The 56916-nt window shown below is 56.2% G+C and carries 59 protein-coding genes, 1 rRNA gene, 1 pseudogene and 1 riboswitch (1 of these 62 only partly in view); of the genes and pseudogenes, 19 read left to right on the top strand and 42 right to left on the bottom strand.

The genetic code is table 11. From position 1 onward, the window contains the following. The 12 genes in view from fliG to fliR are tightly spaced (at most 46 nt apart) and all read left to right on the top strand, a layout consistent with a single transcriptional unit that may run on beyond the window. Positions 1-990 carry the 3' portion of a flagellar motor switch protein FliG gene (gene fliG / locus H0484_RS03605; protein ID WP_226953084.1) on the top strand. 21 nt of this gene lie to the left of the window's left edge, so the window shows 990 of its 1011 coding nt (coding positions 22-1011); its start codon lies off the left edge, out of view; its stop codon occupies positions 988-990. Then, positions 983-1741 (top strand): flagellar assembly protein FliH, encoded by a 759-nt coding sequence (fliH, locus tag H0484_RS03600; protein WP_226953083.1) that lies wholly within the window; start codon positions 983-985, stop codon positions 1739-1741. Before fliG ends, fliH begins: the two co-directional genes overlap by 8 nt. Continuing rightward, a complete protein-coding gene (fliI, locus tag H0484_RS03595) occupies positions 1738-3207 on the top strand; it encodes a flagellar protein export ATPase FliI (protein WP_226953081.1) in 1470 nt (489 codons plus the stop codon). The genes fliH and fliI overlap by 4 nt, the downstream gene beginning before the upstream one ends. Then, positions 3200-3658 carry a flagellar export protein FliJ gene (fliJ, locus tag H0484_RS03590; protein WP_226953079.1) on the top strand — a complete coding sequence of 153 codons (459 nt, stop codon included), beginning with the start codon at positions 3200-3202 and terminating at the stop codon, positions 3656-3658. The genes fliI and fliJ overlap by 8 nt, the downstream gene beginning before the upstream one ends. Beyond that, a complete protein-coding gene (locus tag H0484_RS03585) occupies positions 3655-4875 on the top strand; it encodes a flagellar hook-length control protein FliK (RefSeq protein WP_226953078.1) in 1221 nt (406 codons plus the stop codon). The genes fliJ and H0484_RS03585 overlap by 4 nt, the downstream gene beginning before the upstream one ends. 36 nt (positions 4876-4911) lie before the next feature. Then, positions 4912-5376, top strand: a complete 465-nt coding sequence (locus H0484_RS03580; RefSeq protein ID WP_226953077.1) for a flagellar basal body-associated FliL family protein — start codon at positions 4912-4914, stop codon at positions 5374-5376. A gap of 7 nt (positions 5377-5383) precedes the next feature. Further along, positions 5384-6391 (top strand): flagellar motor switch protein FliM, encoded by a 1008-nt coding sequence (gene fliM / locus H0484_RS03575; protein WP_226953076.1) that lies wholly within the window; start codon positions 5384-5386, stop codon positions 6389-6391. Further along, positions 6384-6893, top strand: coding sequence for a flagellar motor switch protein FliN (gene fliN, locus H0484_RS03570; RefSeq protein WP_226953072.1), 510 nt, complete (start codon positions 6384-6386; stop codon positions 6891-6893). Before fliM ends, fliN begins: the two co-directional genes overlap by 8 nt. Positions 6894-6896: 3 nt before the next feature. Beyond that, positions 6897-7229 carry a flagellar biosynthetic protein FliO gene (gene fliO, locus H0484_RS03565; protein ID WP_226953071.1) on the top strand — a complete coding sequence of 111 codons (333 nt, stop codon included), beginning with the start codon at positions 6897-6899 and terminating at the stop codon, positions 7227-7229. A gap of 46 nt (positions 7230-7275) precedes the next feature. After that, positions 7276-8031, top strand: coding sequence for a flagellar type III secretion system pore protein FliP (gene fliP, locus H0484_RS03560; protein WP_226953703.1), 756 nt, complete (start codon positions 7276-7278; stop codon positions 8029-8031). A gap of 10 nt (positions 8032-8041) precedes the next feature. Continuing rightward, positions 8042-8311, top strand: a complete 270-nt coding sequence (fliQ, locus tag H0484_RS03555) for a flagellar biosynthesis protein FliQ (RefSeq protein WP_226953070.1) — start codon at positions 8042-8044, stop codon at positions 8309-8311. A gap of 19 nt (positions 8312-8330) precedes the next feature. Beyond that, positions 8331-9119, top strand: coding sequence for a flagellar biosynthetic protein FliR (fliR, locus tag H0484_RS03550; protein ID WP_226953069.1), 789 nt, complete (start codon positions 8331-8333; stop codon positions 9117-9119). A gap of 17 nt (positions 9120-9136) precedes the next feature. Here fliR and H0484_RS03545 read toward each other — a convergent pair whose 3' ends face one another. From H0484_RS03545 to flgB, 12 genes are all read right to left on the bottom strand, one after another. Next, positions 9137-10489 (bottom strand): methyl-accepting chemotaxis protein, encoded by a 1353-nt coding sequence (locus H0484_RS03545; protein ID WP_315859904.1) that lies wholly within the window; start codon positions 10487-10489, stop codon positions 9137-9139. Positions 10490-10509: 20 nt separating this feature from the next. Continuing rightward, positions 10510-11751 (bottom strand): flagellar hook-associated protein FlgL, encoded by a 1242-nt coding sequence (flgL, locus tag H0484_RS03540; RefSeq protein ID WP_226953068.1) that lies wholly within the window; start codon positions 11749-11751, stop codon positions 10510-10512. A gap of 51 nt (positions 11752-11802) precedes the next feature. Beyond that, the gene (flgK, locus tag H0484_RS03535) at positions 11803-13437 is read right to left on the bottom strand and encodes a flagellar hook-associated protein FlgK (protein ID WP_226953067.1); all 1635 of its coding nucleotides are present in this window, start codon (positions 13435-13437) and stop codon (positions 11803-11805) included. Between the two features lie 53 nt (positions 13438-13490). After that, a complete protein-coding gene (gene flgJ, locus H0484_RS03530) occupies positions 13491-14507 on the bottom strand; it encodes a flagellar assembly peptidoglycan hydrolase FlgJ (RefSeq protein WP_226953066.1) in 1017 nt (338 codons plus the stop codon). 33 nt (positions 14508-14540) lie between these two features. After that, positions 14541-15677 (bottom strand): flagellar basal body P-ring protein FlgI, encoded by a 1137-nt coding sequence (locus H0484_RS03525; protein ID WP_226953065.1) that lies wholly within the window; start codon positions 15675-15677, stop codon positions 14541-14543. 26 nt (positions 15678-15703) lie between these two features. Then, the gene (locus H0484_RS03520) at positions 15704-16390 is read right to left on the bottom strand and encodes a flagellar basal body L-ring protein FlgH (RefSeq protein WP_226953064.1); all 687 of its coding nucleotides are present in this window, start codon (positions 16388-16390) and stop codon (positions 15704-15706) included. 2 nt (positions 16391-16392) lie between these two features. Further along, positions 16393-17178, bottom strand: coding sequence for a flagellar basal-body rod protein FlgG (gene flgG, locus H0484_RS03515; RefSeq protein WP_226953063.1), 786 nt, complete (start codon positions 17176-17178; stop codon positions 16393-16395). 46 nt (positions 17179-17224) lie between these two features. Further along, positions 17225-17974, bottom strand: coding sequence for a flagellar basal-body rod protein FlgF (flgF, locus tag H0484_RS03510; RefSeq protein WP_226953062.1), 750 nt, complete (start codon positions 17972-17974; stop codon positions 17225-17227). Positions 17975-17997: 23 nt separating this feature from the next. Continuing rightward, a complete protein-coding gene (gene flgE, locus H0484_RS03505) occupies positions 17998-19230 on the bottom strand; it encodes a flagellar hook protein FlgE (protein WP_226953061.1) in 1233 nt (410 codons plus the stop codon). A 71-nt stretch (positions 19231-19301) separates the two neighbouring features. Next, positions 19302-19991, bottom strand: coding sequence for a flagellar hook capping FlgD N-terminal domain-containing protein (locus H0484_RS03500; protein WP_226953060.1), 690 nt, complete (start codon positions 19989-19991; stop codon positions 19302-19304). Between the two features lie 11 nt (positions 19992-20002). Beyond that, on the bottom strand, positions 20003-20410 hold the full coding sequence (gene flgC, locus H0484_RS03495; RefSeq protein ID WP_226953059.1) for a flagellar basal body rod protein FlgC: 408 nt from the start codon (positions 20408-20410) through the stop codon (positions 20003-20005). An 11-nt stretch (positions 20411-20421) separates the two neighbouring features. Next, positions 20422-20826, bottom strand: a complete 405-nt coding sequence (gene flgB, locus H0484_RS03490; protein WP_226953702.1) for a flagellar basal body rod protein FlgB — start codon at positions 20824-20826, stop codon at positions 20422-20424. 179 nt (positions 20827-21005) lie between these two features. Between flgB and flgA the strand changes: the two genes are divergently transcribed. From flgA to H0484_RS03475, 3 genes are all read left to right on the top strand, one after another. Beyond that, positions 21006-21731: a flagellar basal body P-ring formation chaperone FlgA gene (flgA, locus tag H0484_RS03485; RefSeq protein WP_226953058.1), complete on the top strand. Its 726-nt coding sequence runs from the start codon at positions 21006-21008 to the stop codon at positions 21729-21731. 90 nt (positions 21732-21821) lie between these two features. Continuing rightward, a complete protein-coding gene (gene flgM / locus H0484_RS03480; protein ID WP_226953057.1) occupies positions 21822-22100 on the top strand; it encodes a flagellar biosynthesis anti-sigma factor FlgM in 279 nt (92 codons plus the stop codon). Between the two features lie 11 nt (positions 22101-22111). Further along, entirely contained in the window at positions 22112-22594 is a 483-nt protein-coding gene (locus H0484_RS03475; RefSeq protein ID WP_226953056.1) for a flagella synthesis protein FlgN, read from the top strand. Between the two features lie 34 nt (positions 22595-22628). Here H0484_RS03475 and flhF read toward each other — a convergent pair whose 3' ends face one another. The 14 genes from flhF to flhD all read right to left on the bottom strand — a co-directional run bounded on the left by flhF (position 22629) and on the right by flhD (position 38644). After that, positions 22629-24914 carry a flagellar biosynthesis protein FlhF gene (flhF, locus tag H0484_RS03470; protein WP_226953055.1) on the bottom strand — a complete coding sequence of 762 codons (2286 nt, stop codon included), beginning with the start codon at positions 24912-24914 and terminating at the stop codon, positions 22629-22631. Next, on the bottom strand, positions 24911-27013 hold the full coding sequence (gene flhA / locus H0484_RS03465; RefSeq protein ID WP_226953054.1) for a flagellar biosynthesis protein FlhA: 2103 nt from the start codon (positions 27011-27013) through the stop codon (positions 24911-24913). Before flhA ends, flhF begins: the two co-directional genes overlap by 4 nt. Beyond that, positions 27010-28155 carry a flagellar biosynthesis protein FlhB gene (gene flhB / locus H0484_RS03460; protein ID WP_226953053.1) on the bottom strand — a complete coding sequence of 382 codons (1146 nt, stop codon included), beginning with the start codon at positions 28153-28155 and terminating at the stop codon, positions 27010-27012. Before flhB ends, flhA begins: the two co-directional genes overlap by 4 nt. A gap of 145 nt (positions 28156-28300) precedes the next feature. Continuing rightward, positions 28301-28939: a protein phosphatase CheZ gene (gene cheZ / locus H0484_RS03455; protein ID WP_226953052.1), complete on the bottom strand. Its 639-nt coding sequence runs from the start codon at positions 28937-28939 to the stop codon at positions 28301-28303. Between the two features lie 12 nt (positions 28940-28951). Continuing rightward, on the bottom strand, positions 28952-29341 hold the full coding sequence (cheY, locus tag H0484_RS03450; protein ID WP_226953051.1) for a chemotaxis response regulator CheY: 390 nt from the start codon (positions 29339-29341) through the stop codon (positions 28952-28954). 83 nt (positions 29342-29424) lie between these two features. Beyond that, positions 29425-30483 carry a protein-glutamate methylesterase/protein-glutamine glutaminase gene (locus H0484_RS03445; RefSeq protein ID WP_226953050.1) on the bottom strand — a complete coding sequence of 353 codons (1059 nt, stop codon included), beginning with the start codon at positions 30481-30483 and terminating at the stop codon, positions 29425-29427. Continuing rightward, positions 30480-31325, bottom strand: coding sequence for a CheR family methyltransferase (locus H0484_RS03440; protein ID WP_226953049.1), 846 nt, complete (start codon positions 31323-31325; stop codon positions 30480-30482). Before H0484_RS03440 ends, H0484_RS03445 begins: the two co-directional genes overlap by 4 nt. Continuing rightward, the gene (locus H0484_RS03435) at positions 31322-33055 is read right to left on the bottom strand and encodes a methyl-accepting chemotaxis protein (protein WP_226953048.1); all 1734 of its coding nucleotides are present in this window, start codon (positions 33053-33055) and stop codon (positions 31322-31324) included. Before H0484_RS03435 ends, H0484_RS03440 begins: the two co-directional genes overlap by 4 nt. A 51-nt stretch (positions 33056-33106) precedes the next feature. Next, positions 33107-33613: a chemotaxis protein CheW gene (locus H0484_RS03430; RefSeq protein WP_226953047.1), complete on the bottom strand. Its 507-nt coding sequence runs from the start codon at positions 33611-33613 to the stop codon at positions 33107-33109. Between the two features lie 21 nt (positions 33614-33634). Next, on the bottom strand, positions 33635-35653 hold the full coding sequence (gene cheA / locus H0484_RS03425) for a chemotaxis protein CheA (RefSeq protein WP_226953046.1): 2019 nt from the start codon (positions 35651-35653) through the stop codon (positions 33635-33637). Between the two features lie 93 nt (positions 35654-35746). Further along, positions 35747-36718: a flagellar motor protein MotB gene (gene motB / locus H0484_RS03420; RefSeq protein WP_226953045.1), complete on the bottom strand. Its 972-nt coding sequence runs from the start codon at positions 36716-36718 to the stop codon at positions 35747-35749. A gap of 6 nt (positions 36719-36724) precedes the next feature. After that, positions 36725-37600: a flagellar motor stator protein MotA gene (gene motA, locus H0484_RS03415; RefSeq protein WP_226953044.1), complete on the bottom strand. Its 876-nt coding sequence runs from the start codon at positions 37598-37600 to the stop codon at positions 36725-36727. A 118-nt stretch (positions 37601-37718) separates the two neighbouring features. Then, entirely contained in the window at positions 37719-38291 is a 573-nt protein-coding gene (flhC, locus tag H0484_RS03410; protein WP_226953043.1) for a flagellar transcriptional regulator FlhC, read from the bottom strand. Between the two features lie 8 nt (positions 38292-38299). Then, the gene (gene flhD, locus H0484_RS03405) at positions 38300-38644 is read right to left on the bottom strand and encodes a flagellar transcriptional regulator FlhD (RefSeq protein ID WP_226953042.1); all 345 of its coding nucleotides are present in this window, start codon (positions 38642-38644) and stop codon (positions 38300-38302) included. A gap of 300 nt (positions 38645-38944) precedes the next feature. Between flhD and H0484_RS03400 the strand changes: the two genes are divergently transcribed. Then, the gene (locus H0484_RS03400) at positions 38945-39433 is read left to right on the top strand and encodes a TM2 domain-containing protein (protein ID WP_226953041.1); all 489 of its coding nucleotides are present in this window, start codon (positions 38945-38947) and stop codon (positions 39431-39433) included. Between the two features lie 62 nt (positions 39434-39495). Beyond that, a complete protein-coding gene (locus H0484_RS03395) occupies positions 39496-39693 on the top strand; it encodes a ribbon-helix-helix domain-containing protein (RefSeq protein WP_226953040.1) in 198 nt (65 codons plus the stop codon). Positions 39694-39726: 33 nt separating this feature from the next. Here H0484_RS03395 and H0484_RS03390 read toward each other — a convergent pair whose 3' ends face one another. Beyond that, a complete protein-coding gene (locus tag H0484_RS03390) occupies positions 39727-41364 on the bottom strand; it encodes a SulP family inorganic anion transporter (RefSeq protein ID WP_226953039.1) in 1638 nt (545 codons plus the stop codon). A 163-nt stretch (positions 41365-41527) separates the two neighbouring features. On the opposite strand from H0484_RS03390, the gene panD reads away from it, so the two are divergent. Beyond that, a complete protein-coding gene (gene panD / locus H0484_RS03385; protein WP_226953038.1) occupies positions 41528-41941 on the top strand; it encodes an aspartate 1-decarboxylase in 414 nt (137 codons plus the stop codon). Positions 41942-42013: 72 nt separating this feature from the next. After that, a riboswitch (TPP riboswitch) is annotated at positions 42014-42108 on the top strand. Positions 42109-42163: 55 nt separating this feature from the next. Continuing rightward, positions 42164-43468, top strand: coding sequence for a purine-cytosine permease family protein (locus tag H0484_RS03380; RefSeq protein WP_226953037.1), 1305 nt, complete (start codon positions 42164-42166; stop codon positions 43466-43468). A 15-nt stretch (positions 43469-43483) separates the two neighbouring features. On the opposite strand, the gene acs is transcribed toward H0484_RS03380, so the two are convergent. From acs to rrf, 15 genes and pseudogenes are all read right to left on the bottom strand, one after another. Continuing rightward, positions 43484-45436 (bottom strand): acetate--CoA ligase, encoded by a 1953-nt coding sequence (acs, locus tag H0484_RS03375; protein WP_226953036.1) that lies wholly within the window; start codon positions 45434-45436, stop codon positions 43484-43486. 91 nt (positions 45437-45527) lie between these two features. Then, positions 45528-46157, bottom strand: a complete 630-nt coding sequence (locus tag H0484_RS03370) for an ANTAR domain-containing response regulator (protein ID WP_226953035.1) — start codon at positions 46155-46157, stop codon at positions 45528-45530. Next, positions 46154-47311: a transporter substrate-binding domain-containing protein gene (locus tag H0484_RS03365; protein ID WP_226953034.1), complete on the bottom strand. Its 1158-nt coding sequence runs from the start codon at positions 47309-47311 to the stop codon at positions 46154-46156. The genes H0484_RS03370 and H0484_RS03365 overlap by 4 nt, the downstream gene beginning before the upstream one ends. Before the next feature lie 44 nt (positions 47312-47355). After that, a complete protein-coding gene (locus H0484_RS03360; protein WP_226953733.1) occupies positions 47356-47562 on the bottom strand; it encodes a hypothetical protein in 207 nt (68 codons plus the stop codon). Between the two features lie 18 nt (positions 47563-47580). Then, a pseudogene (locus tag H0484_RS15235) lies at positions 47581-47703 on the bottom strand (FmdB family zinc ribbon protein); the annotation flags it as partial. Between the two features lie 65 nt (positions 47704-47768). Continuing rightward, positions 47769-48992, bottom strand: a complete 1224-nt coding sequence (fmdA, locus tag H0484_RS03350; RefSeq protein WP_226953033.1) for a formamidase — start codon at positions 48990-48992, stop codon at positions 47769-47771. 82 nt (positions 48993-49074) lie between these two features. Continuing rightward, positions 49075-49758 carry an urea ABC transporter ATP-binding subunit UrtE gene (gene urtE, locus H0484_RS03345; RefSeq protein WP_226953032.1) on the bottom strand — a complete coding sequence of 228 codons (684 nt, stop codon included), beginning with the start codon at positions 49756-49758 and terminating at the stop codon, positions 49075-49077. 2 nt (positions 49759-49760) lie between these two features. After that, positions 49761-50498 carry an urea ABC transporter ATP-binding protein UrtD gene (gene urtD, locus H0484_RS03340; RefSeq protein WP_226953701.1) on the bottom strand — a complete coding sequence of 246 codons (738 nt, stop codon included), beginning with the start codon at positions 50496-50498 and terminating at the stop codon, positions 49761-49763. 68 nt (positions 50499-50566) lie between these two features. After that, positions 50567-51616, bottom strand: a complete 1050-nt coding sequence (gene urtC / locus H0484_RS03335) for an urea ABC transporter permease subunit UrtC (protein WP_226953031.1) — start codon at positions 51614-51616, stop codon at positions 50567-50569. A gap of 3 nt (positions 51617-51619) precedes the next feature. Then, a complete protein-coding gene (urtB, locus tag H0484_RS03330; RefSeq protein WP_226953030.1) occupies positions 51620-52516 on the bottom strand; it encodes an urea ABC transporter permease subunit UrtB in 897 nt (298 codons plus the stop codon). A gap of 134 nt (positions 52517-52650) precedes the next feature. Further along, on the bottom strand, positions 52651-53847 hold the full coding sequence (locus tag H0484_RS03325) for a transporter substrate-binding protein (RefSeq protein WP_226953029.1): 1197 nt from the start codon (positions 53845-53847) through the stop codon (positions 52651-52653). A 413-nt stretch (positions 53848-54260) separates the two neighbouring features. Further along, a complete protein-coding gene (locus H0484_RS03320) occupies positions 54261-54701 on the bottom strand; it encodes an ExbD/TolR family protein (RefSeq protein WP_226953028.1) in 441 nt (146 codons plus the stop codon). Between the two features lie 2 nt (positions 54702-54703). Further along, on the bottom strand, positions 54704-55726 hold the full coding sequence (locus tag H0484_RS03315) for a MotA/TolQ/ExbB proton channel family protein (RefSeq protein WP_226953027.1): 1023 nt from the start codon (positions 55724-55726) through the stop codon (positions 54704-54706). A gap of 11 nt (positions 55727-55737) precedes the next feature. After that, a complete protein-coding gene (locus tag H0484_RS03310; RefSeq protein ID WP_226953026.1) occupies positions 55738-56493 on the bottom strand; it encodes an energy transducer TonB in 756 nt (251 codons plus the stop codon). A 343-nt stretch (positions 56494-56836) separates the two neighbouring features. Continuing rightward, positions 56837-56916, bottom strand: a 5S ribosomal RNA gene (gene rrf / locus H0484_RS15300); the annotation flags it as partial.

Below are 56916 nucleotides of genomic sequence, written 5' to 3'. Positions count from 1 at the left end.
GACGACCACCTGGAACGCTGCGCCATTTTGATGATGTCGTTGGGCGAGGATGCCGCCGCCGAGGTCTTCAAGTTTCTGTCAGCCCGCGAGGTGCAGCGAGTAGGTATAGCCATGGCTAATCTCAAGCAGATTACCCGTAGCGATGTCGACGAAGTCCTCGAGAGTTTTCGCGAAGAAGCGGATCAGTTCATGGCTGTCTCGCTGGGCTCGGACGAATATATCCGTAGTGTCTTGACCAAGGCTTTAGGTACCGACCGTGCTGCCGGCCTGATAGAAGACATTCTTGAGGCCAGCGACGGAGCCAACGGCATAGATTCGCTGAACTGGCTAGAGGGCAACAGCGTAGCTGAACTGATTTGTGGAGAGCATCCGCAAATTATTGCAACCATCCTGGTTCACCTGGAACGCGATCGCGCCTCAGCCGTACTTTCGCACCTGAATGAAAGACTGCGTAACGACGTCATCCTGCGCATCGCCACATTTGGCGGTGTGCAACCCGCTGCTCTACACGAACTTACCGACGTACTCAGCGATGTATTGTCGGGCCAGGGCGCCAAACGCAGCAAGATGGGCGGCGTACGCACGGCTGCGGAAATCATCAATTTCATGAGCTCTACCGACGAAGATGCGCTCATTGCCGACTTGCGCGAACTGGATGCCGACCTGACGCAACGCATCATGGAGGAAATGTTCGTCTTCGATAACTTGGCCGATCTGGAAGACGAAGCCATACAGATCATCCTCAAGGAAGCCGACCCCACCCTGCTGCCGCTTGCCCTCAAGAGCGCCCCCGAAGATCTACGTGACAGGTTCTTCAAGAACATGTCCAATCGCGCCGCCGATATGCTGCGCGAAGATCTGGAGGCCCAAGGCCCGGTCCGCATGTCCCGCGTTGAAGAGGCGCAGAAGGCCATCTTGCTGACGGCCCGGAAACTCGCCGAGACCGGCCAGATCAATCTGGGTCGAATGGGAGACGACGAATATGTCTAACGACGGTTCGTCACTTTCTGGCCGCAGCGGCGCCACTCGCGCCGCTTGGCGGCGCTGGGAAATGCACGAAGTGGGAGACTCAAGCCCACGCCCGTCGTCTCTGGATACGTCACCCCCACCGCCGCCAGTCACTCCCGAGCCGGTAGAGCCAGACGGCGGCGACCTGGACTTATTACTCGAACAGCTGCAGGATCAAGCTCGCGAGCAAGGTCACACCCAAGGCTATGAAGCCGGCTTTGCCCAGGGGCAAGAAGCGGGACATGAACAAGGCCATGCCGCAGGTTTCCAAGCAGGCATGGAACAAGCCCTGGAAGAGCAAAACCGTCGAGCAGCACAGCTTGATGGCTTGTTGCAAAGCGCCGAATCAGCGCTAGAGCAACTCAATACGCAAGTTGCGCAAGGCCTGGTCGATCTTGCTCTGCACATAGCTCGGCATGTCGTTCAGATAACGCTCAACGCTCAACCCGAGTCGCTCGTACATACCGTGCGCGAACTGCTGCAACCGCAGGAAGGTCAACTCAGCTGGATTCGTATACGCATCCATCCATCCGACCACGAGCTGCTTGAACAGTATTTCCGTTCGCTACCCGCACCTCCCCCCTGGCAGTTACTTCACGACGATACCCTTACGCCCGGTGGTTGCGTGTTGGAAACCTCTTTGGGCGAAATAGATGCCACCTTGCAAACGCGCTGGGCACGTGTTGCCGGTAGCCTCGCAACACACGCCCCTGCTTGGCAGGAGAGCAAATGAACTCCCAGAGGGATCCACGCCTGCCTGATGTTCAACGCTGGAACACCATACTGGAAGCCGCCGCTCGCCAGGTCAGACGCATTGAGCCCTGCCAAACTTCGGGCAAGTTGGTGCGCGCCACGGGTCTGGTCCTCGAAGCCACCGGTCTCCGGCTTCCCGTCGGTGCGGCTTGCCGCATCGAGTGCAACGCGGCGGCAGGCCTCTGGGTAGACGCCGAAGTCGTGGGTTTTCACGGCAGCCAATTGTTTCTGATGCCGCAGGGCGACATCTCGGGTTTGCCTCCGGGTGCGCGCGTGATTCCTCAAGAAGCTCCTGGCATCTTGCCGGTACTCGCCGAACCCGACAGTTTGGAAACCTTGGCCCCCGCCGTCTCTTTGGCACGCCATTTGCCCGTGGGCGACGCCCTGCTGGGCCGGGTTCTTGACGGCGCAGGCCGCCCACTGGATGAGCTAGGCAATCTGCGTAACGTGCCACAAGCCTCGCTAAGCGCGCGCCACTTTAACCCACTGCAACGCTCACCCATAGACACTGCCCTGGATGTCGGGGTGCGTGCCATCAACGGCTTGCTTACCGTGGGTCGCGGACAACGCATGGGCTTGTTCGCAGGGTCTGGCGTGGGCAAAAGTGTGTTGCTAGGCATGATGGCACGCTATACCGCTGCCGACGTCGTCGTCGTGGGCCTTATCGGCGAGCGAGGCCGGGAAGTTAAAGAGTTCATAGAGCATAACTTGGGCCCTGAGGGCATAGCCCGCTCGGTCGTGGTAGCGGCACCTGCCGATGTCTCGCCTTTGCTGCGCTTACAAGGCGCTGTTTATGCCACCCGATTGGCCGAACACTTTCGCGACCAGGGCAGGCATGTACTTTTGATCATGGATTCGCTGACGCGTTTTGCCATGGCCCAACGCGAAATTGCCCTTGCAATCGGCGAGCCGCCGGCCACCAAAGGCTATCCGCCATCGGTATTCGCGCGCTTACCCGCACTTGTCGAGCGCGCCGGCACCGGCACCGATAAGCCTGGCCTACCAGCCGGGTCTATCACGGCTTTCTACACGGTGCTCACAGAAGGTGACGACCAGCAAGACCCTATCGCAGACTCTGCTCGCGCCATTCTGGACGGCCACATCGTGCTGTCGCGCAGTCTGGCGGAAACGGGCCACTACCCCGCCATCGATATTGAGGCGTCTATCTCACGCGTCATGCCCAGCCTGATAGATCAAAGTCATTTGGCGATGACGCATCGTTTTAAGCAATTGCTGTCTGCTTATCAACGCAACCGCGATTTGATTGCCGTAGGTGCATATAGCCGAGGCAATGACCCGGAGGTCGACCAAGCCATAGACGCCTACCCACGTTTACGCAGTTTTCTAAGGCAAGGCATGCGCGAGCGCGTGGGCTACGAACAAACGGCCCTGGAGCTTGGCTCTTTGATGCAACCCTACTTCCACCGAGAGGCTTTCCATGGCTGACACCGCAAATCTGGACATCCTGCTTGATCTGGCTCGCCAGCAATTGGACGATGCCGCGCTGGGTTTGCGCAATGCAGCCGACAAACTGAGACTGGCCCAAGAGCAAAGACAGCAACTGGACTCCTATCGCCACGATTATCAGCAACGCGCGCAGCAATCGCTGGGCGCAGGCGTGTCAGCGTCGAACTATCGCAATTTTGTGCAGTTCCTCGAGACATTGGATAACGCCATTTCACTGCAAAATAAGACAGTCAACCAACTAGAGGACGCCATGGCCCATGCGCGTTCCACCTGGCAACAGAAAAAACGCCAACTTGATGCCTATGACGCGCTGAAAACTCGGCGTGCCCATGCCCGACTGCAAGAAGAAAAACGCAAGGAACAACGCCAGACCGACGAGCGCGCATCGCGTCGCACTGTCCTGCAAACATCATCTACTGCTTTCTCATGACCATGATGCCAGTCTCGACCTCGCAGTTATCCGCACAGCCAGCCGGCACCGAGCAGGGCGGGCTGGCCGAGCGCCGCCATCCAGAAGGCGAGCAAACTTTTCCGCAACTGCTGGCCTCTCAACGGCCAACCGAGCAGCCCCGGGCAGCAGGTGCTCGAACCCCAAAGCCCCAAGAAGACCCCCTGTCTTCTTCAGAGTCTTCACAGGCCGAAGAGGCCGCGCGCCAATTGCTCGCAGACTTCTTCCCCAACTCTGCCCCGCAGGTCGTCGCTCAACAGGCATCGCCCCTTCACCCTGAGGAATCGGTTGAAGGCGCCAGTCCCGCCTTACACCCTCCGGCGGCATCACGCGTGTTACTTTCTGCCTACTCAGCTGATGCTCTTAATTCGTCCAGTGCGGTCTTACCAGAAGATGCTCTGGTGCAAAACGGCATCTTGACGCCCACAAAGTCAGAAAACACCTGGAGCCAGCAATCCCCAGCCGGCGCGAGCCCATCGCTTCGCAAGCAGCCCGCCGCCGGTTCGACGATAGTGCCCACACGCGGCATGAACGGCGCAGAAGCCGTCCAGCGCTTCACGTTAACCGATGCGCAGCAAACCGAACCCGCACAGATCAGCCCACTCGCAGCATCGCCTCGATCTGCCAGCGAGCCCGGTTCTTCTCAGCTTGCTGCCCCTGTCGTTTCCGAAGCTTCAGTAGGCTTATCAACGGTCAGCTCCGTTTCACAAACCACTGGGCTGCCAGCTACGACAATAAGCCCTGGCGCCTCAACGCTGATGCTCTCCATCGCCCCCTCACTTGAGCACCCCGCTTGGGGTAGGGCCATGGCTCAACAAGTCGGTCATGCTTTGCAATCCGGTGCCAACGGCACTCAACAGGCCGAATTACGTTTAGACCCACCCGACCTAGGCCCGCTGCGCGTGACTTTGCAGATTCAAGACAATGTTGCCCATGCCTGGTTTGTCTCGTCCCATGCATCCGTTCGCCAAGCGGTAGAGTCCGCCCTGCCCCATCTGGCCCAGCAATTGGCCGATGCAGGGCTGTCACTGGGCAATACACATGTGGGTAGCGATCAGGCCGGTCAGCAGCCGCCTCCCGCGCAAGCCAGCCGTTCCACGCCGGCTATCTTGGTAAACACCGCCGATACGCAGTCTTCTGCACCAGCTGTAGTGGCCAAGGCTGCTGAAAGCCATCTGATTATCAACACCTATGCCTGACCGGGCCAGACCTCTCATCGCTGATACCTACGTGCCATGCGCTTCCTGAATACCATTCTGCTCATCCTTATCCTGGTCGCCGTTTGCGCCGGCGGTGCTCTGCTCTATTTTGGCAAGCTGGGTATGCAATCCGGCCCCCAAGTCGGCACCGGCATTGAAAAGGAAGCCGAGGCCGCGCCCCCCGCCACCCCTATTTTTCTGGCCTTGGACCCATTCACCGTTACGCTGCAAGACAACCACATGCCGCAGATTCTCTATCTAGAGATCACCCTGCGCGTTGCGGATCAGACTGCACGCAATTACCTCATCGAATACATGCCCGAGGTGCGCAACCGCATTCTCACCGAGCTAAGCCGGCACTCCTCCTCGCGCGTACAGCAGACCGATGGCCGCATTGCCTTGGCGGAAAGCCTGCGCAAGGCCATCAACGCCCCCTATCCCCCCCGCCAGAACGGCCCCGATGTCATGGGTGTGCTGTTCACTGCATTCGTGGTTCAGTAAATAGATAATGGCGTACTCCAGCTTCCTTTCCCAGGATGAAGTCGATGCCTTGTTGGCGGGCGTCACGGGTGAAAGCCAGTCGGCAACGCCCGTCGCAGCCCCGACAGGCGTTCGCCCTTACGACCTAAGCTCGCCCGACCGTGTCGTGCGGCATCGCATGCAAACGCTCGAGCTTATCAACGAGCGTTTTGCCCGGCAGATGCGCAGCACCTTATTGAGTTTCATGCGTCGCAACGCCGACATCACGGTCGCGACCATCAAGGTGCAAAAATACTCCGAGTTCGAACGCAACCTGCCCGTCCCCAGCAACCTGAATATGGTGGCCATGAAGCCATTGCGGGGCGTGTCGCTGTTCACCTTTGACCCAAACCTGGTTTTTCTGATCATAGACAACCTATTCGGGGGGCACGGTCGTTACGCCACCCGTATCGAGGGTCGAGACTTCACCACGACCGAGCAGCGCATTATTCAGCGCCTGCTTAACTTGACACTGGAAGCCTACGGTTCGGCTTGGCAGAATATCTATCCGATCGAGTTCGAATATATTCGCTCGGAAATGCACACCAAGTTCGCCAACATTACCAGCGGCAACGAGATTGTCGTGGTGACCTCCTTCAATATCGAACTGGGCGCATCGGGCGGCAATCTCAGTATTTGCCTGCCTTACTCGATGATAGAACCCATACGCGATCTACTGACGCGGCCTTTACAAGATACTGGCTTGAACGAAGTAGATTTGCGCTGGACCCACCAGCTTTCGCGCGAGGTCCGTAGCGCCGACGTCGAGCTTCAAGCCGAGTTTGCGCGTATCCCCAGTACCGTGAAGCAACTTATGAAACTGCGCAAAGGCGATGTTTTGCCATTGGACATCCCCAGTTCCATACAAACCTTCGTCGGCAGTATTCCCATCATGACCTGCTCCTACGGCACTTTCAACGGTCGTTATGCCCTGAAAGTGCAGCACATGGTGCAAAACAGCGAACCGATCTCCCCCGAGGCAAACAAGCATGAGTGACATCACCGACCCCGACAAGAAGACGGACGCCGACCCCGCCGACGACTGGGCTGCGGCCCTGTCAGAACAAAATGCCAACCCGCCCCCTTCCCAGGCAGATGGCCTGAAAGGTGTGGATGACGACTGGGCTCGCGCCATGGCCGAACAAGCGGCTTCCAACGCAGCTCCCAGCCCCAGCCCCGCGCCGGCACCAGGTGTTTTCCAGCCTTTGGTTGACATCGGCCAGAGTGCCACCAGTGACATCGACCTGATTCTTGATATTCCCGTGCAGCTCTCGGTTGAGCTTGGCCGGACGCGTATGACGATCAAGAACATCCTGCAATTGGGACAAGGCTCGGTCATCGAACTAGATGGTTTGGCAGGCGAACCCATGGATATTTACGTCAATGGCTATCTGATTGCCCAAGGCGAAGTCGTGGTTGTGGACGACCGCTACGGAATACGCCTGACCGATATCATCACGCCGGCAGACCGACTTAACCGACTTAATAGCCGCCGCTAAGCTATGGAAGCTGCCGAACTGCTACGCGTTGCCCTGAGCCTGCTTGTCATCATAGGCCTGTTGTTGGCCTCGGCTTGGATACTCCGTCGCACGCAGGGTAGGCGACGTCCCCAAGGCCAACGCATCACCCTATTGGATGCACAGCCCCTGGGTCCGCCCCGCACCCACATCGCCGTCGTGCGCGTAGACCAAACCACCCTGGTGCTGGGCATCACCCCTCAGCAAGTGAATCTGCTGCATAGCAGCCCCGCAGCGCCTACCGACATTCAAAATGCGCCCCAAACCCAGGGTTTTTCTGCCGCACTGGCCCAAACCCTGGCTCGCGTTCGTTCCTAACCCCATCATGTCTTTTTCTTGCGGATCCAAAATGCTAAGGCAAGGCATGCGCCGCTCTTGGCCCGTGTTAGCCAAGAGCGGCGGCGTCGCCTTGCTATTGGCGCCGGCGGCCATCATGGCGCAGTCCTTGCTTCCCGGCATCACCGCCACCCCAGGGGCAGACGGCTCACAAACCTATTCGCTCAGCCTGCAAACCCTGCTACTGCTGACGCTGCTGTCATTCCTGCCTGCCATGCTGCTGATGATGACGGGATTTACCCGCATCATCATTGTGTTGGGCTTGCTACGCAATGCCATGGGCACCGGCGCCTCGCCGCCCAACTCTGTGCTGATAGGGTTAGCGTTGTTTCTGACCTTCTTCGCCATGTCGCCCGTTTTCGACCAAATACACGCGCAAGCTTATGTACCCCTTAGCGAAGGCCAGATCAGTTTTGAGCAAGCGCTGCAAAAAGCCTCTGAACCGCTGCATGCTTTCATGCTGCATCACACCCGAGAAACCGACTTGGCCATGTTCGCCGAGCTATCGCAATCGGGCACCTGGAGTCAGCCCGAGGACGTTCCTTTACGCGTGTTGATTCCCGCTTTTGTGACCAGTGAGCTCAAAACTGCCTTCCAGATCGGCTTCACCCTGTTCATTCCGTTTCTCATCATAGACTTGGTCGTAGCCAGTGTATTGATGGCTTTGGGGATGATGATGGTGCCGCCAGTGACTATTTCGCTGCCTTTTAAGCTGATGCTGTTCGTACTGGCTGATGGCTGGCACTTGTTGATAGGTTCGCTGGCGCGCAGCTTTTACGTTTAGGAACGCCATCATGACGCCCGACACCGTAATGTCGCTTACCTACCATGCGCTGAAGATTGCCCTCTACATCGCCGGCCCACTGCTGCTGGCTACCTTGGTAGTGGGCTTGCTGATCAGCATCTTCCAAGCCGCCACACAAATTAATGAAATGACGCTGTCTTTCATTCCCAAGTTATTGGCCGTAGCCCTTACTGTCGTGCTGATAGGCCCATGGTTGCTGACCACACTGATCGATTACTTTCGTCAGGTACTCACCGGCCTGCCTGGCTTGGCGCATTGAGACAAGCTAGCGTTCAACCGTGATCAGCTTCAGCCTCGACGCCCTTTATATCTGGATCAACTCTGCCTTCTGGCCGTTTGTCCGCCTGCTTGCCTTGATCACAACGGCCCCGGTCCTGGGAGAATCCACTATCCCCACCCGTGCGAAAGTGGGCCTGGCCGCCCTCACAGCCCTGGCTATCGCACCGGTGCTCCCCCCAGCCCCCGCTATTTCACCGGCTTCTTATTTAGGCTTATGGACAACGGCTCAACAGGTGCTGATAGGGCTGGGCTTAGGCTTATGCATGCGTATCGCCTTTGCCGCCGTGCAAACAGCAGGCGAGCTGATAGGTTTACAAATGGGTCTGTCCTTTGCCTCGTTTTTTGACCCCGCCACAGGTGCCAACACCACTGTCCTCTCGCGCCTGATGAACATGATGGCCATATTGGTATTTCTGACTTTGGACGGCCACTTGATGCTGCTGCAAGCGCTGTTTCATACCTTTACCGTTTTACCTGCTGCGCCCGGCAGTCTGGATGCCGGCGCCTGGCAAGTGCTATTTCACTGGAGCGCTCAGGTGCTGACCGGGGGCTTGCTGCTGGCTTTGCCCCTGGTCATGACCCTGCTATGCATCAGTTTGGCCTTAGGCATTCTTAACCGTACGGCTCAGCAGCTTTCGGTGTTTGCCGTCGGATTCCCGATAAGCCTGTTATCGGGTTTGATTCTATTGGCAGTGATTTTGCCGCAAACCGCGCCGTTTCTGAGCAGGCTTTTTAATACGGCCCTGCTAGTCATGCGGCAGTTGGCGAATGCACTGGCCCCGATGTAGCGCAGGGGCCATGGCGTCTAGAACTCTTCCCAGTCATCTTCCGATGAGGTCGAACGCCCGTTAGTGTCGGGCCGTTTAACCTGTTGCGAAGCGGCAGGCAAGGCGGCGGGCCTGCCTGCCCCTCGTGCTGCGCCCGCCTCAAGGCGGCTACCCTCACCCTGACGAGGTAATGCCGATGTTGCAGCGCCTTGGCCACCCAACGACACTTGCTGCTGAGGTTCAGCAAGCACATTGGGCTTGATGATTTTAGCGGGCACATCAATCACTGCACTGGGCGGCAACACATAGCGGTTCATGTGGCTCTTGATTTGCTCGACATCGCTGCGCAACATGTCGCCTATCCCGGCGGCCTGCTCAACCAACTGAGCATTCTGTCGCGTGACATTGTCTATCTGCGAGACGACGATATTGATTTGATCTATACCGCTGGATTGCTCGACCGTGGCAGCCGAGATCTCGCCCATGATATCGGTGACACGGGCGACGGACGAAACGATTTCGTCCATCGTTGCCCCTGCCCGTTCGACTTGCTCGGAACCTTCTGACACCTTGCGCACGGAATCTTCGATGAGGTCTTTGATTTCACGCGCTGCCTGGGCACTGCGCTGGGCCAAAGCGCGTACCTCGGAAGCCACGACGGCGAAGCCTTTCCCTTGCTCTCCTGCTCGCGCGGCCTCTACAGCGGCATTCAGAGCCAGGATGTTGGTTTGGAAGGCAATGCTGTCGATGACGCCGACAATGTCCGCAATTTTTCTGGAACTGGCGGAAATACCCTGCATGGTGGAAACCACTTCGCCAACCGCCTGCCCGCCACGTTGAGCGACTTCGGAAGCGGTGACAGCCAATTGGTTGGCCTGACGCGCGTTATCGGCATTTTGCTTGACCGTGCTGGCCAGTTCTTCCATGCTGGCTGCCGCCTGCTGCAATGAAGCAGCCTGTTGGTCGGTACGACCGCTAAGGTCGCTGTTGCCTAGAACGATTTGCTGGGCATTCGAACCTATGCCGCTTAGGCTGCGACGCACAATATGTATGCTGCGCGCCATACCGTCTTGATGCTTTTTCAAGGAATTAAGCAAAGACCCGACTTCGTTACGCGAGCTTACGATTTCGGCAGGAAAGCTGAGGTCGCACTTACTGATAAGGTCGAGACGACCCCGTGCCAGAACCACCGGTTGCAGAACACCGGTGTACACAACCCTTAAACCGCACAACAGAAGCAAGACCGAGAGGACAGCCATGGCCATCAGCGCATAGCGCGCCCACTCGGCCTGCGACCAACCGCCGAACCCTAACACGGCCGCCGCCAACGCACTGACGCTTAGCAGCAACAAAATGCCGGGCAAACTGACCCGCAATGACCATCGACTCATAATGACGCTTCTCCTGGTAATTATTGGCTACTCATGATGAACAGACTGCTGCTCTGGATTTGCTTGAAAGCCATGGCGGCAGCTTCCAGAGCCGCACTACGCAACTGCAGTTGGGAAACAACCGTGTAGTAGTCCACGTCTTCGAGTTGACTGAGACGATTGCTGAACCCCAGATCGCGCTGCTTGCCCGCCCCATCCAGAGCATCGATTTCGTTCAGACGCGTGCCCACCGAAGCACGCACAGACAGCACCTGGTCATAATTGAGGTTGATCTTTTGCATGGCACTGGACAAGGCATTGTCCAGATTTGCCTGCGCCGAGGCATTGCCACTGACAGGCGTACCCAGCGCCGCGATCAGATGGTCTAGCGTCTGGAACATATTCATGTCGGTGTCGCTAGCCGGCGTAACCGTAAACGCATCACCGGCTGCCGGTTGGCCCGAGAAGCTCACTTGCACGGCTACGCCATCGCCATTCCCCAGGCTGATCTTGCCCGCCGCTGCATCGTAGGGAACCGCCGGCAATGGCGACTCGCCGGCACGCTGCACGACGTACTCGATTTCCCCCGAGCTGTTCTCTTGAAAGCTGATCGTAAAGCCACGAGCTTCGCGAACCCAGGCGTGCTGAGTGTCTTGAACCACCGGAGCAGCAATGTGGCCAGAACCGGTATTGCCTGCAGCAGCAGCCGAAACATAGGCTTGACTGCCATCTGGTGCCTTGGCAAACACGACAGAACCAATATCGTTGCCAGCAATCTGGCGGGTGGCATCGGCCTGCACTTTTCTTAGCCCGTTATCACCCAAGTAGGCGCCAGTATTTTCATCGAAAGCGGGGCGACTGCTCGAATGACCGGAAAACAGATACTGCCCATTGCCATCGGTGCGATTGGCAATGCCCATCATGGTGTCACGCGTGCTGGCCAGCACTTCGGCCAACGAAGCGCGGTCTGCATCGGACATCGTACCGTTACCGGCTTCGACCAAACGCGTTTTCAAGTCTTGCAACAATAAGGTAGCCGAGCCCAGGGCCCCGTCTTCGGCAGACAGATTGCTGCTCAGCACAGCCCTGTTGTCGGCATGGCTTTGATTGATGGCCTGAGCCTGAGTGATATTGATGGCTTGCGCCGCCGCCAAAGGATCGTCGGCCGGCGTGACCATGCGCCGACCGCTGCCTAGCTGCTGGTACAGATGCATCAAATCACCCTGTTGGGTATTGATGGTTTGCAGTCCGTTCTGGAAAAACAAAGAGGTACTGATACGCATGAGTTACTCCGGGTGGACACGGCTAGCATGTAGCAAGCCGCTGAGTCCGCATCAGGCCTTAAGGCCGAGCAAAGTGTCGAACAGGGTGGAACTGACGTCTATCAGCCGCGAAGCCGCACGAAAATGCTCTTGATACTGCATGAGATTGACGTACTCTTCGTTAAGGTTCACGCCCGACACTGCCTGCTGAGCAGAAAGGTTTTGTTGGATCAGTGACAGCTGGGCCTTGGCAGCCGTGCCATTGCTTTGCGCATGCACCGCCACCGAGTTCACGATACGTGAGTACGCTTCGTTGAAATCCAGGGTGCCCTCACCCAAGGTCTTGGCGCTGCGCAGCTTAGCCAATAACAAGGCGTTGTCGCCGTCGGCGTCGCCCCCTTTGGCCCCCGCCGCAATGTTGGCGGCATCTGTCAGTTGTACGCTTAATGAAGCGGCAGCATTGCGTGTGGGTTGTATCATCCAGCTATCCCCCTCTTGCACGCCACTCAGGGCCGAGAAGTCCAGGCCGTCCAACACGCCGGGAGGCGTTCCGGATTCGTGCACTGTTTTACCGGTCGTTAAATCGGTTACCACGTAATTGGTGCCGTCAAAACGCAACTGGTAATCGTGCCCGGTTAAGGCATCCGTATCGTTGAAGGTGACAGCCAAGTTGCCTTGGGTACCCTGCCCGCGTATGACTTTGGGTTGCGCAACGTCGAAGAAGCTTTTGCCGCTGGCCCCATTTTGATCGAACCCCCCTTCGTGCACCTGGTTGAATTCAAGTGCCAGCCCTACCGCCAAGCGCCCAAGCTCGTTCTGGGTCGCATCCAGAACCTCGTAGCGGTATTGCATCAGCCCACCCAGCGTGCCGCCCTTTATAGACGTTTCGGGCATTTCTACGGCCAGCGTACCGCCACCGGTTTTTTGCACGGAGTAGGCCACTGTCATGCGCGCCGGGTCATTGGCCGACGGCACGACCTGCAAGGGAAAGAGCTGGCTGCCACCCAGTAGCATTTGCCCGTTGCCTATGGTGAGGTTGAATGTGCCGTCTTGTTCGAGCACACGCACGTCTATCAGCTGATTTAAGTCTTTGACGGCAAGATCTCTTTGGTCAAGCAAATCGTTGGGCGCGTGATTCGGGTTGCCGGCACGCGCCTCGAGTATGCTTTGGTTGAGTTCTTGGATGCGTTGGGCCTGCGAGTTAATCTGCTTAACCAGCGTGCCCAGTTGCGTGTTGACGTCGCCGCGCTGGGCATCAATGAAAGCTTGGGCATCGTTGATCTGGGCCGCCAGAGCGTTGGCGCGCCCCAACATCTCGTTGCGTGCAGCCGGGTCGGAAGGCGAAGAGGCTACCGCATCGACGCTATCAAAAAATTTGGCCAAAGTGGGGCTGATGCCCACGGTGCGATCAGCAAATAGATTATTGAGCTGGGTAATTTCGGTGCCGTAGGCTGTCAGGGCTGCGCCTGTACTTTCGGCACGCACGAGCTGGCGATAAAGAAAACCATCGTAGGAACGATTAACCGTGTCGACCGCTACGCCACGCCCTATGAACCCCGATCCTATGCTTTGCGAGCCTGCCGTCGAAATCGACACCGATTGGCGGTTATAACCTTCCGTGGCGGCATTGCTGATGTTGTGACCTGTCGTCTGCAGGTTATGCGAGGCGGCATTTATGCCCGACAGGCCGATTTTTGCAAGGTTCATGCGTGCTCCACGAGAAAGACTCGGACTGCTTAACGGCCAAAAATGGCAATGGTTTAGGCCTGGGAATCAGGATGCGTCGATGCGGTGCCGGCATTCGCACGCAGACTTTCAGCACTGCTACGCACCTCGAAGTAGCGCATGATGGTTAAAAGCTTCTCGGCGTATTGCGGGTCTGTGGCGTAGCCGGCCTCTTGCACGCGAAAGGCCGCTTGTTCGGCGGTAGCCGCTTCGCGTACGGCCTGATAGCGATCACTGCTTCCCAGCAAGCGGGCATAGTCCCTGAAGGAGTCATGGTAAGAGTCATAAGCACGGAAAGACGCCACCTGCTTCTGCGCTTGTCCTGCCACGTACTCTGTCGTCATGACATCAGCGACTTTGCCTTTCCATGAAGCCGTCGCCTTGATCCCAAAAAGGTTGTGGCTGGTGCTGCCATCATCGTGCAGGATTTCGCGCTTACCCCAGCCAGATTCCAGAGCCGCCTGACTCAAGATCAGTGCGGCGGGCAAGCCCGTTTCGTCGGCCACCTTCTGTGCTGCCGGCGCCATTTTGGTAACGAACCGCTCGATATGGCCTGGGGCACCGCTGACTGCCGAGAGCAAGGCGGCGCCGGCCCGGCTAACCGAAGACAGCAACTTGCCTACGCGGCGCTCGAATGAACCAGCCACTGCTTCACCCGTCTCGGATTGGCCCACGTGAGAACGCAACTCAGAGCGTCGGGAGGTACGTAGTGGCAACTCTGTCGAGGCCATTTGTTGTACCCCCTGCCCTTCCCGAATCTGTGCCAGCAAGGCTTGTGCCAAACCCAGGCCAGGCTGCGATAGCTGCAAGGCCATTTGCTCGTCACCCAGGCTTTGAGCAAAACGCGTCTGCTCGCTGTCGAAAAGCGCATCGCCCCCAGACGCCTGACGGGCCTGCTTAAGCCACTGCTGCAACATCAGCGCTTCGAACTGCCGGGCCACGTCCTCTTCGCGCGCAGCGCTACTAAGGGGACGCCGCCTATCGGCTCTCCCCATGTCGAAGATGGAATCGCCCTGAGTGGGTAAGGAAAGATAATGAACCGGCGTGGCCATAGCAGTCGTGATTACTGAGGTTGAGAGTTGCCCTTAAACGATCTCAAGATCGGCACGCAAGGCGCCTGCGCTTTTCAGGGTTTGCAGAATAGAAAGCAGATCTTGCGGGGTAGCGCCCAAGGTATTAAGCGCTTTGACCACATCAACCAGATTGGCACTGGTGCGAATACGTTTAAGCGCGCCCTGATCCGTACGCATCTCGATCTGGGTGTTGTCGGTAACCACGGTTTGACCACCGGCAAAAGGCGTGTCCGGCTGACTGACCTGTTGTTGGCGACTGATAACAACCGACAGGTTGCCATACGCTACGGCGGCTTCCTCTATGGTGACAGTGCGGTTCATGACGACCGTACCGGTGCGCGCATTGATAATTACCTTGGCACGCGCTGGCGGAAGCTTGACTTGCACCTGTTCGATGTTGGAAAGGAAGGCAGTCAGTTGATTAGGATCCAAGGGGCCGCGCAATTCGACCACCCTGCCATCCAAGGCCGTTGCGACACCCGGCCCTATGCTCTGATTGATCGCCAAGGCGGCTTGCTGAGCGACACCAAAATCCGTGGTGTGCATTTCAAGATAAATACGCCCATCACGAGCAAAGGTGGTGGGCACCGAACGCTCTACGATGGCGCCATTGCTGATAATGCCGCCATTTAGCTGGTTGACCTGTACACTGGCCCCGCCGGCTTGGGCGCCTGCGCCCCCCACCAGCAAATTACCCTGGGCAAGCGCATAAACCTGCCCATCTGCCCCTTTGAGCGGCGTCATCAGCAAAGTACCGCCACGCAAACTCTTGGCATTGCCCATAGACGACACCACCACGTCCATGCTCTGGCCGGGTCTGGAGAATGCCGGCAACTGAGCGGTGACCATCACGGCCGCTACGTTACGCAATTGCATATTGGTGCCTTGCGGCACCGTCACCCCTAGCTGCGCCAACATATTCGTTAGGCTTTGCTGGGTAAAGGGTGCCTGACGCACTTGATCCCCACTGCCGTCCAGCCCAACGACCAAACCATAACCAACCAGCTGATTAGAGCGCACGCCCTGTATCGAGGCCAAGTCTTTGATACGCTCAGCCTGCGCAGACAGAGATAGCCCCCCAAACCAAACCGCCAGCAGAACTGCGCGATAAAGACGCCATACCTTGGCCGCCTTGCTGCGGGTATTCATGGAGTTGTGAGCTTTCATTGACGGAACTAGAACGGAGAGATGTTCAGGAAAAAGCGCTGCAGCCAGCCCATGGTCTGGACTTCGTCCATACGGCCTTGACTGCGGAACTCGATCCGGGCATCTGCTACCTGAGTGGACAACACTGTGTTGGCGCCAGTGATAGAACGAGGGTCTACCACGCCGGAGAAACGCACATGTTCGCTGCCGCGATTGATAGCCATCTGCTTATCGCCCGCAACCAGTAGATTGCCGTTAGGCAGCACCTGAACCACGGTGGTGGTGATCGTGCCGGTGAAAAGATTGTCCGCCCGACTGGAGCCCACACCTTGGGCATCGTTGGTGCCTTCCATGTCAAAGCCCTGCTGAGGCCCGAAACCTGGAGGGAAGAAGTCGGGAACCGTATTCAAGCCCAGACCGGCACTACCCGAGCGGGACGACGAAGTAGAAACGTTCTTGGCGGCGTTGGTACGCTCTTGAATAAGGATGGTGACAATATCCCCGACGTTACGCGGGCGCCTATCCTCAAACAGTGGATAGTTTCCGTAAACGGTGGGTTGATAGATAGACCCGTTGGCCTCGCGCTGCACGGCCTCCACTGGAGGCGGCGTAGCTGTTAAAGGCCCGGTCACCACGGGGTCAGGCGGAATGAGCGCACAGCCGCCCAGCAACAAAGCCATGCCGAAAGCCGTGATTCGCGACAGCATGCTCTGCATGGTTACAGTTGCGCCAGCCGCGCCAGCATCTGATCAGAGGTCTGGATGGCCTTGCTGTTCATTTCGTAGGCACGCTGAGCGGTAATCATATTGACCAGCTCTTCGGCCACATTGACATTAGATGTTTCGACGAATTTTTGACGCACCAAACCAGCACCATCCAGGCCAGGCTGGGCAAAGTTGGCAACGCCCGAGGCATCTGTTTCAACAAAAAGATTCTCGCCTATGGCTTGCAAACCTGTGGGATTGATAAAGGTGCTGAGCTGTAGCTGCCCCACTTGCACGCTGGTGCCGACCGCCCCCGGCTGAGTAATAGATACCGTGCCGTCTCGGGCGATGGTGATTTCCAGCGCATTATCGGGAATATTGATGGGCGGCTGAATCGGGTAACCACCGGCTGTTACCAGTTGGCCATTCTGGTCAACCTGCAGACTTCCATCGCGGGTATAAGCGAAAGAGCCATCCGGCATCTCGACCTGCAGAAAGCCTTTCCCATCGATCGCGATATCCATGGAGTCACCGGTTTCGCGCAGGTTGCCCTGAGTATGCAGGCGCTCGGTAGCCACTGTGCGCACCCCGGTGCCCACTTGCAACCCCGAGGGCAGTTGATTGGCAGCCCCAACCTGCGCACCAGGCTGACGCATCGTTTGATAAAGCAAGTCTTCAAAAACGGCTCGGCTACGTTTGAAGCCCGCCGTGTTGACGTTGGCCAAGTTATTGGAAATGACATCAAGGCTGGTCTGCTGGGTTTCAAGCCCCGTTTTGGCTATCCATAAGGACCTAATCATCTTGCTTCCTTTTCAAACTATTGGGCTGACGCAGCCCCAGTGATCTTTAATTGCCTGCCGACAAAATGCCATTGGCGCGCTCAGCATTTGCCGATGCATCGCGTATAACCTTCATCTGCATCTCGAACTGCCGAGCGTTTTCTATCAGGGCGACCATGGCCTGCGCGGCATTGACATTGCTTTTCTCAAGAAAGCCCGACACGATGCGCACACCCGGATCCGCCTGAACTGCGGCTTGCCCTTGGCTGCGGAAAAACCCATCTTCGCCACGTTGTAATGAGTCCGCCTGGGGATTGACCAACTTGATCTGGCCCACCACTTGTATGGTGTTCGGCGGGTCTCCCGCGCCCAGTGCGGTCAACTGGCCATCCGAAGAGAACGTCACCGTGCCCCGGTCGGGGATTTCCATGGGCTCTCCGTCGACAGATAACACGGGATAGCCTTGCGCCCGCGTCACCAATTGATTTTCGGCATTGACGGCGAACTCGCCCGCGCGCGTGTAAGCCTCGCCTTCAGGCGTACGTACCGCAAACCAACCCGGCCCTTGCAAGGCCACATGCAAAGGGTTGCCGGTCTCTGCCAAAGGCCCGCTGGAGAGGTCGCTGCCTTGGGTAGCCGCTACCGTGGCTACCCGAGTAGGCAAACCCTGATCGGCCACGAAGGGCACCGCCCGTTGCATGGACAACTGTTGCCGAAAGCCAGTGGTATTGACGTTGGCCAGGTTATTGCTAACCACCGCCTGCTGCTCAAGCATGCGTGCGGCGGCGCCACTTGCCGTGTATAGAATGCGGTCCATAAGAACTCGTTCAGCCTAACAACTCAACGCAGGGAAATCAGAGTCTGCAGGATTTGATCCTGGGTCTTGATAGATTGAGCGTTCGCCTGATAGGTACGTTGCGCAACGATCATATTGACCAGCTCTTGGCTCATGTCTACGTTAGACGCCTCGACGGCCTGCCCCTTAAGCAGTGCCAGCCCATTGGTGCCGGGCTGACCCACCACAGGCTGACCAGAAGCTGTGGTTTCGACCCAGGCGTTGCCACCCACCGCCTTCAAGCCTTGCAGGTTGGCAAAGTTGGCCAAGGCAATGAACCCCGCAATTTGGCTTTTCCCATTGGTGTAATTCGCCATGATGGCGCCGTCGTTAGCAATGGAAATACTGGCGAACTCGCCAGTGGCATAGCCGTTCTGCGTAAAAGTATGGGCAAAGTCACTACCAAAAGAGGTAGACCCCGTATAAGACACATCTATGCTCATGTCTGCTGCAGGCGTGGCCGTACCGCCGGGGTTCTGGATCGCAAGCGTGACAAACTGCCCGCTAGACAATACGCCGTTGTCGCTAAAGCGCATCTCGTGGGGGCCAACCTGACCGTTTACCATGACGGCATTCGTGCCATCAGCCAAACGGTAGTGCACTTCCCACACGCTCTCGTTGCCTACACCGGGTTTTTTGACGAAATACTGCGAAAGCTCGTGCCGATTGCCCAAAGAGTCATGCGTCGTTATGGGCAACATGTGCGTGTAGGTACCCGGCAACGCAGGATCAAAGGCATCAGTGATCACCGGGGCATTCGCATCCAAGTTGGCTTGCGTCGTAATCAGCGAGGTTGCGATCGGCTGCATATTGCCTACTGGCAACTTGACTGGCGCCAGGTTGGTGTTAGGCGTTTTGCCGTCGGCGGCAAGACCGAAACCCGTTAGCCTGGCGCCCTGAGCATTGACGATGTCGTAATTCTCGTTGACACCGAACTGCCCGTTACGCGTGTAGTTCACCAGTCCGCCGGTATCCAACACGCGGAAGAAACCCTTCTCGCCATCAATGGCGATATCGTACTGGCCACCGGTAATGTTGATATTGCCTACAGAGAAACGCTGTTTGACGTCGGCCACCTGAACCCCCAAGCCGGCAGCCTGAGATTGCGCATAGACGTCGGCAAAGACCGCCGAGGCAGCCTTGAAACCGACCGTGGATGAGTTGGCGATATTGTTGCCAATGATGTCCAGATCCTGCGACGCGGCGTTCAAGCCGCTCAAGCCCTGACCAAAACCCATGATGTGCCTCTTTCTGAAGAATCTTTACTAGACAAGCCCGCAGCTGTTTGAACCCGAGCCTAAGAAAATACTTACATGACCTTGCGAACGTCGAACAGCGAATACGTGCCGGCCAGGCCAAGATCCAACCTAAGGCCGGCAGACGAATACGCCACACTGCCTACCTTGCCGTAGGTCAGCGCTTCGGAGGCCAATGCATTACCGTCCGCATCCGAAGCACGTACCGACACCTGATACGCGCCGTCTGAAACGGCTTGGCCCTTATCGTTCAGGCCATCCCACTCCAGGCTGTAGATGCCGGCGGTGTGGGCTTCCAGTTCCAACAGGCGCATCACTTGGCCACTGCCATCCAGAATCGAAACCTGAACGCTCTTGGCATCTGAATACAGTTCGAAACCGAAAGGGGTAGCAACCTTGCCCTGCCCATCTGCCGAGCTGCCCAAACGAATCTTGTCCCCAGGCACCAGCACTTCTTTGCCAATGAAGGAAGCCGCCTGCATGGACTGAGACAAATCCATCTGCCCCGAGAGCGCCAGCAAAGTGTTGTTGAGCTGCTCGATACCCGAGACTGTAGAAAGCTGCGCGATCTGTGACGTGACCGCCGCGTTGTCCATGGGGTTCAAGGGATCTTGATTGCGTAATTGCGTAACCAACAGCGTCAGGAACCTATCCTGGGTATCGCCCATCAGGCTGCTGCTTTGTGACGCTTGGGCCAGGGCCGCTGCCGCGGTATTGCTTGAGGTAGCGTTGATTGTGCTCATGATGTGCAGCCTTATTGACCAAGACTGAGCGTGCGCGTCATCAGGCTCTTGGCTGTGTTGATGACTTCCACATTGGCTTGATACGAGCGTGATGCAGAGATCATGTTGACAGTCTCGGCAACGGTATCCACATTGGGCAAAGTGACATAGCCCTGCTCGTTTGCCAAAGGATTGCCGGGTTCATACTGCATGCGTGCCGGCGCTGAACTTTCTATCACCGCCGAAACCCGCACGCCACCCACGGCGGATTGCCCCTGCAGCGGGTCTAGCTGAAATACGACCTGGCGGGCACGATACGGTTGACCGTCAGGCCCGACAGCACTATTGGCATTGGCCATATTGCTGGCCGATACGTTCATGCGCTGCGACTGAGCCGTCAGTGCCGAACCTGCGATCTGGAAGATGTTGAAGGTAGACATACTTTCCTGTTTTATTGCGCCAAAGCCGCGTTGATGGACTTCAAGCGCTGCGAAATCAGTGTGAGATCGGCTTGATAGCGGGATGTGTTGTCGGCAAACTGCACCCGTTCAACATCCATATCCACTGTGTTGCCATCAAGGCTGGGTTGGACGGCTTGCCGGTATTGCAATGGCACCGCTGCGCCGGCACCTGCTACGCCGGGCAAATGACGATCCGAGGTACGCGCCAATGGCAAAGACGAGGACGACGAACCGCCCCCGGCCTTAAGCAGAGCCTGGCTGAAATCAAAATCTCTGGCCTTATAGTTAGGCGTATCAGCATTGGCGATGTTGGTCGCCAATACTTCTTGCCGCTGCTGGCGCAGTGAAATCGCATTCTGGAAGAAATCGAGGTCGCGGCTGATGGGATCGGTCATGGGCTGGACTTGAGGGCTAGGTTTATCGCTAAGATAGATATCCGCAATCCACCAAACCCTTTTCAGGGAATTGGCCATCATGGTAGCGGCTTGGGTCTCATGACAAACCGCGAAACAGCCCAGTATTTCTTTGCCTATTCCCATCGATAAGAATTCGACCCCCTCAGTAGAATGGCGCCATGCCTGCTATTTCGCGTCCGTTCTCGCTTGCCAAGCTCTTGCTTGCTGTTTTGCTTGGCTGCTTGCCACTAGGCGCTGCGGCGTTAGCTGATACACCTCCCCCTCAGCAAAATACCCCGCATGCCTTGATACATGCCTACCTTGAACAACAAATTCGCCAGCAGGGCTTTGAGGGTGAGGCAGAAATAAAGTTAGATACGACGAAGCTGTCGCAACAAGCCACATGCGCCCAGCTTGAGGCTTTTATTGCCGGCCAAGGCGAGCTTCGCTCACGGTTCAGTGTCGGCTTGCGCTGTCTGGATCCCAAGCCTTGGGTCGCCTACGTGCCCGTACAGCTGAAACTCATGGGTCAATATCCAGTCGCCGCCCGCGCCCTGCCCCCCAATACAGTTCTTGGCGAACACGATGTAGCCTTGCGCGACGGCGATCTGATGCGTCTGCCCGCCGGGGCCGCGCTCTCGCACGAAGAAGTACTGGGCCACACAACAGTGCAACGCATTGCTGCCAGGCAAGTCTTCAAACGCAACACCCTACAGGCACCGCACTCGGTTTCCAGGGGCCAAACCGTCACACTTGAGGTACGGGGTGAGGGCTTCACCGCCTCCGGCGAAGGGACGGCCATGCAGTCCGGAGGACCCGGCGCCATCATTCAGGCCCGCACGGCTTCAGGCCAAATTGTTCAAGGGCGAGTTCTAAACGCTTACACTGTATTGCTAACTATGTAGGCCGCTACCATGCCTACCCTAAAGAACCATCGGATATTTCCGTAAGCCACTATACTTAACCCCAGATCGTCGCCAGGCCCCAAAACAACCGTGAAAATCTCCTCCTCTTCGCCTCATGCCAAGCTAGCCGCCCTCAGTACGGCGCGCGAGTCCCGCGCCCAGGCGTCGTCCAGCCAACCTGCAGCAGGCCAAGCCGTCGACCTTAGCGACACGGCTCGTCAGCTTTCTGCGCTCAGCAGCGGCGCTCACGACGTAGACATGCAAAAAGTTCAGGCTATCCGTGACGCCATTGCATCAGGGCAGCTCAAAATAGACACCAGCCGCATAGCCGACTCCCTGTTGGCTAGCGCTCGCGAACTGCTCAAGTAGAAATACGCCCCATGTCTTCAGTACTGCAAACCCTGGAAACCTGTCTTGACCGTCAACTGACGCTCGCACGTGAGTTCTTGACGGCGGTGCAACACGAATCCCAATTGCTTCAAGACCCCAGCCAAGCAGAACTGTTGGCCACCAGCACAGCGACAAAGCTAAGCTGCATTCAACGGTTCGAGGCGCTGGAAAACGTCCGCAACCAAGCCCTTTTGCAATTGGATCTCGACGCCAGCCCTGAAGGGCTGCAACAAGCGTTGCGGCTACATCCCTCCCTGGCCCCTCTGTTCACCGAGCTTCAAGATATAGCCGATCAAGCCCGCCAGCTGAACGAGCAAAACGGCACTGTCATACAGACTTACCTGCGCCATACCCAGCACACCTTGGCCGATCTGCGCCAACTCACGGGGCAGGCAACTGAACCTTTGTACAATGCCAGTGGCCGAGCATCGGGCGCACTCCCCGCTGGCCGCACCCATATCACAGCCGGCTAAATCCGCGCCTTAGTCGCGCGCCAAGCCCGGTAGTTCAAACACCAGACAACACGCGCTTAAGCTCAAAGAGCTTGCAGCCGGCTCTAGACAAGTTCTCCAGATTGGGCGACCCGCCTTCAGCCAAGGCCAGCAAGACCTTAGCCAGCACGGGGTCATCCAGCATCTGCGCGGTCGACAAGGCCAACTGTACGGCCACCCCTGCCTGCTGCACTCCCGGCAAGCGCTTGTGCGTCAAGGCTTGCCAATACAAACCGGCCAGCTTGAATATCGTTGCTCGTGAGGCGTGCAAAAGCAGCCACCGCCCCCACTGCTCGGGGGCCGGAGCCTTGTGAGACAGCTTGGCGACTGCCAGCCATTGCTTGAGCACAAGCCCATCACTGCGTCGTTGCGCTCTCAAGCTGAAAAACGCTAGCTCTTGCTCCTCTGCCCCCCGCATTGCTCTGGACACCACGGTTTGCGCCGCCCACCATTGAACCTCCTGTGCCTGCCAACCCAAGCCCATACAAAGAAGCTGGCTCATTTGCAACGCTACAGGCTGGTGCAAAAGCTGGCGCGCGATAGCGGTGGCAACGCTGGCCTCGCCTTCATGCCGCAAACTACTGCGAAGGGTACAAGGTGCCAGCCAATCGCTTTGCTGCGAAGCTACCGTGGGTTTGCCCTCGTATACACGTAGCTGAGCCAGCTGACCCTCAGCCAAAAACTGCTCCATGAGCTGATCCAGATGAGCTGCCGCCGGAATCTGGACGCCTTGCCGCCCATCACTGGCCACCCAGCCATCCGTTCGTAACCATACCTGCCAGGGGCTGGCTATCCATAATCCGTCAGGGGAAGCCAGCAACGCGGCACGGATGGTCTGCCCACCGAAGCTTCCGTTAAGACGGACTTGTCCCGACAAAGTGATAGCCTGTTCGGCGCCAAGCACACTCAAAGCCCGCTCCATTCTGGCCAGCTGCTGTGGCGACTCCGCGGCGGCCTGAGTTTCCCCCGATTGATGAAACCTCTCGTAAGCCAGTGCTGTCACCAGGTGCTCATCCACACGCCGGCATGCAGCCTCGAGTTCGTCGACACGCAGATCGCAACCCCGGCCTGAAAGCAGAGACAAGAGGTTTTCCATGTTGACGGGTCTACTGGAAGATACCGGCTGAGCGGGCCCCGTAGCGCCATGAGCCGCCATCAACATGGCCAGATCCGCCTGGCTAGGAGCAAACAAGGCAGAGCCCTCTGCGGCACTCAAGGCACGATCCACCAGACAAGACGCGTCCGCAACCATCATGTCTTCAGGCACTTTCTGTCCAGTGCTCACAAAATGTATGGGTAGTCGATGGCGAATGCAAGTGTCCAATACGGGTGCCAGCCGTCCGGCCTCGTCCACTTTGGTCACCAGACATCCCACTACGGGTGGGCCGCCATCATTAAGATAACGTCGCGCGACCTCGTCCAGCGTGTCGCCATGGCTAGCGGCGTTCAAAGCCAGCAGACGCACAACACGCGCAGACGCGGCGGCAAGCAGGCTCGCCTGCGCGCCCACATACTGATCGCGTTGACTCACTCCTATATTATCGATGAGCACCAGCTTTTGCGGGCCGGCTTCTCTCACCAGGGCTTCCAACTGCGCCGCACCTTCTGCGACATGCACCGGCACGCCCAGCAGGCGGCCATAGATGCGCAGCTGCTCGTGAGCACCGATTCGGTAGGTATCGGTCGTGAGCAACACCACATTGCCCGCCCCCAGCCTACGCACACAGCGCGCGGCAAGCTTGGCAATGGTGGTGGTTTTGCCCACCCCCGTGGGCCCTACCAGCGCCACCACGGCTCCTGCCCTCAAGGTTCGCTCTTCCTGAACCGACACAGGCAAGTGCTTGATGAGCTCATTGCGACACCAGTCTAGCGCAGCACGCTCGGAAAGCTGGTTGGGCAATTGCTTGAGCATGGCTCGCAGCAAACGGGTACTGAAGCCCATGCTCAGCAAGCGCTGAAAAACCGAAAGCACCACCGGTGCACGCTGCAATTGCTGTCCCCACAGCATTTCATCCATCCGTGCTTCCAGCATGCCGCGCAGATCACCCACGACTTGTTGTAAGTCTAAGGTTTCCTTGTCCGGAATCTCTGCCTTCTGCGCTGAGGGTTCGACGGCCAAAACAGCCGCCTTTTCGCTTTCAGTGTGTGGCTGCGCAAGCACTTCCGTTTGGTCAGTTGCCAGAATTTCCACCCCGCCATTAACGCGGCGGTTGGAAACAATCAAGGCCTCCGGGCCCAGCGCCATGCGTACCTGTCTCAACGCTTCCCTAGTGGTCACCCCGAAAAATCGGCTCACACTCATGCCATTTCTCCTATCCAGGAGGTGAATCTGAGCATGCGCTCATCGGGAATCTCTGCGCTGGAAAGCACTGCCAGATGGGGCAAATGATGCCGCAGGAACCGTGACAAAGAGGCACGCAACGCTGGAGGCGTGACCAGCACCGCTGTTTCGCCCTGGGCCTCTTGGGTCTGGACGGCTTGCTGGGCCTGAACCAACAGACTCTCTGCCAACCCGGGTTCAAGCGCCCCACTGGAAGTCAGCGCTTGCATCAGCACGCGCTCAAGACGAGGCTCTAAACCAATAGCGCGAACTTCACCACTTCCGGGAAACCAGTATTGGGTGATCGCGCGCCCCAAGGCCACACGCGTTAAGGCCAGCATCTGCGCCTCATCCGGATTGACGGCATCCGCGAGTAAACGAGGGGCATACTCAAAAATAGTTTCTATGATCGTGCGCATATCGCGCACGGGGACCTCTTCTGCCAGCAGCCCGCGCAACAACTTCTGCAGCTGCGAGAAGCTGATGGTTTTGGGCACCAACTCGTCGGTCAAGCCGGGCGACACTTTATTGGCGTGCTCTAGCAACTGCTGCACCTCGGAGCGCCCTATCAGACTGGCCCCCTCACGATGCATCAGATGGTTCAAATGGGTAGCGATGACGGTACTGGCGTCGACGACGGTATAGCCGGCGATCTGCGCTGACTCTCGCGTGGCGCCATCTATCCATACCGCCGGCAGACCGAAAGCGGGATCCGTCGTCATCTGACCCTGTAGCTTATGGGTGACTTCGCCAGGATCAATCGCCAGCCATTGATCGGGCATGGCGATACCCCGCCCCGCTTCTACCCCCGAGAAAAGGATACGGTACTCGGTAGGCTTGAGCTCCAGGTTGTCCCGAATGTGCACGACCGGCGGTAAAAAGCCCACATCTTGGGCATACTTTTTGCGCAAGCTGCGTATGCGATGCAACAGCTCTCCATCCTGAGCATGATCCACCAAGGAAATCAGACGGTAACCGACCTCCAGGCCCATAGGGTCCACAAGCGACACATCGTCCCAACTGGCCTCCGCCGCGGCGGCTTGGCTGACTTGCTGGCTGTGCACTTCACTTGCCGTGTCCTGGCCGGCCTGGGCTTGGCGCCGACGATGAATCATCCAGCCTACCCAAGCCAGCACGGCGGCCAGCGTCAAGAAAGCAAAATGCGGCATGCCCGGAATCATGCCCATGGTGAACAGGATGACCGCCGTAATAAACAGGACGGTGGGGTTCGAAAACAACTGGCCCATCATCTGCTGGCCAATGTCCTGATCGGTGGCCACTCGCGACACCACAACGCCGGCTGCCGTAGAGATGATAAGGGCGGGAATCTGAGCAACCAGGCCATCGCCTATAGTCAGCAAGGTATAAACGTGCCCCGCTTCAGCAAAGCTTAGGCCATGCTGACCCACCCCCACAATCAGCCCGCCAATAATATTGATGACCATGATGAGAAGCCCGGCCACCGCGTCGCCGCGCACGAATTTGCTGGCGCCGTCCATAGAACCGTAAAACTCAGCCTCTTGAGCAACTTCCTGACGACGTCGACGTGCCTCATCTTCGCCGATCAGCCCGGCATTGAGATCCGCGTCTATCGCCATCTGCTTGCCGGGCATGGCGTCCAGGGTAAAGCGTGCGCCCACTTCGGCGATGCGACCGGCCCCCTTGGTGATGACGATGAAGTTGATGATGACCAGAATGATGAACACAATCAGGCCGACCGCAAAATTGCCACCCACCAGAAAATGACCAAAAGCCTCGATGACCTGCCCTGCGGCATCCGGACCTTTATGGCCATTCATCAACACGACCCGTGTCGAGGCGACGTTCAGCGCCAGACGCAGCAATGTCGCAAACAGCAAGACTGAGGGGAAAGCGGCAAAATCCAGGGGTTTCTTGGTGAACATTGCCACCAACAGGATCATCACCGCCAAAGAAATATTGAACGTAAAAAACAGATCCAGAACGATGGGCGCCAAAGGCAGCACCATCATCATCAGCACCAGCAGAATCAGTATGGGCCCGGCCAGCAGGCGGGCTTGCTGCGCACCGCCTCCTTTTAAATATGCTAGTAATTGACTCATTGACGATTCGATTCCTCAGGATCCCATTGAGGGGGTACCTGGATGTCCTCTGGGTGCACAGCGGATGTTGAAGCAGACGGCGCTCCGGCGCGCAGCTGATAGGCCCAAACCAGAACCTGTGCCACAGCTTCGTACAAGGCGGCAGGCACCTCTTGTTCCAGTTCTACGTGATGATGCAAAGCGCGCGCCAAGGGCGGCACACGCACCAGGGGCACACGATTTTCCGTTGCCAGCTCGCGTATACGCGCAGCCACCAACCCGCTCCCTTTGGCAACTACCCGCGGTGCCTGCCATTTCTGCGACTGATAAGACAAGGCCACGGCATAATGCTGAGGGTTGGTGACGACGACATCTGCGCTGGGAACCGCCGCCATCATTCGACGCTTGGCGACCGCTCGCTGCATCTGACGGATCTTGCCTTTGAGCAGCGGATCACCTTCGCTTTCCTTGTGTTCCTGCTTAACGTCTTGCCGTGACATGCGCAGCTTTTTGTAATGGCTCCATAACTGCCAAGGCACGTCGATCAACACGACCAACAGCAATGCCGCCACAATGCTTACACAGGTAAGCGCCACACGATGTATGCCCCCCACAAGCGCCTCGTGCAAAGGGGCCCGGGTTAAAGACAACCACTCATCCATAGAGGCCAAGATAGCCCAAGCGCCTATGGTCCCTATCACGGCGGCCTTAGCCAGCGTTTTGAACAGCTCGACCAAGGTGTGCGCCGAAAACATGCGCTTGATGCCCTTGAGCGGGTTCAAACGCTCGAACTTTGGGGCCAAGGCCTTACCGCTTAACACCATACCGCCCAACGCAACGGAAGACAGCACAGCCACCACGGCAAGCAGACCAAACAGCCCAGCCATGCCCCACAAGACTTGGTAGGCTGCCTTGCCTGCCTGCAACAGCATATGGTCGGTTGATAGCAATAAGCTGGGGTCGAACCACATGTTTTGTTGAATGATCTGAATGATCATGTAGGCTAATTCACCGCCCATCAACCACAAACCGCCAGCACCCACCGCGAGAATCGCGAAGGTATTCAGCTCGCGCGAACGCGCCACTTGCCCCTCTTCTCGCGCTTTTTCAAGGCGCTGGGGCGTGGCGGCTTCGGTTTTTTCTAGGTCGCTTTCCTCGGCCATGGCAGGATACGGGGTGGATGACAGGACGTGCGTACGCCCCCCAGCGTGGGGCAATCCAGGATTCTAACGAGTCCCGGCTGACGCCATAGGACAAAGTAAACCCTTGAAATGCTGCCTGTTCCCGCGATTCGCAACCTTGCTGGGCTTAAAAGCCCAGGCTGCTCAACAAATCGTCTACCTGGTCCTGATTCGTGACAATATCCGGCCGCCCCTCGGTTCGCGTTTGCGGGCCATTGATCAGCGATTCCGTGTCTTCGCGCTTTTCTGCGGGAACGTTCTCGATCAGCACTTGTACCAGCTCTTTTTCAATGGCGTCTACCACGCCTAACATGCGCATGATGACTTGGCCGGTCAAGTCCTGGAAATCCTGGGCCATGATGATGTCCAGCAGGTTTTCTTGCGTACGCTGAGTCTTGGTATCGACGTCCGCCAAGAAAACACGGGTGTCGGCGGCCAAATCGGCATCACCCGATGGCATGCTCTGCCAGCGCGAGGCCAAGCTGCGCGCGTCACGCTGGATGTCGGTCTGCAAGGGCTGGATGTCTTCGGCGGCGTTGAGCACCCGGTTGGCTGCCTGCTCAGTCATGCGTGCCACGTACCCCAACCGATCACGCGCATCGGGAATCGCCTCGGCAGCTTCTTTGATGGCTTGATCCAAGCCTAGCTCTCGCATGCTTTCACGTAACATGCGCGTCAGTTGCCCAATTCGATTGAGCAGGTGTTCGGTAGGTTCAGCCGCAACAGGCCGAGTATTTTCTGATTCGAGCGCCGCACTATGCTCCATCTTCAACCTCCGTCAGGCACCGATCTTCTCAAAGATCTTGTTGAGTTTTTCTTCTAGGGTAGCCGCCGTAAACGGCTTGACGACATAGCCGCTGGCGCCTGCTTGGGCAGCGGCTATGATGTTTTCTTTCTTGGCCTCGGCGGTCACCATAAGCACCGGAAGATTGGCCAGATTGGCATCACCGCGGATTTCCTTGAGCATGGTCAGGCCATCCATATTGGGCATATTCCAATCCGACAAGACAAACTCGAAATTGCCATTACGCAGCTTCTCGAGGGCCATGACGCCATCCTCAGCCTCGTCCACGTTCTCGAAGCCGAGATCCTTAAGCAGGTTTTTGACAATACGCCGCATGGTGGGGAAGTCATCGACCACCAGTATCTTTATGGCTTTGTTTACCAATTTAATTCTCCGTTTCACTCAAGATTGACGACGCATCCAACAATTACGCCGCCTACTTCCATTCGTACAAGCTGGGCTAGCCGTTACACACGGTGCCCATAGGCCCCGGCGCTCTTCAGTAAGTAAGCGCCGATTTCGGACAAAGGCAACACCACATCGGCTGCGCCTATCAATGCCGCCTCACGCGGCATTCCATACACCACACTGCTGGCTTCGTCCTGCGCGCAGGTAAGCGCTCCAGCCTGCTTCATCGCCAGCAAACCTTGTGCACCGTCCTTGCCCATACCTGTCAATATGGCTCCCACCGCATTTCTTCCCGCCACCCTGGCCACTGAGTGGAACAAAGCATCCACCGATGGCCTATGCCTGTTTACCGGCTCGCTAGGGTCCAGCCTGACCACGTAGTTGGCGCCTGAGCGCTCAAGCAGCATGTGAGCAAGGCCGCCGGGTGCCAGATACACATGCCCGGGTAAAACGCGCTGACCATCTTCGGCCTCGTGAACCTGCACTGCGCACAGGTTGTCCAGTCGACGCACGAAGGAGCGCGTGAAACCCGCAGGCATATGCTGGGTAATGAGAATAGCCGGACTATTTGCCGGCAGGGGCTCTAACACTTGCCGTATGGCTTCGGTGCCCCCTGTCGAGGCGCCAATGGCGATTATTTTTTCGGTGCCTACCAGTACCGAACTTAAGCGTTTGACCGGTGCAACATCATTGCTCCGGGCGAACCGAGGGCGAGGTTGCGACTGCGCCGCCGCTCGGACTTTTTCAGCAATCAACTCGCTATAGCCCAACATACCTTCACGCAGGCCCAACTTAGGCTTGGTGACGAAGTCCACAGCACCCAGTTCCAGGGCACGCAAAGTGACTTCGGAGTTGCGCTCAGTCAGTGACGACACCATCACAACCGGCATGGGCCGCAAACGCATCAAACGTTCGAGGAAATCCAGACCGTCCATACGCGGCATCTCGACATCCAGCGTTAACACATCCGGGTTGTGAACTTTAATCAGGTCGCGCGCGACCAAGGGGTCAGGCGCCACAGCCACTACCGTCATATCGGGGTGACTATTGATGATTTCCGTCATGAGCCTACGCACCAGAGCGGAATCATCAACACACAGAACCCGGATTTTTTTCATGAGACAACACGATAAACAGTCTGGCCTTGCAAGCGAAAGACCTGGGTCAAATAGGTGAAATTCTCGGAATGGCCTGCAAACAATAGGCCATCCTTCTTAAGCAAGGGGACAAAACGCTCAAGAATACGCACCTGCGTTTTTTTATCGAAATAGATCATGGTGTTTCGACAGAAAATCGCATCGAACTTCTGATCTATGGGCCAGGCTGGCTCCACAAGATTCAAGGTTTGGAATCGTATGCACTCACCCAGTACGGGCTTTACCCTGACCAGCCCCTCGTTACTGCCTCGTCCCCGTTGAAAATACTGGCGCAGCAGGTTTTCGGGAATAGCCTTGACGCGTTCAGCGGTATAGACTCCGCGCTGGGCCTTTTGGATAGCCTTGCTATCAATGTCGGTAGCCAGGACCGAGACTCGGGACGGCGCCCGCCCACAGACCTCCAGCAAAGTCATGGCAATGGTGTAGGCTTCTTCACCGGTAGACGCCGCGCAACACCAGACGCTGATGGGTGCCGGCCTTTGTTTAGCAAAGTCAGCCAGAATCTCGAAATGGTGGCGTTCGCGGAAGAAAGCCGTGTGGTTGACAGTAAAGGCGTTAATGAAAGACTGCCATATCTCGGCCTGGGGATGCTGTCGCAAATAGGCCAAATAGGCGGCCACGCTGCCCTGACCGCTCTTGCGCGCCTGCGCATCCAGCACGCGTGCGGTCATCTCTTCTTTATGATCACCCAACACAATACCCGTGCGGTCGCTAAGCAAGCGTGCTGCTTGAGCGAAATCTTCGCTGGACATAGGCAATTGGGTTGCCGGCGCTGAAAACAGCCGGCTACCGGATGCGGTCATAGGGCGCCTTGAGGTGCTTGCAAACGAGCGTAATCGTCAGGTGGCGATTTCTCTTGGGAAGACTCGGCGTGCAGTCGCTCCGACGCGCTTTGCATCTCGAATACTTCGGACGCATTGAGCTTGAATACGGACACCGCCACTGCAAGTCTGTCCGCCTGCTCTTGCAAAGAACCCGCAGCTGCGGTGGCCTCGCTAACCAACGCGGCATTTTGCTGCACCACGCCATCCATTTGGGCCACCGCCACGTTTACCTGGGTAATGCCATCCGACTGCTCTCGAGAAGCAGAAGAAATCTCGCGCATCAAAGTTGTGACACCCTCTACAGAACTCACCAGTTCTTGCATGACCGTGCCCGCCTGACCGGCCTCGCTTGCTCCTTGCCGTATGGTGTTTAAAGAGCCCTCTATGAGATCTTTGATTTCTCGGGCTGCCTGTGCGCTGCGCTGTGCCAACGAACGCACCTCAGCCGCCACGACAGCAAACCCTTTGCCCTGCTCACCCGCCCGTGCGGCTTCCACAGCGGCGTTCAGCGCCAGAATATTGGTTTGAAACGCGATGCCATCAATAACGCTAACGATATCGGCGATTTTTCCGGAGCTTGCCGAGATTTCTTCCATGATGCCCACGACCTGACCCACCGCGCGCCCCCCTTTCTGGGCCACCTGCGAGGCCTGCACCGCCAACTTGTCCGCCTGTTCCGCATTGTCGGTGTTCTGACGTACGGTACTGGACAACTGCTCCATGCTGGCTGCCGTTTGCTGCAAGGCAGCGGCCTGTTGCTCGGTACGCGCGCTTAGCTCGATATTGCCGGAGTGGATTTCGTGCGCCCCACGCTGGAGCTCCTGGACCCCTTGGCGCACCTCGGTGACGATGCGAGTCAGGGCTTCCTGCATGCGACGCAAAGCATTGTTCAGAGCACCAATCTCGTTACGAGAGGCGCCAGCCACTCTCTGGGTAAGGTCACCATTCGCGATACGGTCAAAATAAGTACCGGCTTGACGCAAGGGACGCAGCACCGCGCGATCCAGAAACACATACACCAAGATGGCCAGTATCAAGGCGCCGGCCAAGCCCAGCAGCACCAGCAGCACGACGCGCTGATAATGCACGGCTTCTTGTTCGGAGATCTGCGCCAGATTTTGCTGCTGATACTTGTTGAACTGGTTGACGGCCTCGTACAGATCTTGTTGCAGATACTCGCCCGTGCTGTCTTTGTAGGCGTTATAGCCCTCTATGTCACCTTGCTCCAGAAAATCAAACAAGGGTTCAACCCCGCCATTCATCAGCGATGTGTAAGCATTGTTGACCCCAAGGAAGACGCGATGCTTATCGTGCAGCGTCAACTGACGGAACTCTTCGTATTTTTTTTGGGATTCGGCAAAGGCTTGCTTGCCCTGTTTGATGAACTCCTCAACAGACCCACCCCGGCTGAAAATATGATTGCCTTCCGGTTGCTCGTAAGCCCGCGTCATCTGGTCCAGCTTGCCTTGCAACACTGTCTCGACCCCCAGGCCGAGATACACCTGAACCGACTTGAAGGCGTCTATGGCGTCATACAACGCGGCCCGGGTGTTCTGCATATTGGTCACATGGTTCAGCGTTTGGTTGTTTCCACGGATGGAGTACAACCCGACCCCCGCCCCTACCAACAGCATCAGAACGAATATCACGAGCACGCCAGTCAAGCTGGTGCGCACCTTAAGATTATTGAGAGATACTGCGCGACCCATATAGGTAAGCTCCTTTTAGTTGTCTTTTAATGCGGTGCCGGCTTACAAGGCTCAATCAGCTGAAGCGCGCTCTATAAGTTCCATCTCGTCGCTGGTCATTAAGCGTTCGATATCGACCAGAATCAACATCCGCTCCCCCACGGTTCCTATGCCGGTCAGGTATTCGGTAGAAAACGCCGAGCCAAACTGCGGTGCGGTGCTGACCTGCCCTGCTTGCAGCATCAGCACATCGGAGACGCCATCGACGACTATGCCCACCACACGCGAGGAAAGATTGAGAATAATGACAACGGTTTGCTCGTCGTAAGCCACGACGTCCAGCTTAAGCTTGACCCTCATGTCGACGATAGGAACGATGATGCCCCGCAGATTGGTAACGCCTTTGATGAACTCAGGCACATTGGCGATACGCGTCACCGACTGGCTGTCATAACTACGGATTTCCTGGACCTTCAGGATGTCGATACCGTACTCCTGAGAGGCCAGCGTAAATACCAGGTATTCCCTGCCGGATTCTTCTACGTGCCCGCCGGATGCGGTTTCATGCTGATTGATCATGGTTTGCTCTCTGGATACGGTTCAAGATGCGATTGCCTGGTGACGCTCGCGCGTCATACGCAGCAGGGCGAAGATGTCGGCGATCAGCGCCACGCTGCCGTCGCCTAGTATGGTGGCTGCCGAAATGCCTGGCACACGTCGGTAGTTGGCCTCAAGATTCTTGACCACCACCTGCTGCTGGCCAACCAACTGGTCTACCAACAATGCAAAACGTGACTCCTCTGCTTGCAAAATGACGGCAATGCAGCGCAACACCTCGGTTTGGGCGCCATGCACATCGAATAGCTTGTGCATGGCCACGATGGGAAGATATTCCCCCCGAACATGCAGCACGCATTCTCCGTTGGACATGCGATGCAGGTGCTTTTCGTCGATCTGCATGGACTCGGTAACGTGGCTGAGCGGTAAGATGAAGATCTCTTCGCCCACCTGAACCGACATGCCATCCAGGATAGCCAGGGTCAGGGGCAACACAATACGGGTAGTCGTGCCTTTTCCGGCTCGGGAAGACAACAATACGTGCCCGCCCAAGCTTTGAATATTGCGTCTGACCACATCCATACCCACACCCCGCCCGGAGATCTCCGTGACCTTATCGGCGGTTGAGAACCCCGGCGCGAAGATAAGTTGCCAAAGCTCGTCGTCAGGCGTGGACTCATTGACAGGGAAGCCCTGACGCATGGCTTTGTCCAGAATGCGTTGACGGTTCAAACCGGCCCCGTCATCACTGACTTCGATGATGATCTGCCCGCCCATGTGCTGAGCGGATAGCGTCAGTTGACCTTCCTCTGGTTTACCGGCGGCGAGGCGCGCTTCTGGTGCTTCTATGCCATGGTCTATGCTGTTGCGCACCAGATGGGTCAGGGGATCAATGATGCGTTCAATCAGGCTTTTGTCCAGCTCTGTGGCCGAACCTTGCGTCACCAGGTGAATTTGCTTACCCATACGCGTGGCGCTTTCGCGTACCACCCTGGGAAAGCGACTGAAAACGTAATCCATAGGCATCATTCGTATGGACATGACAGCCTCTTGGAGGTCTCGAGCGTTGCGTTCGAGGTGTTCTATGCCATTGAGCAAACGATCATGTAAGACAGGATCCAGCGTGGAAGCGCTCTGCTGCAACATGGCTTGGGTGATGACAAGCTCACCCACCAAGTTAATGATCTGATCGACTTTTTCTACGCCCACCCTCAGGGTATTGGCTTCCTTCTGGGGTTTGGCGTGTTTGGTCTTCGCTGCCTCGGGCGCACGCCCCTGGGTTGGATCTGGGGACGACGCTGCGGGCTCAGGCGCCGGGCCACCGACCGGGGAAGGCTGAGACGGCAAGGCCGGCTCGTCGGCCCTCGCAGCGGAAGCCGCAGACTTGACGATGACTTGATCGGCATTGACGACAAAGCAACACACCGCCTGGATATCATCACTGCTGGCGGTGGTGTGCAGCCAGATATCGAGCGTTCCGTCGCCATGCTGATGGCGCTCAACGTCTCCCATGAGCGCCATCTCGGCCAGCAAGGCCTCACTATCGCGCGGATTAATGCGGCTTAAAGCGATATGAAGAAACTGTGCGCCCGGTTTGGACTCTGCCGGCGATGGCTGTGCGGGTGCCAGGTCGGCCTGTGGCATTGCGACCGCCTGGGCATCCGATGCTTGAGCCAAAGCCCGTAAACGCGAGCAGATGTCGTGGGCAGCTGCTTCATCTGGGGACTCCCCCACACGATAGGCGCTGACTTGATCCGACAAGACATCTTTGGCTTGCAGAAAGACGTCTATCATTTCTCGACGCAATACCAGTTCGTGATTGCGTATGGCGTCAAGAAGATTCTCGAGCAGATGCGTCGTGTCTGCCAACAGGCCAAAGCATCCGAAGGTGCCGGCTCCGCCTTTGATGGAGTGCGCCGCCCGGAAGATCGCGTTCAATTCATCGCCGTCGGGCGCTTCGATATCCAGTCCCAGCAACAACCCTTCCATTTCGGCCAACAATTCGCTGGCCTCATCGAAGAATGTCTCGTAGAACTGGCTAAGATCAACACCACTACTCATGATTGCCCTTTTTCCGATTGACGCATACCCACCCACACACATCGCTGGCATCACGGGCAAGGGGCACTGAAAGTACCCCGACAATTCACCCGCCTATGGCATTTGCCCACGCTCGGCTTCGGACATGTCGAGCTCTTCAGTGTCTTCCTCGGCATCCTGATCTGGCTCGGACACCATGGTAGGCACCAGCGCCCGTGGATCGATTTCGCCCTGGAACTGCCCCAACGCGTGCTGCTCGTCTATGCGCCGCTCTGTCTGTTGATTAAGCACCAGAAGACTAATGCGTCGGTTTACGGCTGCACTGGGATCATCTTTAATTAAGCTGACGGTCGCGGACAAACCCAACACTTGTTTGATCTTGGATTCATCCATACCCCCCGCAACCAGTTCGCGCCGAGCGGCATTCGCCCGGTCAGCCGAGAGTTCCCAATTGCTGTAAAGACGCTCCCCCGCCGCATACTGCATGGCATCCGTATGGCCGGTGATAGTCAGACGGTTGGGAAGGTCATTGAATATCGGCCCCAGCTCTCGCAAGATAACCCTCATGTGCGGCAACACATAGGCACTGCCGGTGGCAAACATAGGGCGGTTCTGTTGATCGACAATTTGTACGCGCAGCCCCTCAGGGGTCATATCCAGCAGCAGCTGCGGACGAAACTCACTCAGCACCGGATCCGTGCGGATCAAAGACTCCAACTCGGTTTTCAGGTCTTCCAAGCGCTGCATATCCCGGCGCTCGCCCCCGCCGCGAACAGCAGAACGTCTTTGAGTAATAGGATTGGTATTCGGTATTGGGCTGGGTGACCCGCCAGGCACCACCTTGCTGCTGGTGTCAACTTTTTCACCACCCATTACTGCTGTCATGAGCGGCATGCGAAAGTATTCGGCAACACCTACCAAATCGTCGCGAGGGATCAAGGACAACAACCACATGACCAGAAAGAAGGCCATCATCGCCGTCACGTAGTCGGCATAGGCAATCTTCCAGGCCCCTACGTGACGCCCCCTGCCCTGATTAGACTTACGCCGGCGCCGTATGACGACGCGATCGGAACCCGACTTCATTGGGCATCAGCTCGCTTTAGGGGCGCTAGCCTTGGCTTGGCGCACGTGATCTTCGAGCTCGGTAAATGAAGGCCGCTCGGACGAATACAGTACTTTACGTCCGAACTCTACCGCCAGCTGCGGCGGATAACCGTTCATGCTGGCCAACAGCGTGACCTTGATGCACTCCAGCACCTTGACCGACAAAGCCGTGCGGTTTTCGAGCACATGGGCCAGCGGGGAAACAAAGCCATAGGCTAGCAAGATACCCAGAAAGGTACCCACCATAGCTTTTGAAATGAGGTCAGCCAAGACTGCAGGGGGTTGATCGACCGATGCCAAAGCCTTGATCACCCCTAACACAGCCGCCACGATACCAAAGGCAGGCAGACCGTCGGCGACGCTGGCCAGCGCTCCGGCAGGGTGATTTTGTTCACGCTCGTGCGTTTCAATCTCCTGATCCATCAGCGTTTCGATCTCGAAGGGGCTCATGTTGCCACTGATCATCAAACGGAGGTAATCCGTGATGAACTCTATCAGCTGAGGGTCTTTTTGAACGCGAGGATACTCGGAAAAAATGGGGCTGGCCTGCGGGTCTTCAATATCGTACTCAATGGACATCAACCCATCACGCCGTGCTTTATTAAGCAGCACGTACAACAGCGCCATCAACTCCATGTACAGGGATTTCTGATAGGGAGAAGCTTTGAGCACCCCTGGCAGCACCTTGAACATATGCTTGACTGATTTGCCGTTGTTGGCAGCCAGGTAGGCACCCAATGCCGCACCGCCGATCAGCACGAGCTCGAAAGGCTGATAAAGCGCGCCCAAATGACCGCCCAGGCCAATATAGCTGCCGAAAACCGACACCAGCACGACGGCAAAACCGATGAGCACTAACACGCAAAACCCCTGTGTGAACATTGCCCCATATCATCGCAAGAGACGAGCTTGATGAAAGCGTCTGTCAACGGGGCCTTTTGAAGCTAAATCGGCGTTCTAGCATTAGCCAGATGACGCTTTAAACGGTAGCGGCCTTGGCTTTACGGGTTTTGCCGGCCCGAGGTGGCGGCTTGCAAATGGCGCACACGTAATCTTGACGGGGGTCGTGCGCATACGCGACAAAACCACCGTGACAATGCACACAATGCGACAGCTGCACCATGCTGCTGTCGAAAAATCGCAGCAGCATCCAGGCACGCGTGAAGCTTAATACGGCGTCATCGGCCGATACCGGCCCCTGCCCTAGAGCAGCTTGCTCTAAGTACAAGCGGTACGCCTCGATAAGCGCTTTGGTTTTTTTGACCGGCGTGTGGGTGTCAAGGTATTGGTAAATGCTGTAAAACAGGCTGGAATGTATATTGGGCAGCCAAGTCATATACCAATCGACGGAAAACGGCAGCATGCCCTTGGGGGGAGAGCTGCCGCGGATCTCGCGATACAAACGCGCGAGGCGGTCGTAGCTGAGTTCGGTTTCGGCCTGCAGCACCTGCAACCTGGCACCCAATTCGACCATTTCGCTGGCAAGGAATATATCTTCCGCCTCACGGGAAACGCTGCGGGCTTCCCGCGTCCTGCTTTTTACTAACGACATGGCGAAACTTACGAAGACGTGGAGTAATCGATGATTTTCTTGGGGGCTTGCTGGGAAAGCAAGATGGTGGAGTGCGCCTGTTGCAGCACGCCGCCCAAGACGTCTTGGGTCAATGCCGACAATAGCTTATAGTCGTCGAGACGAAAACCGCAGATAAGGGTATTGACGCTGGCCAGCTTGACCAACTGAGCGGGAGACAAGCCAAGCAGTATGTTTGCAACCTCTTCGCTACACCCCAAGCGAAACATTCCCACTGGAAAATTATCGCGCAGCAGGCGTTGAGCCAGCAGCAGGTAAGATAGATTGACTTCTTGGATGTCACTCAATCCCGTACTATCTTCGACTCTGGACACACCCGGAACTCCCTATCGTTCACATCGTGCTTTGCCTAAGGTGTAGCAAAAGCAACAAAATATTTGTTTATTGGAACAAACCTGTTGAAACTCGATCAAATTGTAACACAAGCTGTCATGAGGCCCAACTAAAAGTGATGAAAATGTCCCTCTGTTCTTGCCAGAGACACTATGACGCGAAACCCAGGAACCATGAAATTCCGTAATTTCGGCCAACATGATGACAAATATCAGAATGTATCATTTTGATTTAAATCAATCTATATAGAACCCAGCTTAAACAGCTAGCCGGAGGTTGCAATGCTGCAACGAATTGTCCTAGTGATCGCGGTTTTCCTGATCTTGTTGGTCGCCCTTAGTCTGGGCGAGAGCGTCGGCATGCGTACGCTGGAATGGGTATCCGGACTCACACAGTGGGTAGTGGGCGACTTGCGCGAATGGTATGAACGAATTGTCGCTTACATACAAGTCAACCATGTGAAAGTGCTCATTGCGGTGCTGCTGACCTTGCCCATAAGCTATTGGCTGATCAGGCGGCCCGGCAATGCGCCAGCGGGGCTAAGCACCCGCAAGATGGCCATTGTCCTGGCGCTGTTTTTAGGGTGGCTGGGCGCCCATCGTTTTTACTTGGGGCAAATCGGCTGGGGCCTGCTCTACCTTGTGATTGCCTATCTGTTCATCCCGCTAGCAGTCATATTGGGCTTGATAGACGCCTTACGTTTCGCCTTGATGAGCGAAGCCGCTTTTCAAAGCCGCAAGCCTGCCCGTCCTCAACCCCCAGTCGCCTAAAACTTGAGCCACATGTGCATTTCATTATAATTTGAAGCACATTTGCTTTTGCCTCAGAGACTATGGAAAAAAAGACTGCCCGGCTAACCGTTTTGATAGATCCACATAAGAAACAGGCGTTCGAGCAATTGTGTGCCAGTCAAGACCTCACGCCTTCACAAGTCGTGCGTCAGTTGATCAGAGATTATCTTGCTCACCATGACGTTTCGTATGGGCCGCACACGGCTACCCATAATCCGCAGGCCCACTTGGGCTCTTGAAAGAGCCGCTAGCCGATATTGCCAAAGCCAGGCTTACTCTCTTGCGCGATCCAGGGCCTGGTTGATAGTTTCGGCGATGTTCTGGGGCCCGATCCTGGCCTCTAGACGCATTTTTTCGAAGCGCCCCCTAATGGAACGATTCATTTCGCAGAATATCACCCTTACTTTTTGCCGTTGCAACGATGCGATAGCGTCTTCCAGCGCACGAAACCCTGTGGCGTCTATAAATGGCACATGGCTAAACCGCACAATAAGCACCCTGGGTAAAGGCTGCAACTCTGACAACACGCGCTCGACATTTTCGGCTGCCCCATAAAACAGCGGGCCTTCAATGCCATAAACGACGACTTGCGGGGGCAAACCCGAAAAGCCGACATAGGCAAGTTCGCGCGCTATTCTTGCCTCATCGTGTTGCACGACTTTTACACTGCCCGCCATGCGGCGCAGGAACAGCAACATAGCCACTATGACACCAATGTTGACGGCCACCACCAAGTCGGCAAAAACCGTCAGCAAGAAGGTCAGAAACAACACAAACACATCGGCACGCGGCGCCTGACGCGCCATCCGCAAAAAGTGCCGCGCCTCGCTCATATTCCACGCGACAACGAACAAGATGGCGGCCAGCGCAGCCAGAGGCACATTAGCCGCATAGGGTGCCAGCGCAACAACAATAAGTATGAGGGTCAAGGCATGCACGATGCCGGCCAATGGGCTAGTGCCTCCGTTGCGCACATTGGTTGCTGTGCGAGCAATAGCCCCGGTAGCGGCAATGCCACCAAAAAGCGGCGTCAGCATGTTGGCGACGCCTTGCCCGATCAACTCTTGATTGGAATGATGCCGTGTACCCGACATGCCATCCGCCACAACAGCCGACAGCAAGGACTCAATGGCGCCCAACATAGCAATAGCAAAGGCTGGCCCCACCAAACTGATGACTCGCTCAAAGGTCAGGGGTGGCCACTGCAGGCTGGGTAACCCTCTGGGGATCTCTCCAAACGTGCTTCCTATGGTTGCCACCGATTCAAACTGAAAAACCGACTGCACCAAGGTGGCAATGACCAAGGCCGCCAAAGGCCCGGGCATGCGCCGCATGCGTGGTAAGCGAGAGACATACAGTACGATCAGCAGCGAGCCTAGCGCCATCAGGGTGGTGACCACGCTTAGCTGCGGAAAAACCTGGATCATGGCCCAGATCTTTTCGTGGAAATGCGTCGCTTGAACAGGCGGAAGTCCGAAAAAATCTTTCCACTGCCCCACCCAAATAATTACACCTATTCCCGAAGTGAAACCTATGATGACTGGCGCAGGGATGTATTTGATGATGATCCCCAGGCGCGCAACGCCAAATATCACCAGAATGACCCCGGCCATCAGGGTGGCGATTTGCAGGCCTTGTACGCCGTGCTGGGCGACTATGCCCGACAGGATGACGATAAAGGCTCCGGTAGGACCGGCGATCTGTACGCGACTACCGCCCAGTACAGAGACAGCCAGGCCGGCAACAATGGCGGTGTACAACCCCTGCTCGGGCTTGACGCCGGAGGCAATGGCAAAGGCCATAGCCAGCGGCAAAGCGACGACTCCAACAATTACACCGGCAACAATATTGGGATACCAATAGCGTTTATTCAGCAGTCCCGCTCGGTAAGCTTCAACAAGAGCAATCATGTTGGCAAATAAACCAGGTAAATTTAATGTGCGTTCTATTATCATACAACTCACATATTTCTTTAAGCCCTATGGTTTTTCCATGGCTTGACCGCAGCTTCACAGCATGGGGCTGTTAAAAAATCACTACAATACGGGTTTGCATCCTTTTCCCAGGACTAAAGTGAGAAAAGTTGTTCGAGGCAAACTGCACGGTCTCTACGTCACCGGCGCAGATCTCAACTATCATGGCTCCATCACACTGGACCCCGACCACTGTGAGGCCGCCGGCATTCTGCCGATGGAATTTGTAGACATCTGGAATAAACATTCAGGTGCCCGCATCAGTACCTATGTCATCTATGGCGAACGCGGATCGCGTTGCTGCATTCTCAACGGTGCAGCCGCCCGCACTTGCCAGCGCGGTGACGAGGTCATCATCTGTAATTCCGCATACGTACAAGAGCAGGAAATAGAGCACATCAAACCTGTAGTGCTGACCTTCCACGCCGACAACTCCATCAACGAGCGTCTGCAATACAACGTAGGCCGCGACAGCCAAGAACGGCTCACCTTCGATATTCTGAAGCTCGACTAGCCAGGTGGCCGGCCTAGCTCCCTGTCCTCAGATACTGTAAATAGGCTACAATCGGCGCGGCTGCTTAGGCAGCCGTTTCGCTAGGGGTGCCGTCTGTAAAGACGGCTGAGAGAGTCCCTTTGAACCTGTGAGATCATCCTCGCGCAGGAAAGCGACAGACAGCTATTTTCGGAAAACATCATTCCGCCTGCATGTCGCTCCCTGCCAGCCACCGGAGCCGACATGAGCCAAGCTACTCCCCCCATCAACCACGCGCTTAGTCCCGTACCGGAAAGCAGCCGTGTTTTTGGCCTGCGTGAGCACGCCTCGTTATGGTTCAGCTTGGGCGTTGGCCTACTGGTCATGCAAGTCGGTGCCTATCTGGTACCGGCCACGGGCATACGCGAAGCCGTGTGGGCCACCTTTCTCGGTTCGCTTTTAGGTGCCGCCCTACTTGCCTGGGTAGGCAAAATTGGTTGCGACACGGGTTTGTCCAGTGCAGGGCTCATGCACCGTACATACGGAACTCTGTTCGCCCGACTGCCAGTTCTACTGAATATCGTGCAGTTGCTAGGCTGGACCATTTTCGAAATGGTGGTCATGCGCGAAGGGAGTGTGGCCATCGTTGGTCAAGCTCTCGGACTGGAACTCAGTGGCGCAACCGCCACCTTGGTCGCCACGCTTTTTTGGGGGCTGGTGCTGGCAGCGCTATTGGCGGGCTCCATGTTGACCTTGGTACGCAAATTCGTCAGCCACTACGGCCTTCCACTGGTGGTGCTGTCGCTATTATGGCTGAGTTGGCAGTTCGGCGACTTCCTTGCCGAGAACGGTTGGGCACAGTTCTGGAACCGACCGGGTGACGGCTCCATGACCATGTTTGGCGCACTCGACCTGGTTATCGCCATGCCCGTCTCATGGCTGCCTTTGGTAGCCGACTATGCACGTCATGGGCGCAGCGGCCGTACTGCCTTCGCAGGCATCTGGTTTGGCTATGCCATTGCCAATATGTGGTGCTATGCCCTGGGCGTCATGGTGATCAGTTCGGTAGGGCCAGATACCAATATGGTCAACGCCCTATTGCTCGCGCAAGGAGGACTCATCGCCCTGGGCCTGATCCTGATAGATGAGCTGGACAACGCCTATGGTGATTTGTATTCAGGTTCGGTGTCGGCCCACAGCTTGCTGCCGAAGTGGAGCATACGCCGCTGGGGTATGGGCTTGGCGCTGGTCAGTACCGCACTGGCCCTGGTATTGCCCATGCATACCCTGGAGCCTTTTCTGCTCACCCTAAGCTCAGTTTTCGTGCCCTTGTACGGTGTCATCCTTGGGCGTAACGTGCTGGGCGGTGCCCGCCGTACCCCCGAAGCAAAGACATTACACCTGTGGCCGGCCTTGTTATGGCTGCTAGGCATCGCGTTCTATCACAGTATTGGTCAGTGGGCACCCGGGTTCGGCTCGGCGTTGCCCACATTACTCTTGACCTTCCTGGTCGCCCTGCTGACGCGCCCCAGGGCAAGCCCCAGTGGCGCGCAGGTCGAAGCTTGCTGAATGAAAGTCACTTCGTCATCGATTGCAACGCTGTTGCACCAGTACGTCTACCACCGACGGGTCGGCAAGCGTGCTGGTGTCTCCGAGCTGATCGGGGGCGTTCTCGGCAATCTTGCGCAAAATACGTCGCATGATTTTGCCCGAACGTGTTTTCGGTAAGGCCGGCGCCCATTGCAGTTGGTCAGGCGTCGCGATGGGGCCAATGACCTCACGCACATGTCGCACCAACTCGCTCTTCAAGGCGTCGGTGCCCTCTATGCCGGCCACCAGCGTCACGTAAAAGTAAATACCCTGGCCTTTTACGTCGTGCGGATAGCCAACCACTGCGGCTTCAGCCACCTTGGCATGCGCCACCAAGGCGCTTTCCAATTCCGCAGTGCCCAAGCGGTGGCCGCTGACGTTGATGACATCGTCAACACGTCCGGTAATCCAGTAGTCTCCATCAGCGTCGCGGCGGGCGCCATCCCCCGTGAGGTAATAGCCAGGGTAAGGCTTGAAGTAGGTATCAATAAAGCGTTGATGATCACCATAAATCGTTCTGGCTTGCCCCGGCCACGAGTCTGCGATAACCAACTGCCCTTCACCTTCGCCTAGCACTTCGTGGCCGTTGTTGTCGATCAGGGCGGGTTTGACGCCGAACAAAGGACGCGTAGCCGCCCCCGGTTTGAGCGTAGTCGCCCCCGGTAAGGGGGCAATCAAGATGCCACCATTTTCGGTCTGCCACCAGGTATCAACGATGGGGCACCGCCCTTCTCCCACGACTTCGTGATACCAGCGCCAAGCCTGGGGGTTGATGGGTTCACCAACAGTCCCTAAAACACGCAAAGACTGTCTGGAGCAAGCCTTGACGGGTTCCTCCCCCTCGCGCATCAAAGCGCGTATTGCCGTGGGCGCCGTGTAGAAGATACTGACTTGATGGCGATCGACCACGCGCCAGAAACGGGAGGCATCAGGGTAACTAGGCACTCCTTCGAACATCAAAGTGGTCGCCCCATTCAGTAGTGGCCCATACACAATATAGCTGTGTCCGGTAATCCAGCCGATATCGGCCGTGCACCAGTAAACGTCGTCTTCACGAAGATCGAAAACCACTTGATGAGTCAAACTGGCATACACCGCGTAGCCGCCCGTAGTGTGCAGCAAGCCCTTAGGTTTACCCGTACTACCCGAGGTATACAAAATGAATAACGGGTCTTCAGCTTCCATAGACTCGGGTTCACATATGGCGTTTTGGCTTTGCACACATTCGTGCCACCAATGGTCTCGCCCCGCTCGCATGTCCACTTTTCCGCCCGTGTGCCTAAGCACCAAGACCGCCTCTATCTGCTCAGTACCCGGTTGTGCCAAGGCCGCATCCACATTGGACTTCAGGGCAATCCTTCGCCCGCCACGCCAACCTTCATCAGCAGTCAGAACAAGCTTGGCACCACAATCCCGAATGCGATCTGCCAAAGACGAGGGCGAGAAGCCCCCAAACACCACATTGTGAACGGCTCCGATGCGTGAGCAAGCTAGCAGCGCCACCGCCGCCTCGATCACCATGGGAAGGTAAACCGTCACCCTATCGCCCTTTCGTACACCCAGCGAGCGCAACACATTGGCCAGCCTACATACACGTTCATGCAATTCGCGGTAGCTGACAGTCTGGGCGGGCACATTGGGGTCATCGGGCTCCCAGAGGATGGCGGGCTTGTCGCCAAGACGCTCTAGATGGCGGTCTAGGCAGTTATAACTGACATTCAAACGACCATCTTCAAACCACCTAACATGAAAGTCGTCGGGGTCGAAACTGACATCGCGGATACGCTGCGGCGGTTGAAACCAATGCAAGCGCTGTGCTGCTCGTGCCCAAAACTGATCGGGCTCCTGCACCGACTCCGCATACAGACGCTGGTAGTCTGCCTGCGTCAAGGTATCGGGCCCTATAAAAGCCGCCTGGGGAGGGTACACCTCTTGAATCTCGCTCATGCTCATGCCTCTTGCAATACATAAAGCGCTGCAGAACCTGGCTCGCAGGCTTAGCGCACCAACGATATGCCTACCTTCAACAGTAGGCGCTTTAACCCGAATTGAGCGGCAAAATCTTATGCACATCCACTATCGTTCTAGCAATCTGCTCGACCGTCACACGCCTGACCATGGCTTGTTCACGCATCAACTTATAGGCCTCTTCTTCTGAAATCCGCTTCGCATCCATCAGAATCATTTTGGCTTCCAGCACTTGCCTCATCCCCGATAGCTTGTTTTCCAACTTTTGGTTCTGTTTAAGCAGCAAAGTGCGCTGGTGCTTGATTTGACGAGCGACAACTATGGTCGCCAACAACCCAAAAGCCTTAACTGGCGAAGTAATGACGCTCTCGACTCCCAGCGTCAGTACGGCCTCGATGATAGTGGGGTTTTCATACATCACTACCGCTATGATCACGGGTCCGCCTGGCTCACGCTGCTTAGCCCAGTCGGGTAACTCTACATTCGGATGCACGGCCAGAAAAACCAAATCCACCGAATCGGGCAACGTCATACTGGGTGGCCAAAACGCCTGAACTTGGCAACCGATGCGCCTTAGCTGCAACAGCAGCTCTTCACTATCGCGATCCTGGGGATGAAAGACGGCCACGCGCAGCCTGCGCAGATCATGCAATAAGCGTGGCGCACTGCAGCCCGCGGCAAGCTCATCGAACGCCATCATGTATCGCTCTCCGCGCCTAGCCTGAGCGTCCAGTCTCCCAGCGAATGGGTCACCAGATAAGGGTCAGGGTGCACCGCTCGTTTTGCCTGACGCACAATCGTGAACTGCCCCTCATCATTGACCACGCCAATACGTGGATATAGGCATGCATGGTTATTGGCAGGGTCTATGCAGACCCGCCCCTGTGGCGCATCGAACTCCATGCCCAGCAAGTTGGGCATCAGGGCGTCGATGGAGTCGCTGCCCGACAAAGCCATCGCTTTGGCAAAAATATGCACTTGAAAATAGGCAGCTTCCCAACCCGCATTGGGCACCACTTGGTTACCGAATCGGCCACGAAAATTCGCCAGGCAACGCTGATTGGTAGCCGAGTCGACAGATTGAAAATAAGGCGCGGACGATACGTGACCTGCCGCGACATCCACACCCATCTGCAGGACCTCCGCTTCGAGTGTGGTCAAGCTGGCAATGGGCATATTGCGCGGGCTCAGGCCTGCTTCGGCATAAGCACGATAGAAGTGTTGCGTGGAATTACCCACCACGGTCGAGAACACAAAATCGGGTTGCTTGTTCTTGATATCCTCTATGATGTCGGCGAAATCCTCACGCGTGGCATTCAGTGGCACATAGCGCTCTCCCAGTTTTTCACCGCTGGGATGCTGCTGAATCAAGTCCATCATGATGCGATTGGATTCGTAGGGATAGATATAGTCCGAACCCACCAAATACACCCGCGCACCATAATTTGACGTCATGTATTCGGCCAGTTGTATGCTGTTTTGATTAGGCGCCGCCCCCGTGTAAATGACATTGCTCGAGCACTCGAACCCTTCGTAGAGCGTTGGATAAAACAGTACGCGGTTCCATTTTTCAATGATGGGCAACACCGCTTTGCGCGTACTGGACAGATAGCAACCAAAAATAACGTTCACCTTGTCGCGCAGTACCAACTGCTCGGCCAACACGCGATAGCGCCCCGGCGACGAAAGTGGGTCGTAATAGACGACCTCTATTTCCCGACCGTTAATGCCCCCGGACTCGTTGATTTCCTCGATGGCGAATAAGGTTCCCATCAACTGAGAGGTCTCTATGGTGCAGATTTCACCAGTCTTTGAAAATAAAACGCCTACGCGAATGGGATCTCGTTGCGACAATGGTCTTTCTCCAGAAGTGCTCTAAGCTAAAACCCAATCCTGGGCTAATGCCCTACCTGCCACGGCCGCGAGGCGGTGGGCATGGCAAGCGTGCTGCTACGCGTACCCGCGTGCGAGCCATGACCACACCCCGGGCCGTGCACATGTTGGTGCCCGCCCTGCCCCCCATGTTTATGGGAATGCCCCCCCACACGCGGTTCATGCGCACCTTTCTCATTGAACTGATGCGCTTTTCTGGTGGTATGGGACATGGTGTTAAGCTGAGCAGCCGTCAGGACTTTAGAAGCGGTAACGCCACATACGGGGCAATTAGCAGGCGCTTGGTATTCGGACATAGGGCGGACCATGTCGAACGTTCCGCACTGCGTACATACATACTCATAAACAGGCATGACTGTCTCCTACTTTTTTATGAATAGCGGGGCTGTCAGCAGCCCCGCCTGATGGCCTATACCCTTCAGGTTTCGTAGGCCAAGTCACTCTTCTTGACATGCTTAGTCGGCCCGGAAGCATTGGGGCGGATGTCGAAATCAAATATTGCCGTCGGCACCTGAACCGCCACGCAAGCGTTGGGGATATCGACCACGCTGCTAACATGGCCCTCTACTGGAGCGCAGCTGAGTATGGTATAGACCTGCTCTCCTGTATATCCGAATTTTGTCAGGTAGTTAACGGCATTCATGCATGCCTGCTGATAAGCCAGCGTCACGTCTAGATAACGTTGCTTGCCGCTATCTTCAACCGAGATGCCTTCGAACACCAGGTATTGCGAATAATTCGGGTCTACCGGCCCAGGCTCGAACATGGCTTGCTTGATACCGTATTTATTGCAGCCATCTTTGATCAGCTCTACGTGCATGTCTATCCAGCCCGCCATCTCGATGGCGCCGCAGAATGTGATTTCGCCGTCACCCTGCGAGAAGTGCAAGTCGCCAACGACCAAGCCGCCGTCTTTGACATATACCGGCAAGTAAATCTTGCTACCTCGGCACAGATTCTTGATGTCGCAGTTACCGCCATGCTCACGCGGGGGTACCGTGCGTGCTCCCTCTTTGGCGGCGGCCTCAAGTGCCGCACCCTTCAAACCGCCCAAAATGACATCCTGCGGATTAGGCGGCAACGCCAGCGGAGGAACTCGATCAGGATCGGAGGCGATCAGCTCTGCCTCACGCCGGTTCCATTCGTTCAGCAAATCACGCGATGGCAGGCAACCGATAATGCCGGGGTGGGTCAAGCCCGCAAAACGCAGGTTGGGAATATGACGGGAGGTGGCAAAAATGCCGTTGAAATCCCAGATGGCCTTAGCCGTATTGGGAAAGTAATCCGTAAGGAAACCACCAAACTTCTGCTTGCTGAAAATGCCTGTGTAGCCCCAGCGCTCATCCTCAAAGGGGCCGATGTCCAGAATATCAACCACGAGCAAGTCGCCCGGCTCGGCACCGCGCACACCCACAGGCCCGGAAAGATGGTGGCAAGGCGCCAAGTTAACGTCGCGAATGTCATTGGCCGAATCATCGTTGGCAATTTGCCCACCCGTCCAATCGAAGCACTCCACCCTGAAGGACTCCCCTGGGTTGACGTAAGCCGCCATGGGAATGTCGCAATGCCAGCGGTTCATGATGACGGGATTGTCCTGCTCTGTCGGCAGCTTGTTCCTATCGATACTGATTACAGTTTTCATGGTTGGTTTCTCCTTTGAGGAAAACGCCCGTCATGATTGACGGAAAACAATGCAACGGCTCACAGAAAAAGCAGTTGCCGATTCACACGGTCAAGAAAGCCCGCATTTCATCCAGATCCACTTCTTCTCGGTTCTTCTCGTGCACGATCCGCCCTCTATCCAACACGAGAAAACGATCTGCGACGTCCAGTGCAAAACTCAACACTTGCTCAGAAACCAAAATGGAAAAACGCCTTTCACGACGCAGCTCCGTCAGGGTACGAGCCAACTCCTTGATAATCGAAGGCTGAATGCCCTCTGTCGGCTCATCAAGAATCAGCACTTTTGGGTCGGAAACCAGGGCGCGAGCAATAGCCAGCATTTGTTGCTGACCTCCCGACAAATTGCCGCCTTTGCGTTGCGACATTTCCTGAAGCACAGGAAAGAAACGGTAGATGTACTCGGGCACTTCGCCGCCACGCGGCATCCCCGCAAGGATGTTTTCCTTCACCGTCAGCGTGGGGAAAATCATTCTTCCTTGAGGGACGAAAGCCAGGCCTTGCCGCACGCGGTCATAACTGGGCATGCGCTGGATGGGCTGACCGTTAAGCAAAATCTCTTTGCTGCGGGACGGCAACATGCCAATCAGCGCCTTGAGCAGCGTAGTCTTGCCTACCCCGTTGCGCCCCATGACCGCCACAGCCTCTTGCGATCTCAACTCGAAAGTCACATCATGAACAGTGTGGCTCTCACCGTAATAGACGTTCAGATCAGACACCTTCAGCATGATCAGGCTCCCAGATAGACTTCAATGACGCGCTGATTGCGTTGCACTTCATCTATGCTGCCTTCGCACAGCACACTGCCCTGGTGCATCACCGTTACCGTGTGCGCAATCGAACGCACGAACTCCATATCGTGTTCGATCACCACTATCGATTTCCCGCGGGCAATGCGTTTGAGCAATTCAGCCGTTTGCTCGCGCTCTTTGTGGCTCATGCCCGCCACAGGCTCATCCAGCAACAATAAAGCCGGGTCTTGGATCAGCATCATGCCTATCTCCAGCCACTGCTTCTGCCCATGGCTGAGATGCTTGGCCTTGGTCCGTAGGACACTATCCAGAAACACCCAACTGGCGACCTCTGCAATGCGCTTGGCCACCGTCGCATCACGCCGAAACAGCAAAGAGCCCCACACGCTGCGCCCTTCCGGCAAAGACACCTCGAAGTTTTCCCTTACGCTTAGGTCTTCATATACAGACGGCGTCTGAAATTTTCTCGCTACGCCCAATCTGACGATCTGATGCTCTTCAAGACGCGTCAGGTCAGTGCCCTTGAACATCACCCGCCCCTGGCGAGGCTTGGTTTTGCCGCATATGATGTCCAGCAATGTAGTCTTGCCCGCACCGTTCGGGCCTATCACGACTCTTAACTCGTTATGCCGCACATTCAGACTTAAGCCATTAACAGCCTTGAAGCCGTCGAATACAACGGTGATGTCCTCAATCGAAACAATGTTGTCGGTCATGATTTGCGTACGCCGAAGTTGAGTATCCGATGATTGGGAGATAGCCTGCGCAGCTGCGATGGTCGCCGTCATAACGATGACTCCTTCGATGTGGTCCGTGCCATGATCTGTTCCGCCAGGCCCGCCAAGCCCTTGGGCATAGCCACCACCACCAGAATGAACACAGCCCCCAGAAAAAACAGCCAGCTTTCAGGGAAATTCTCGGAAAGGTAAGAGCGGGCATAACCAATCAACAAGGCGCCAACCACCGCACCCGGCACAGATAAACGCCCCCCGACCGCTGCGTAGATAACCATCTCCACAGAAGCCATCACGCCCACCACAGAGGGTGCGATCAACCCCACCTGCAAGGTGTACATGGCCCCGCCCACCGAAGACAGCACGGCAGCAACCGTAAAGACAAAAGCCTTGATAAGCGCGGTGTTGTAGCCCGAGAATCGCACCCGGTCTTCGTGGTCCCGTATGGCGATCAGTATTTTTCCAAGTCGCGTACGGATGATGAAACTAGCTATCAGCATGACCAACAGCAGCAAGCCCAACTGCACGAAATACAGGATTTCCTTGGCTTCATCCTCCAGGATGTCCATGCCCAACAGCGTGGTGAAGTCCGTAATGCCATTGGATCCCCCCGTTTGCCCCTGACTGCCGATAATCCAGACCGATAGCGCCAGAGCCAACGCCAATGTAATGATGGCCAGATACACCCCACTGATTCGCTTGCGAAAAATGGCATACGAGAAAACAAAAGCCAACACAGCGGGAATCAAGAACACCCCAATCACCGTTAGGGTGAAGCTTTTGAACGGCACCCACCAAACCGGTAAAGCCTGCATGCTGCTCCACACCATAAACTCGGGTATCTCCGGCGCAGAGGCTTCCATTTTCAAAAACATGGCTATCAGATAACCGCCTATACCGAAGAAGACCCCCTGCCCTAAACTCAGGATGCCGCCATAACCCCACATCAGTACGATGCCAATCGCCACGAAGGCCATGGATATGTACTTGCTGAACAGGCTAAGCTGATAGGGATCCAGCATGGCTGGCAGGATAAAAACCAAGAACACGCCCAGCAACAGATAAGCCAAGCCCTCATTGATGTCGCGATATCTACCCATGGCTTATCTCCTGACTTTGGACGCAAACAAGCCTTGCGGCCGGAAGTACAGCACGCATATCACCAGCAACAGAATGGCTACCTTGGCCATAGAGCCACTGGTGACGTATTCAAGCGTGGTCTGAGACTGTGCAATGGTGAAGGCCGACAACACAGTGCCAACCAGGCTTTGCACGCCACCGAACACAACCACAATGAAGGTGTCGACGATATACAGCTGACCTGTACCCGGATTGGTAGAGCCAATCATCGTGAACACACTGCCCGCAATACCTGCCAAACCCGAACCCAGCGCAAAAGTCAGCGCATCGACCTTATTGGTATTGATGCCTACCGCCCCGCTCATGGCGCGGTTCTGGGTCACCGCTCGCACTTTTAGGCCCCATCGCGTGCGATACAACAGCATGTAAATACCTACGGTGACTAAAACCGTCAGGCCTATGATGAAGATACGATTCAAAGAGAACTGCATGCCCGCTACGGGCTGCCATGCCCCGTCCAGCCAGCCAGGCAGTGGCACGCTGACCTCCTGAGCCCCGAAAATAGTGCGATACAACTGCTGCAAAATCAGGCTTAGCCCCCAAGTCGCAAGCAGGGTATCCAGCGGCCGGTCGTAAAAGAAGCGAATAAAGCTGCGCTCCAGGAAATAGCCGAATGCAAACGTCACCAGAAACGCACAGATGATGGCGGGGATAATGTAGGTGTCCAGTAAAGACGGCACGTAATGCTGGAAGAACAATGCCACCAGATAAGTGATGTAAGCCCCCATGGCCATCAATTCGCCGTGCGCCATATTGATGACGCCCATCAAGCCAAATACGATGGCCAAGCCAATCGCCATCAATAACAAAATGGTGAACAAACTCAGGCCACCAAACATTTGCATGATGATTATGTTCATGCTGTCTCCTGCTTGTTGTTTCCGCTTTTTCGCATCATCTGGCCCACCCATCGAAGTTTTTGGGCGCAACAGCCCCACAGACAAGCCCAAGGCCTGTCTGTTTTCGTGGCTGTTGCGACTACCCGGTGCTTAGATCAAATCTCGGGAAATGGATTGGGCGGCACGAGATCTGGCGTCTGATAGACGATATCGAACTGGCCGTCCGCTTTGGCCCGGCCTACGCGCACACGCATCCAGATGTGGTGGTTTTTGTCATCGAAGCGCACGAAGCCGCTAGGCGCCTCAAAGCCGAGACCAGAACTAGCGGCAATCACATCGTCGGGCACAAAGGAGTTGCCTTTCTCTACAGCCTCTTTCCATAGATACACCGAGTTGTAGGCGCACTCCATGGGATAGCCGACGACCCGATTCTGCCCGTATTTGTCTTTAAAGGCCTTAACAAAGCGGTGGTTGGCCGGTGTATCTAAAGACTGGAAATAGCCCATGCACGAGTAAGTTCCTTCGGCATTTTCTTTGCCTATGCCGTCGATCTCGTTTTCGGTTACCAAAGTAGAGAGCAAGGTGATCTGGTCGCCACCAAGACCGGCAGCCCTGAGTTGCTTATAGAACGCGACGTTACTGCCCCCCACCACTGTGCTGTAGATGCAATCTGGTTTGGCCGCCTTGATCTTATTGATAATGGAAGAAAACTCGGTATGACCAAGTGGCGCGTACTCTTCACCAACGACCTCGCCACCAAACTTTGCAATCGCCTGCTTGGCAATCTTGTTGCAGGTAACCGGATAGATGTAATCGGAACCCACCAAGAAAATTTTCTTGCCCTTCTCGCGTATCATCCAATCCATCGCAGCCACTACCGATTGCGTAGCATCTTGCGCGGTATACATGCAACGTGGGTCTTGCTCTAGGCCCTCGTAATAGGTGGGGTAATACAGCAAGCCTTTGGCCTGACGAAAAGCAGGCAACACAGCTTTGCGCAAAGCCGATGAGTAACACCCCACTACTGCGGCCACATTGTGACGCCGCAATAGCACTCGGGCTTTCTCGGCAAAAGTTGGGGCGTCACTAGCTCCGTCTTCGACATAGGGGATGATCTTGCGACCTAGAACCCCACCTGCCGCATTGATTTGCTCGATAGCCAATTGCTCGGCGTCTACCTGTGCTGCTTCTGAGATGGCAAAGGTACCAGTCAGCGAATGCAGCAATCCCAGCCGCACTGAATCACTGGTTACGCCCTTCATGTCTTGGGCCATGCCCAAGCCCGGCATCATACCGGCAGCTACCAATGAGCCACTCGCCTGGATGAATCTACGTCGGGTAAATTGAGTCATTGTCATACACCTGTGTGTTGGAAGTTCAAGAATTACTTCTACGACAACTTTGCTTCACGGCCGATGCACATACGACTTGGCAGAATCAGTCAGACGTTTCTTATTGACGGCTCCTACCGACCAGACGAGCTCAGACTCAAATCAGCGAGACGAAAAAAACGCCTCGCCCAGATCGTGAGATCTGAGAGAGGCGTTTTTGCCTAGCATTCAGTTGGCAACATTGGCAACCGATGCGAAATGTCTGGTGGATACATAACAGGTATCTGAGACAAACTATAAGTATGCAGCGAAGCAGCGTCAACCTGGGGTTAACCCAAATAAATGGGTCATTCTATGCAAGTTGGCTAGTTCACATAAAAAAGCGCCTGGCTTTGTCATTAAGCCAGGCGCTCGAGGCTGCACTGAATCAAGTCTTAGTTAGAGGCAGGCTCAGGGGCGGGTTCAGCCGGTTTGGTGACAAACCCCATGCGTTTCATGCCACCAGCACGGGCGCTGCCCATGACTTCAGCAAGCGTCTCATAGCGCGTGTTCACGTCTGCACGAATACGCAGTTGTGGCTGAGGATCTTTTACAGACTCCAGCTTGAAACGCTCGGTCAGTGCTTCCAGGCTAAGAGGCTGATCATTCCAGAAAATCTGCCCTATGTCGTCTACGGCCAAATCTATGATGACGGGTTCTTGTTCGACAGGCTCCGCACTGACCTGGGGAACATTGATTTTGATCGAGTGACTCAGCATAGGCGCCGTGATGATGAAAATCACCAATAGCACCAGCATCACGTCGATGAGCGGCACCATATTGATTTCGGACATCGCATGCCCGCTGCCCTTAGAGTCGAAGCTTCCGAACGCCATGATTATTCACCCTTGCCGGCGCTGGCCAAAGTATGCACCTTGCCACGTCGCGAACCATTTTCGTGCACCTGTTGCCCCGTAGAGAGGAAGGTGAACAGATCATGGGCAAAAGCATCGAGCTTGGCTAGGTAAACACGGTTGCTGCGCACAAATGCGTTATAACCCAACACGGCTGGAATCGCCACGGCCAAACCCAGCCCCGTCATGATCAGCGCTTCGCCCACAGGGCCGGCAATACGATTGACAGTGACGCCTTGCGACATACCGATGTTGATCAGCGCGTGGTAAACGCCCCAAACCGTACCGAACAAACCGACGAAAGGTGCCGTAGAGCCTATGGAGGCCAGCAACGTCAAACCGTTTTCGAGTTTGGCGGTTTCTTCATCTATGACTTTACGGATGATACGCGTAACGAAGGCACTGGTAGAGCCTTTCTCTTCGAGTTTCAGCGCACCATACTTTACGTGGTGATTGCGTGCATGAATAGCATGGCTAGCCAAGTGCGAGAACGGCTCGCGCGCGCCATGCGTGCTGATCTCGTTCTCGACTTGCTCTAAAGAGCCGGCGGCCCAAAAATGATTAAGAAACTGCGCAGAACGCCTGCGAATACGCCAGTTCATAAAAGTCTTGGCGAAAATCAGGTACCAGCTAATCAAAGACATGACCACCAGTATGACAAACAAACCCTTGCCCAAGGCATCGCTTTGAGCAATGAAATGCAGCATGCCTGTGTCAGTCATCGCCTGCGCGGTAGAGTCCAGAGCGCCCGGTGCGGCCAAGGCGGCTGTTGCCGCGGCATCCAATGCCTGAGTCGCAGCAGGCGCGGCGGCTTGCGCAGCAGCATCAAGTGCTTGGGTAGCCGTCTGCGCAGCCTGTAAGGTCGTTTCAGCGGTCGCTTCAGCTTGGGGCACTGCTTCGCCAGTCAAGCCCGCAGCATTGGCGAGGGGAGCAGCGCTGCCCTCAGCCCCGCTCGCCTGGCTAACCTGCGCCAGCATCGTTCTGGCCCGTTCAAGTACATCAAACATAATCGCTCTTCCTAGTTAAGGACGAAATCAAAAGGAATATCTGCCAGCGCGGGATAAGCCACGCCGTTTTCTGTATAGGGCCGGAACCGTGCAGAACGTGCCGCACGCAGGGCGGACTGATCCAGCAATGAGTGTCCGGAAGTCGTGCGAACACTGGCTTCCTCTACCTCGCCACGAGGTGAAATCAAGACGCGGATGACCACGCGACCCGTTTCCCCTCTTCGTTGCGATGCGCGCGGATACTGCGCATTGGGCTTACGACCCAGGTAATCCACCGTGCCTATCATGCGCGGACGGTTATCTGGTGCCGCCTTAGGCGCCTGAGGAGGCGCAGCTACGTTGGATGTACCCGAGGGTGCTGCCGGCGGTTTAGTTGTTTCTGAGACAGGCTTGTCTTGCTTAGGAACTGGCTTGGGCTTAGGTTTGGGTTTAGGCTTGGGTGGCGGAGGTGGAGGCTCTTGGATGGCCTCTGGTTCGGGCTCGGGCTCCGGCTCGGGGATAGGCTCTGGCTCTGGCTCTGGCTCTGGTTCCGGCTCGGGAGGAACCTCTTCCACAACCTCAGGTTCTGGGCTTGCAATGGTATCCACGAACTCTGGGCCTATTTCGACGAACTGAATCTCCAGAGCGTCGGCCATATCGATATGGGGTTCGCTTGGGGCGGCAAAAATGGCGCCTAAAACCGCCAAATGCACCGCAGCCACGCACGCCACGGCGCTAACCTTAATCAGAACTGTGCGGTCCTGTGGTTCGACAGTGTGTTGCTGCATGAATCAAATGCCAAAAGTAACTACGAGGACCGGTTCGTCTTTTTTTAACGCCACTTAGCAAAGTGGTAGCGACAAAAAAAGCCCGCCCGCGGACTTAATTCATAACGATATCATAAATGCGAACCATTAACAACTGCAATGTTGTTTCGGATACATTGATTTGTGTGCTGTTTAATTTGCCAAACCTAGGCGTCGCACGAAATCGCAGCGCGAGTAGCCAGACAGATCATACTACCGGAGGTGGTTTCTGCGCCTTTATCCTGGTATTGATCTTTTTATCTTTCATGTAGGCATAAAAAAACCCCCACCAGCGTTTGAGCTGATGGGGGTTTTCGGTATAAGAGCCTGACGATGACCTACTTTCACACACGGACGTGCACTATCATCGGCGCAAAGGCGTTTCACTGTCCTGTTCGGGATGGG

This window comes from Mesopusillimonas faecipullorum, assembly GCF_020539505.1.
GTDB lineage: Bacteria > Pseudomonadota > Gammaproteobacteria > Burkholderiales > Burkholderiaceae_B > Mesopusillimonas > Mesopusillimonas faecipullorum.
This window is presented reverse-complemented; position numbering and strand designations above follow the sequence as displayed.

Coding starts and splice junctions, on each gene's coding strand:
- fliQ (WP_226953070.1), top strand. CDS start 8,042: ATGACGCCCGACACCGTAATGTCGCTTACCTACCATGCGCTGAAGATT.
- flgL (WP_226953068.1), bottom strand. CDS start 11,751: ATGCGTATCAGTACCTCTTTGTTTTTCCAGAACGGACTGCAAACCATC.
- H0484_RS03395 (WP_226953040.1), top strand. CDS start 39,496: ATGGAAAAAAAGACTGCCCGGCTAACCGTTTTGATAGATCCACATAAG.
- urtB (WP_226953030.1), bottom strand. CDS start 52,516: ATGAACATAATCATCATGCAAATGTTTGGTGGCCTGAGTTTGTTCACC.
- cheA (WP_226953046.1), bottom strand. CDS start 35,653: ATGAGTAGTGGTGTTGATCTTAGCCAGTTCTACGAGACATTCTTCGAT.
- flhF (WP_226953055.1), bottom strand. CDS start 24,914: ATGAGTGTGAGCCGATTTTTCGGGGTGACCACTAGGGAAGCGTTGAGA.
- H0484_RS03545 (WP_315859904.1), bottom strand. CDS start 10,489: ATGAGTCGATGGTCATTGCGGGTCAGTTTGCCCGGCATTTTGTTGCTG.
- fliJ (WP_226953079.1), top strand. CDS start 3,200: ATGGCTGACACCGCAAATCTGGACATCCTGCTTGATCTGGCTCGCCAG.
- flgC (WP_226953059.1), bottom strand. CDS start 20,410: ATGTCTACCTTCAACATCTTCCAGATCGCAGGTTCGGCACTGACGGCT.
- H0484_RS03390 (WP_226953039.1), bottom strand. CDS start 41,364: ATGATTGCTCTTGTTGAAGCTTACCGAGCGGGACTGCTGAATAAACGC.
- fliH (WP_226953083.1), top strand. CDS start 983: ATGTCTAACGACGGTTCGTCACTTTCTGGCCGCAGCGGCGCCACTCGC.
- flgK (WP_226953067.1), bottom strand. CDS start 13,437: ATGAACCTTGCAAAAATCGGCCTGTCGGGCATAAATGCCGCCTCGCAT.
- H0484_RS03315 (WP_226953027.1), bottom strand. CDS start 55,726: ATGTTTGATGTACTTGAACGGGCCAGAACGATGCTGGCGCAGGTTAGC.
- motB (WP_226953045.1), bottom strand. CDS start 36,718: ATGAAGTCGGGTTCCGATCGCGTCGTCATACGGCGCCGGCGTAAGTCT.
- fliP (WP_226953703.1), top strand. CDS start 7,276: ATGCGCCGCTCTTGGCCCGTGTTAGCCAAGAGCGGCGGCGTCGCCTTG.
- H0484_RS03435 (WP_226953048.1), bottom strand. CDS start 33,055: ATGGGTCGCGCAGTATCTCTCAATAATCTTAAGGTGCGCACCAGCTTG.
- flgE (WP_226953061.1), bottom strand. CDS start 19,230: ATGGGTTTTGGTCAGGGCTTGAGCGGCTTGAACGCCGCGTCGCAGGAT.
- H0484_RS03320 (WP_226953028.1), bottom strand. CDS start 54,701: ATGGCGTTCGGAAGCTTCGACTCTAAGGGCAGCGGGCATGCGATGTCC.
- flgG (WP_226953063.1), bottom strand. CDS start 17,178: ATGATTAGGTCCTTATGGATAGCCAAAACGGGGCTTGAAACCCAGCAG.
- flgA (WP_226953058.1), top strand. CDS start 21,006: ATGCCTGCTATTTCGCGTCCGTTCTCGCTTGCCAAGCTCTTGCTTGCT.
- H0484_RS03430 (WP_226953047.1), bottom strand. CDS start 33,613: ATGATCAATCAGCATGAAACCGCATCCGGCGGGCACGTAGAAGAATCC.
- fliO (WP_226953071.1), top strand. CDS start 6,897: ATGGAAGCTGCCGAACTGCTACGCGTTGCCCTGAGCCTGCTTGTCATC.
- H0484_RS03360 (WP_226953733.1), bottom strand. CDS start 47,562: ATGTCCCATACCACCAGAAAAGCGCATCAGTTCAATGAGAAAGGTGCG.
- H0484_RS03500 (WP_226953060.1), bottom strand. CDS start 19,991: ATGAGCACAATCAACGCTACCTCAAGCAATACCGCGGCAGCGGCCCTG.
- H0484_RS03380 (WP_226953037.1), top strand. CDS start 42,164: ATGAGCCAAGCTACTCCCCCCATCAACCACGCGCTTAGTCCCGTACCG.
- H0484_RS03520 (WP_226953064.1), bottom strand. CDS start 16,390: ATGCAGAGCATGCTGTCGCGAATCACGGCTTTCGGCATGGCTTTGTTG.
- H0484_RS03440 (WP_226953049.1), bottom strand. CDS start 31,325: ATGACCGCATCCGGTAGCCGGCTGTTTTCAGCGCCGGCAACCCAATTG.
- H0484_RS03525 (WP_226953065.1), bottom strand. CDS start 15,677: ATGAATACCCGCAGCAAGGCGGCCAAGGTATGGCGTCTTTATCGCGCA.
- fliI (WP_226953081.1), top strand. CDS start 1,738: ATGAACTCCCAGAGGGATCCACGCCTGCCTGATGTTCAACGCTGGAAC.
- flhC (WP_226953043.1), bottom strand. CDS start 38,291: ATGTCGTTAGTAAAAAGCAGGACGCGGGAAGCCCGCAGCGTTTCCCGT.
- flgJ (WP_226953066.1), bottom strand. CDS start 14,507: ATGGCCACGCCGGTTCATTATCTTTCCTTACCCACTCAGGGCGATTCC.
- urtE (WP_226953032.1), bottom strand. CDS start 49,758: ATGCTGAAGGTGTCTGATCTGAACGTCTATTACGGTGAGAGCCACACT.
- flgB (WP_226953702.1), bottom strand. CDS start 20,826: ATGACCGATCCCATCAGCCGCGACCTCGATTTCTTCCAGAATGCGATT.
- urtD (WP_226953701.1), bottom strand. CDS start 50,498: ATGACCGACAACATTGTTTCGATTGAGGACATCACCGTTGTATTCGAC.
- acs (WP_226953036.1), bottom strand. CDS start 45,436: ATGAGCGAGATTCAAGAGGTGTACCCTCCCCAGGCGGCTTTTATAGGG.
- fliN (WP_226953072.1), top strand. CDS start 6,384: ATGAGTGACATCACCGACCCCGACAAGAAGACGGACGCCGACCCCGCC.
- flgF (WP_226953062.1), bottom strand. CDS start 17,974: ATGGACCGCATTCTATACACGGCAAGTGGCGCCGCCGCACGCATGCTT.
- fliM (WP_226953076.1), top strand. CDS start 5,384: ATGGCGTACTCCAGCTTCCTTTCCCAGGATGAAGTCGATGCCTTGTTG.
- fmdA (WP_226953033.1), bottom strand. CDS start 48,992: ATGAAAACTGTAATCAGTATCGATAGGAACAAGCTGCCGACAGAGCAG.
- urtC (WP_226953031.1), bottom strand. CDS start 51,616: ATGGGTAGATATCGCGACATCAATGAGGGCTTGGCTTATCTGTTGCTG.
- H0484_RS03400 (WP_226953041.1), top strand. CDS start 38,945: ATGCTGCAACGAATTGTCCTAGTGATCGCGGTTTTCCTGATCTTGTTG.
- flhA (WP_226953054.1), bottom strand. CDS start 27,013: ATGAGTCAATTACTAGCATATTTAAAAGGAGGCGGTGCGCAGCAAGCC.
- cheZ (WP_226953052.1), bottom strand. CDS start 28,939: ATGGAGCATAGTGCGGCGCTCGAATCAGAAAATACTCGGCCTGTTGCG.
- H0484_RS03445 (WP_226953050.1), bottom strand. CDS start 30,483: ATGAAAAAAATCCGGGTTCTGTGTGTTGATGATTCCGCTCTGGTGCGT.
- H0484_RS03580 (WP_226953077.1), top strand. CDS start 4,912: ATGCGCTTCCTGAATACCATTCTGCTCATCCTTATCCTGGTCGCCGTT.
- H0484_RS03325 (WP_226953029.1), bottom strand. CDS start 53,847: ATGACTCAATTTACCCGACGTAGATTCATCCAGGCGAGTGGCTCATTG.
- H0484_RS03370 (WP_226953035.1), bottom strand. CDS start 46,157: ATGATGGCGTTCGATGAGCTTGCCGCGGGCTGCAGTGCGCCACGCTTA.
- H0484_RS03585 (WP_226953078.1), top strand. CDS start 3,655: ATGACCATGATGCCAGTCTCGACCTCGCAGTTATCCGCACAGCCAGCC.
- flhB (WP_226953053.1), bottom strand. CDS start 28,155: ATGGCCGAGGAAAGCGACCTAGAAAAAACCGAAGCCGCCACGCCCCAG.
- H0484_RS03475 (WP_226953056.1), top strand. CDS start 22,112: ATGTCTTCAGTACTGCAAACCCTGGAAACCTGTCTTGACCGTCAACTG.
- H0484_RS03310 (WP_226953026.1), bottom strand. CDS start 56,493: ATGCAGCAACACACTGTCGAACCACAGGACCGCACAGTTCTGATTAAG.